The 43253-nt window shown below is 30.8% G+C and carries 33 protein-coding genes, 1 CRISPR repeat array and 1 riboswitch; of the genes, 6 read left to right on the forward strand and 27 right to left on the reverse strand.

What is annotated here, in order from left to right:
• The first annotated feature begins 152 nt into the window (after positions 1 to 152).
• Positions 153 to 1771: a CRISPR direct-repeat array (repeat unit 30 nt; unit sequence ATTTCAATACATCCAATGTTTAGGTTCTCC).
• A gap of 178 nt (positions 1772 to 1949) precedes the next feature.
• The 10 genes from cas2 to N4A57_RS11170 form a co-directional block, all read right to left on the reverse strand.
• Entirely contained in the window at positions 1950 to 2237 is a 288-nt protein-coding gene (cas2, locus tag N4A57_RS11125) for a CRISPR-associated endonuclease Cas2 (RefSeq protein WP_293658071.1), read from the reverse strand.
• Position 2238: 1 nt separating this feature from the next.
• Positions 2239 to 3240, reverse strand: coding sequence for a type I-B CRISPR-associated endonuclease Cas1b (cas1b, locus tag N4A57_RS11130; RefSeq protein ID WP_293658072.1), 1002 nt, complete (start codon positions 3238 to 3240; stop codon positions 2239 to 2241).
• 13 nt (positions 3241 to 3253) lie between these two features.
• The gene (locus tag N4A57_RS11135) at positions 3254 to 3748 is read right to left on the reverse strand and encodes a CRISPR-associated protein Cas4 (protein WP_293658073.1); all 495 of its coding nucleotides are present in this window, start codon (positions 3746 to 3748) and stop codon (positions 3254 to 3256) included.
• Complete coding sequence (gene cas3 / locus N4A57_RS11140; protein ID WP_293658074.1) at positions 3745 to 6285, reverse strand: CRISPR-associated helicase Cas3'; 2541 nt, start codon at positions 6283 to 6285, stop codon at positions 3745 to 3747. Before cas3 ends, N4A57_RS11135 begins: the two co-directional genes overlap by 4 nt.
• A 62-nt stretch (positions 6286 to 6347) precedes the next feature.
• Positions 6348 to 7094, reverse strand: coding sequence for a type I-B CRISPR-associated protein Cas5b (cas5b, locus tag N4A57_RS11145; protein ID WP_293658075.1), 747 nt, complete (start codon positions 7092 to 7094; stop codon positions 6348 to 6350).
• Position 7095: 1 nt separating this feature from the next.
• On the reverse strand, positions 7096 to 8034 hold the full coding sequence (locus N4A57_RS11150) for a type I CRISPR-associated protein Cas7 (protein WP_293658076.1): 939 nt from the start codon (positions 8032 to 8034) through the stop codon (positions 7096 to 7098).
• Complete coding sequence (locus N4A57_RS11155; RefSeq protein ID WP_293658077.1) at positions 8034 to 9830, reverse strand: hypothetical protein; 1797 nt, start codon at positions 9828 to 9830, stop codon at positions 8034 to 8036. The genes N4A57_RS11150 and N4A57_RS11155 overlap by 1 nt, the downstream gene beginning before the upstream one ends.
• A gap of 4 nt (positions 9831 to 9834) precedes the next feature.
• Positions 9835 to 10530 carry a hypothetical protein gene (locus N4A57_RS11160; RefSeq protein WP_293658078.1) on the reverse strand — a complete coding sequence of 232 codons (696 nt, stop codon included), beginning with the start codon at positions 10528 to 10530 and terminating at the stop codon, positions 9835 to 9837.
• A gap of 251 nt (positions 10531 to 10781) precedes the next feature.
• Positions 10782 to 11735, reverse strand: a complete 954-nt coding sequence (locus N4A57_RS11165) for a helix-turn-helix transcriptional regulator (RefSeq protein WP_293658079.1) — start codon at positions 11733 to 11735, stop codon at positions 10782 to 10784.
• A gap of 220 nt (positions 11736 to 11955) precedes the next feature.
• Complete coding sequence (locus N4A57_RS11170) at positions 11956 to 12507, reverse strand: hypothetical protein (protein WP_293658080.1); 552 nt, start codon at positions 12505 to 12507, stop codon at positions 11956 to 11958.
• A 208-nt stretch (positions 12508 to 12715) separates the two neighbouring features.
• On the opposite strand from N4A57_RS11170, the gene N4A57_RS11175 reads away from it, so the two are divergent.
• A complete protein-coding gene (locus N4A57_RS11175) occupies positions 12716 to 13615 on the forward strand; it encodes a DMT family transporter (RefSeq protein WP_293658081.1) in 900 nt (299 codons plus the stop codon).
• A 65-nt stretch (positions 13616 to 13680) separates the two neighbouring features.
• Here N4A57_RS11175 and N4A57_RS11180 read toward each other — a convergent pair whose 3' ends face one another.
• From N4A57_RS11180 to lon, 3 genes are all read right to left on the reverse strand, one after another.
• Positions 13681 to 14904 carry an NAD(P)/FAD-dependent oxidoreductase gene (locus N4A57_RS11180; RefSeq protein ID WP_293658082.1) on the reverse strand — a complete coding sequence of 408 codons (1224 nt, stop codon included), beginning with the start codon at positions 14902 to 14904 and terminating at the stop codon, positions 13681 to 13683.
• Between the two features lie 208 nt (positions 14905 to 15112).
• Positions 15113 to 15727 (reverse strand): ribosome biogenesis GTP-binding protein YihA/YsxC, encoded by a 615-nt coding sequence (gene yihA / locus N4A57_RS11185; RefSeq protein ID WP_293658083.1) that lies wholly within the window; start codon positions 15725 to 15727, stop codon positions 15113 to 15115.
• Complete coding sequence (gene lon / locus N4A57_RS11190; protein ID WP_293658084.1) at positions 15717 to 18059, reverse strand: endopeptidase La; 2343 nt, start codon at positions 18057 to 18059, stop codon at positions 15717 to 15719. The genes yihA and lon overlap by 11 nt, the downstream gene beginning before the upstream one ends.
• Positions 18060 to 18680: 621 nt before the next feature.
• Between lon and N4A57_RS11195 the strand changes: the two genes are divergently transcribed.
• On the forward strand, positions 18681 to 19307 hold the full coding sequence (locus N4A57_RS11195) for a hypothetical protein (RefSeq protein ID WP_293658085.1): 627 nt from the start codon (positions 18681 to 18683) through the stop codon (positions 19305 to 19307).
• Between the two features lie 94 nt (positions 19308 to 19401).
• Positions 19402 to 19932, forward strand: coding sequence for a carboxypeptidase-like regulatory domain-containing protein (locus N4A57_RS11200; protein WP_293658086.1), 531 nt, complete (start codon positions 19402 to 19404; stop codon positions 19930 to 19932).
• Positions 19933 to 20056: 124 nt separating this feature from the next.
• Here N4A57_RS11200 and N4A57_RS11205 read toward each other — a convergent pair whose 3' ends face one another.
• Positions 20057 to 21349: a Na+/H+ antiporter NhaC family protein gene (locus tag N4A57_RS11205; protein ID WP_293658087.1), complete on the reverse strand. Its 1293-nt coding sequence runs from the start codon at positions 21347 to 21349 to the stop codon at positions 20057 to 20059.
• A 144-nt stretch (positions 21350 to 21493) separates the two neighbouring features.
• A riboswitch (SAM riboswitch) is annotated at positions 21494 to 21594 on the reverse strand.
• 175 nt (positions 21595 to 21769) lie between these two features.
• Here N4A57_RS11205 and N4A57_RS11210 point away from each other — a divergent pair.
• Both N4A57_RS11210 and N4A57_RS11215 read left to right on the forward strand, forming a co-directional pair.
• Positions 21770 to 22147 carry a BlaI/MecI/CopY family transcriptional regulator gene (locus tag N4A57_RS11210; RefSeq protein ID WP_293658088.1) on the forward strand — a complete coding sequence of 126 codons (378 nt, stop codon included), beginning with the start codon at positions 21770 to 21772 and terminating at the stop codon, positions 22145 to 22147.
• Positions 22148 to 22188: 41 nt separating this feature from the next.
• Complete coding sequence (locus N4A57_RS11215) at positions 22189 to 24396, forward strand: M56 family metallopeptidase (protein ID WP_293658089.1); 2208 nt, start codon at positions 22189 to 22191, stop codon at positions 24394 to 24396.
• Positions 24397 to 24471: 75 nt separating this feature from the next.
• On the opposite strand, the gene clpX is transcribed toward N4A57_RS11215, so the two are convergent.
• The 5 genes from clpX to N4A57_RS11240 form a co-directional block, all read right to left on the reverse strand.
• Positions 24472 to 25740, reverse strand: coding sequence for an ATP-dependent protease ATP-binding subunit ClpX (clpX, locus tag N4A57_RS11220; protein WP_293658090.1), 1269 nt, complete (start codon positions 25738 to 25740; stop codon positions 24472 to 24474).
• A gap of 13 nt (positions 25741 to 25753) precedes the next feature.
• Positions 25754 to 26335, reverse strand: a complete 582-nt coding sequence (gene clpP / locus N4A57_RS11225; protein ID WP_293658091.1) for an ATP-dependent Clp endopeptidase proteolytic subunit ClpP — start codon at positions 26333 to 26335, stop codon at positions 25754 to 25756.
• A gap of 27 nt (positions 26336 to 26362) precedes the next feature.
• Positions 26363 to 27649 carry a trigger factor gene (tig, locus tag N4A57_RS11230; RefSeq protein ID WP_293658092.1) on the reverse strand — a complete coding sequence of 429 codons (1287 nt, stop codon included), beginning with the start codon at positions 27647 to 27649 and terminating at the stop codon, positions 26363 to 26365.
• Between the two features lie 219 nt (positions 27650 to 27868).
• Entirely contained in the window at positions 27869 to 29647 is a 1779-nt protein-coding gene (locus N4A57_RS11235; RefSeq protein WP_293658093.1) for a sensor histidine kinase, read from the reverse strand.
• Between the two features lie 18 nt (positions 29648 to 29665).
• Positions 29666 to 30772: an aldo/keto reductase gene (locus N4A57_RS11240; RefSeq protein WP_293658094.1), complete on the reverse strand. Its 1107-nt coding sequence runs from the start codon at positions 30770 to 30772 to the stop codon at positions 29666 to 29668.
• 370 nt (positions 30773 to 31142) lie between these two features.
• Between N4A57_RS11240 and eam the strand changes: the two genes are divergently transcribed.
• The gene (eam, locus tag N4A57_RS11245) at positions 31143 to 32396 is read left to right on the forward strand and encodes a glutamate 2,3-aminomutase (RefSeq protein WP_293658095.1); all 1254 of its coding nucleotides are present in this window, start codon (positions 31143 to 31145) and stop codon (positions 32394 to 32396) included.
• 199 nt (positions 32397 to 32595) lie between these two features.
• On the opposite strand, the gene N4A57_RS11250 is transcribed toward eam, so the two are convergent.
• The 8 genes from N4A57_RS11250 to N4A57_RS11285 form a co-directional block, all read right to left on the reverse strand.
• On the reverse strand, positions 32596 to 33330 hold the full coding sequence (locus N4A57_RS11250) for a nucleoside phosphorylase (protein ID WP_293658096.1): 735 nt from the start codon (positions 33328 to 33330) through the stop codon (positions 32596 to 32598).
• A 10-nt stretch (positions 33331 to 33340) separates the two neighbouring features.
• Positions 33341 to 34687 carry a dihydrolipoyl dehydrogenase family protein gene (locus N4A57_RS11255; RefSeq protein WP_293658097.1) on the reverse strand — a complete coding sequence of 449 codons (1347 nt, stop codon included), beginning with the start codon at positions 34685 to 34687 and terminating at the stop codon, positions 33341 to 33343.
• 330 nt (positions 34688 to 35017) lie between these two features.
• Positions 35018 to 35920 carry an ABC transporter permease gene (locus tag N4A57_RS11260; protein ID WP_293658098.1) on the reverse strand — a complete coding sequence of 301 codons (903 nt, stop codon included), beginning with the start codon at positions 35918 to 35920 and terminating at the stop codon, positions 35018 to 35020.
• Between the two features lie 2 nt (positions 35921 to 35922).
• Positions 35923 to 36981: an ABC transporter permease gene (locus N4A57_RS11265; RefSeq protein WP_293658099.1), complete on the reverse strand. Its 1059-nt coding sequence runs from the start codon at positions 36979 to 36981 to the stop codon at positions 35923 to 35925.
• The gene (locus N4A57_RS11270; protein ID WP_293658100.1) at positions 36981 to 38510 is read right to left on the reverse strand and encodes an ABC transporter ATP-binding protein; all 1530 of its coding nucleotides are present in this window, start codon (positions 38508 to 38510) and stop codon (positions 36981 to 36983) included. The genes N4A57_RS11265 and N4A57_RS11270 overlap by 1 nt, the downstream gene beginning before the upstream one ends.
• Positions 38511 to 38636: 126 nt before the next feature.
• Positions 38637 to 39683: a BMP family lipoprotein gene (locus N4A57_RS11275; RefSeq protein ID WP_293658101.1), complete on the reverse strand. Its 1047-nt coding sequence runs from the start codon at positions 39681 to 39683 to the stop codon at positions 38637 to 38639.
• Positions 39684 to 39755: 72 nt separating this feature from the next.
• Positions 39756 to 40469: a Crp/Fnr family transcriptional regulator gene (locus N4A57_RS11280; RefSeq protein WP_293658102.1), complete on the reverse strand. Its 714-nt coding sequence runs from the start codon at positions 40467 to 40469 to the stop codon at positions 39756 to 39758.
• Positions 40470 to 40575: 106 nt separating this feature from the next.
• The gene (locus N4A57_RS11285; protein ID WP_293658103.1) at positions 40576 to 42852 is read right to left on the reverse strand and encodes an ATP-dependent Clp protease ATP-binding subunit; all 2277 of its coding nucleotides are present in this window, start codon (positions 42850 to 42852) and stop codon (positions 40576 to 40578) included.
• Between the last annotated feature and the right edge of the window lie 401 nt (positions 42853 to 43253).

Here is a 43253-nt window from a genome sequence, read left to right on the forward strand (position 1 = left end):
TATTATATAATTTAACTATTTGTAATTTAAATTCATCTGTATATCTTTTAGATTTATTAGACATGATATTCCCTCCAATTATTGTTCATTTAATTCTATCACGTCCGAATAATTATTGTCTAATTAAGTATAACCTATCCAGCATTACTTTTATTTCAATACATCCAATGTTTAGGTTCTCCGATTTGACGGATGTATGGGGTCAAGGATACATATTCATATTTCAATACATCCAATGTTTAGGTTCTCCGGGCTTAGGCTCTCCTTGTTTGTTGGAGGATTGATAATTTCAATACATCCAATGTTTAGGTTCTCCTTCTATTTTCTTTTATTTCTTCTATAGTAATATCATAATTTCAATACATCCAATGTTTAGGTTCTCCTTTAAATGAAAAGTTTGTATGAAATCTATTATTGGCATTTCAATACATCCAATGTTTAGGTTCTCCACTTTTTTAATCTTCCAAAGCTGTTCCTCTAATCTAATTTCAATACATCCAATGTTTAGGTTCTCCTATACAGTATAATTTAAAATAAATCACTAATTTTAGATTTCAATACATCCAATGTTTAGGTTCTCCTTACCATATTAAAGCTAATACCCTTTAATTCACCCCATTTCAATACATCCAATGTTTAGGTTCTCCCTGCTTTAAAATATCCTTTGTTTTCATCTGATAACATTTCAATACATCCAATGTTTAGGTTCTCCCAACTTAATAGCAGTAGTTTAAGGGAGGAAAAAATATTTCAATACATCCAATGTTTAGGTTCTCCATGGAAGGGCACATCTATGTAATGTTGGAAGAAATGCATTTCAATACATCCAATGTTTAGGTTCTCCTCGATATTTGGGATGGTATTGGTTTGTTCATACTGAATTTCAATACATCCAATGTTTAGGTTCTCCAGTGAGTGGAATGGGAAGAAGGCACAGGAAATGGACATTTCAATACATCCAATGTTTAGGTTCTCCCAGAGTTTTGGTCAGATCCTAAAGTTGTTGAAGAAAATTTCAATACATCCAATGTTTAGGTTCTCCCCACCCACATTTTCATATTATGGTTTTTATTAAAAAATTTCAATACATCCAATGTTTAGGTTCTCCGCTTTCGTTGTAGCCACCCATACGTGACCCTTTTTATTTCAATACATCCAATGTTTAGGTTCTCCTACATGGGTACGAGTTTCTAAGCCACAATATTGGAAATTTCAATACATCCAATGTTTAGGTTCTCCTTGATAAAGTTATTACTATTGGAATTAAAGACAATGGCTCATTTCAATACATCCAATGTTTAGGTTCTCCTAATAAGCTAGGTCTCCCCTTATTATCATTACCCAAATTTCAATACATCCAATGTTTAGGTTCTCCTTTGCATTTTCCATATCAAATTCCCTCCTATTCTAATTTCAATACATCCAATGTTTAGGTTCTCCTTGCTGTAATTTGCAGAGTGTTTGGAAGGTGATAACAATTTCAATACATCCAATGTTTAGGTTCTCCTTACATAAATCCTTATAGTACAGATGATATTGTTGAATTTCAATACATCCAATGTTTAGGTTCTCCATTTAGGTGCAACACATATTATACATGCCGTTACAAATTTCAATACATCCAATGTTTAGGTTCTCCTATATGTACCTGATAAATATTGGCTAAGTGTAGACCTATTTCAATACATCCAATGTTTAGGTTCTCCATTCCCCTTCTAGAGTAAATCCATAGCATATGCGTATTTCAATACATCCAATGTTTAGGTTCTCCCATAGTAAAATGCACATTTGTATAAATAACTTTTTTACTATTTCATAGTATTTGCAACACTTTCAAAGATTTTTTTCTAATGATTTTCATGCTTTAGTAAATCTATCTAAAAATTCTTCTTTTTCCTTGTAATTTCAATACTTCTAAGGATTTAACCTTTCTTAATCATTAGAAAATATTAAATAAACATCTCTTCATCTTGCAAAACATATTTGCCTATATGTTCTTCTTCAAAAAAACTCTGGTTCAATAATTTTATCATAGATACATAATCAACTTCCTTATCTATAATTTTATCTAAATCTTCTTTTAATTTCAACATCTTTGATGGAGAAAGTTCACCTCTAAATACAGATTTTTGGTAGTGATTTAAATATTTTTTACACACTTTAAAAACCTTATTGCATCGCTTTTCTTCCACATCATAGAATAAAAATACATAGTTATAATTGTATTTCTTAACCATATTACATCATCTCCTTTATATTAAAAGGTATAAATGGCATATCTTCTAATACAAATTTAACTAGCTTCAAAGCGTCTAACTTTATTGCCGTGTTATAAGATACTTTCCTTTTTAGTTTTGGATGTTTAAAGGTATCTTCTAATCTTTTATTTAATTCTCCTATAAATATTTTTTTACCTTCTTCATTCATAAGGCAATACTCTAAATTTTTATCAAAGTGCTTGTCTACTTTTATCATTTTCCTATTAGCCAATGTTAATATGGTTCTAAATACAATTATAGGCTTAAACACTTCCGATAAATCTAAAGCTAATGAAAATCTACTTTCTGAGGGTTCATGTAAAAAGCTAATTCCTTGATTTAAATGAGTATGGTATATTTGTGTTATTGTTTTTGTATATAGGATACTATTTCCTAACGAAATCATTGCATTAATTGGGTTATCTGGAGGCCTTTTTACTCTTTTGAAAAATTCAAACTCTTCATTCAATACTAATCTAATTGAATCATAAAATGTTGCCCATATAGATCCCTCTACTGCCAAGATTTCTTTAATATTGTTGCATTTTTCTAGATTATTTACTAACTCATATCTAATAAAATCTATATTTCCTTTAATATGCTTATTCCCATTCTTATAATAGGTATATAGAACTTCTGATATATTAATTCCAATTCCTCTAACTATAGATTTAGCTACTACCAATCTTTCATTGGTATATTTTAACCCCTGCCTTACGGTTATTCTCCCACTAATATATTTTTCTCTAGGAAAAAATGTACCTGAATAACTTCCATAATAGTTAAAAAAATGTAATACTATGTTGTTACTTGCTAGAAAATCTAATAATTTTGTATTTAATGATACTTCATTTAAACAATATATTTCCTTTACTCCTTCTATAGGAATATAGTGATTTTTTGAATTTTTTCTAAAACATAAGGAATTATCTTTTCTCTTTAGATCTCCCTGTGACATTATGTATCTTACTGACTCTGCCATAAACTCCTCCTAATCATAGAGCACAATATGTATAATATGCACACTTTTTACATTTGGCCATTATCTTAACTCTAGGTATTTCTTCTGATAAAATAAGTTCTTTTATATGTTTTTCAGTTTTTTCTATTATCCGTATCATTTCATCTGTTAGTCTAAGTTCTAAAGTCTTTTTCACATTCCTATTTTTTTCTAGACAGATTAACTTACCCTTTTTAGTTATACCTTTTTTCTTCAATATGTATAGATAATATAAAACTTGCCATGATGCTGCCTTTATATCTGCATTGGATTTTTTATACTCTACTAAGTATTGGCCTTTTATTTTATCTATTTTTATATTTTCAATACTTATCTCAGCATTTTTATTACTCTCTAATTTATTGTGATGGAGCTGTTTTCCTATCTTAACCAATTCACTATAATCTTCTAAATTGACTTTGTTACCATGTAGCCAACATTGTCTTTTACAATGTATATAATAATTAACTAAAGTTCCTGTAATTTTCATATAAAAATATCTCCCTTTTGTGGAATCATTTCTTCTTCAAATAATATCCTATGGAATTTTCCATCTTTAAAATATTTTTCTCCATCTTCTATATAGTACATATCTTCTATTTGTTCATCATCACTGTAATTCAATTCTTCATAAACTGAATAAATAAAATAGTTCATAACTTCCTTTATCTGAGATAATTTTATTTGTTTTTCAGTGTAGGCCATGTGCATATCTAGTAGTATTTCTTTAAATTTAGTCCATATTTCTTTTCCATCTATAATTTCATCTGTCATAGGATTTTTTAATTTATGAGCTATGAATACACTATAGGTTTTATCCTTTATTAGTTTTAAACTCTCACATAATTTCATATACTCTAAGTATTTTAAATTGTTTTTATAAATCTCATAAGAATTTTCATTATATTCTTTTTTTCTTTTATCTACTATATTTAATACTTCATCATAGTACTTATCAAAATTTTTATTATTAAGTATATATCTATAGGATTCCTCTATCAGTGAAAATTCAGTTCTATAATCGTCTCTATAAACACTTTTTTCATCATCACAATGGAAAAAATATACCTTTGAATCATATTTTGTACTAGACCTATTTATCCTACCTAAGAACTGTTCCTCTGCTTCTAATATGGATATATCTTTAAATCCTATATCCATATCTATATCTACTCCAGCCTCTATTACTTGGGTGCATACTACAATCACATCATCTAGCACATATTTATCATCCTTCTTTTCCTTTAATCTACTTAACAAGTCTTTTCGCACAAGAGCATTATCGTCACCTGTTAATTCAAATAACTTATCTTTAAATAAGGAATTTTCTTTAAGTCTATCGTAAAATTCTCTAGCACTTTTCTTTTTTATAAATTCTATTAATATTCTCTTTTGCCCTAGCTTTTCTCTATATTTTATAAATTCATTAGCAACTTCTTCCACTTTCAATTTTCCCTTATCCAATAAAGAGTAGTCTAGATTTACTCTATCTTTAAATTTAGGGTTACTAAAATATATACTAGAATCTTTTATAAGACTTACTCCCATATTTAGATTTTCACATAGCTTACTTATTTTAGGCAAAGTGGCTGACATGATTATAAACTTTATATTTAGTATTTTAGAATATAGGTCTAGCATATTGGCTAACTCTTTCCATATACTAACCTTATAGCTTTGTATTTCATCTAATATAACTACACTATTACATATATGTATAAGAGGTATTTGAATTTCTCTTCCATTAGAAAATAAATAATTAAAAAAGTTCACATGACTTGTAAGAATACATGGATAATGTATAAAAAGTCTATCTAAATAGGATTTATCATAGTCTAGTATTTCCTCTTTATCTATTTTGATTGGTTTTATAGAGTTTAATATGGCCATATCCTTTTTGTCAAAATATTCTGATACCACATCATAGGTTTGATCACATAGGGTATTGAATGGAAATACATAAAATAATCTATCTAATTTATTGTGTTTTAATAAGTTCAATCCTAAATTTAGAGAGTTGATAGTCTTTCCACTCCCTGTGGGAGCTTCTAGATAAAATATATTTTCTCCCATATTATTTAGTAAACTTTTTTCACTTTCTAAAAATATTTCACTTCGTACACTATTTATAGAATCTTTTTCAAAGGGACATTCTTCATCTTTACCATTTCTAAATTTTTCGTATTTTCTTATTCCCTTTAGAATAGGACTATTATTGAAATTTTCATATACAATATCCATGTTTTTTATTTGACCAAAATCCTTTATCTCTTCATTCATATAATCACTAGTGGCATAATAATCACAGGCTATAATCAAACTGTACAACAATTTATTTATTAAAAAAAATACATCTCCAGATTTTATATATTGGTTAATATTATCCATAAGCTTTTTAAATGTATTTTTTTCAAATGTATCTTCCCTTTTAATTATTCTTTCAGTATATATATAATTCATAACCTTATCATTATCATACTCCATATCCCTAACTAAAGTCTGGAGTTTTTCTCTATACTCATCTAGGTTCATTAAATAACTATGATGTCTAGATATGGAATAAGAAAAGGAAATCAAAAATATTCTAAGCACATTTTTCTCATATTTATCTAAATTCATATTTTTTATTTCATCATAAAAAATATCTATATACATAAGGGAAGATAATAGGCCATGGGTAGTGTCATTTGTGGCTTTTATATTATTAAACTCTTTATTTTTCATCTTTATCTTTTGAAAGGATGGATTAATTTTTCCAAGATCATGATAATATATGGCTTTATGAAAGAGGTTCTTTACCATGTTTTTACCTTCCCTAGATAAGAATGACTCTTTATTTTTTTTGTTTATATAAAATTCATTTAATCCTCTATCCAGTATTTTTTCTATATTCTTTTCTTTATTAAGTTTCTTGTAATAACTAAATGTTAAGTCTAAATGTTCTTCTAGAGTTTCGTCCTGTTTATCTTTATGGGTGTGAGCTAAATATATATTTGAGTTATTCAAAATATCTTTTAATTTTTCCATATTTCCTCCTTCCTTATAATGAGAACTTGATTTTTCAAGTTCCCATTATTTTTTGAATATGCCTAAATCAATACTATATTTTTATTTTTGTCTACTATGATAGTCTGGTTGTCCATATATTCTACAGCCCTATTAGAAAATCCTAATTCTCTGAATTCATACTTGTTATTGATAGGGTTTAACTCCACAGGCATATAGTCTTTAAATAAAAATGGAGTTTCATCCTCATCTACTGCTTCATACTCAAGTTTTGTTTTATCGTAATAAAATAAACTATGAATTTCTTCCACATCTTTTATTTCATTGTAATTCAGTATTTGTCCATCACATATATTAGCCATATGATCATTTTTGCCTAAGTATGGAATATATTCTGCCTTCATGTGAAGTATATAATCTACTAATTTATCTTTCAGTAATTCATCTTTAAAATCATCTAAAGATACATAAATATCCCAAGATACATCCTCTAACCATTGTTCCCTTACTACTAAGTTACAGGGGTTACTCTTAGCATCAATGTTAGCGTATCCTACAGAATTGTTAAACTCTATTATTTTTTTAGAGAAATATCCTCTTTTTTCACCTTTAGGAACTATACCTATCTTTATATTCTTTAATCTTTCATAAAACTCTGGATATTGTTCTTCCTTTTGTTGTGCGTAACCATTTAATCCAAGTATAGCTCCTAATATTCCATATATGGATATTTTATGTATATGACTATATGTATAATAGGCATAAGAGTTTACATCTGGCTTTTTAAAATGTGCTGTCTTTCCTGATACATTGAATTTTAATATATTCACCTTATATCACTTCTCTCGTAAATATATTCAATAAACTAACCTTTTCTTTATCAATTCCTTCTATACTAATTTCATAAGGATTATAATAAAGTTCAATGTTCTCCACTTCTTCTAAAACTTTTCCTGCTAATAGACTGTTTAATTTCGTAAAGTCTATTATAGTCTTTTCATCTTCTTTTTTCATAGAAACAAATTGAGCTAAATTAGGTAAAGCCATTTTGCTATTTTCTTTTAATTTTATAAATAGTCCATATTCATTATCACAACCAAATTTACTATTAGTTCCAAAGGCTGTAGTAGCTCTTAAACATCCATCTTTGTATTTTTCGTAGGCTTCTATTGTGTACCCTTCAAAATCATCTATAGTACTTACATAGTCATCATAGGCATAAGGATTAATAGAAAATGGATATACATAGTGAGCTTCATCTACTACTATCTTAGTTCCTAATGAAGCTGCACCCGCATCTTCTGATTTAGCATTTCTAAATGGGGATAGTATATCTTGTATCTCCACACTAGTTTTTTCATATATATTCATTCCCTGACCTATTTGCACAGCTCCTGTTATGGATATATTTTGATTTTCCTCTGCAAAAGTAGCTCCAAAATTTTTTACATCTATAGCACTAAATAAATTTTTTAATACTTCCGTGCCCTTAGTTTTCTTTTTATCTAAAGTAGTATGAAATATTAGTTCATACCTTTCTTTTAAAGATCTCGGTCTTAAATCTTTTTTGTCTTCTTTAAAGGATTTTATGTATAATACACTCTCTCCTTCCACGTCCCAAAGATATTTTATAGGATATTTAAAGGCCTTATCACTTCCATATATCTGATTATTTGAAGTACTCTTTGGTCTTCCTGTAAAATCTGCATTCCAATTTGACATCTTTGCACTAATACCCACTAATCCAAATACTCTATTATTAAATTTCATTACCTTTCCTCCCTATTGTAAAAAATATTGTCCCCTAGGTAGCCCGCTAAAAAAATATCTTCATCTATTTCCTTTTCCTTATTAAATGCTAAAGTCATAGACAATGCCTTGTTAAATTTTGAATAGTTCATTCTTATGGCATGACCATATCTTTTAAACCAAAATTTTAACTCATCATTTATTTTAGATACATTTTTATAGTTACAAATCCTCTCTACCACATCATGATTTTTATTTTTAGATTTCGATTGATTCATAAGGTAATAGGATATTTGCCCTGCCAAATATGAATATTCATATATATCCTCTAAGTCATGTGTTTCTTTGTCTAATATGGTTTTTTCTATATTGTTTCTCATTTCTTTTATCTTTTTCACCAACTCATCTCCCCTTAAATCAAATAGTATTTTTAAGGCCATATAAGTATTAAAGCTATTGACTCCCTGTTCTTTACCTCTTTTTATTCCATCAATAACTAGGTTAATATATAGTTTATCTATACTATTTTTAATTCCATTTCCATCATCTTTGTATATGTAGTTATATACACTCTCTTTAGTAAGTAAAATAATATTACAAAATTTCTTACTCCCCCACCTAGGAGGTTTTATATCTTTTAAGTCACTATTAAAACTTTGCTTTAGCTTATTATTATATAAATGATCATTTATAGCTTTTAATACATCTTGTCTATTTTTGTTGTTATAATTTCTATAATTAGGTTCTATATATCCTTTAATTTCTTTATTGTAAAAAGACCCTTGAACATAGTTATGTATTTGAAAATTCACGTTATCTTCAAATCCTGGTATTATTTCAAAATCTACAAACTCTATATTACCTTGATTATTTTTCATATTAATTAATATGGAATCAGTATTAGAATTTTTAATCTCCTTTAAAGGTATTCTATAATCATAATCAAAGGGCTTAAAATTTCTACCTAATTTATTTGATAAAAGCCATACACTATATTTGTATAGGGACACAGCATCATTAAATTCTATATAATTCGGGTAGATATCCTTTCGATTCTTATGTTTTAAATAACTTTTTTTATCATCTAATGCTACATTCAAATTAGATATTCCATACAATCTTTTATCCAAAGTTCTAAAAGTCTTGACCTCTGACTTATTAAATATTCTAGGATATAAATACCTTTTAGATTCCAATTCATATATTGACCAATCATTATAATCAAAATATATTTTTATATACAGCTCTTCTTTTTCTTTTTTTGTAGATTTCTTTTTTACAAAATCACTTTCCTTAAATTGTCTAATTTCTCCAAAAATCAAATCTGAATTTTCAAGTATAAACTGTTTAGAATGTTTTAATTTCTCTTTATCCATTTCATCTACTATGATTTTCTTTATATATGATGAATCCAGTTCCTTTTCATTCTTATTTATAAATTTCATCAATAAATTGTTTTTTTTATCTTCTTCTAAAGTTTTATAGTATTTGTTTATACGCTCACTCACATCTTTTGGGAATTTTTCTTTTTTGAAATTTTTTTCTTTTATAAAAAAAGTCAAATAATTATTACTATGAATTTTCTTATCTCCAATGTATTTATTTGTATTTATAAGATTTGAATAAAAATCAGCTTTTCTAAACCATTCATAATTACTGTCCACTGTAGAATCTTTTTTTATAATAGTACTTTTCATAGTTCCATCTTCACATACTTTTATATAAAGACCTTCTTTTAATCTATGATTTTCAATAACTAAATCATCACCCTTTATATGATAGGCTTTTTTAAAAGTATCTAATAAATTATATATCAAATTATCACCCCTTCCTACTAATACAATATCCTGCTCCTATGGATGTGGATTTTTCAAGTATACCTGTACTAAGGGCTATAAATGCAAGTTTTTGAGATAATTCATCAGGCTTAAATCTTAACTCAAATTTATTTCCTAGTATTTTCCCCCCTTTATAATTCATAGTCACAGGTACTTTATTTTTTATATCTATACACTCAATGGCACTACCATTTAACTCTATAGGGTCACCATATAGTTGCTTATATTTTTTCTCTAAATTATTATCTATTCTCTTCCATAGCAAATCAAAATCATTTCCTACTATCCAATTTCTATTATCCACAGTAGTTACTGCGGGAGTTACTGTTAGTAATTTTTCCACATTGAAAAATCTCTTTGTTCTAAGATCGCAACCTAAAGGTTTTATTTTATCTGTATTATAAAAACTCAGTACCTTTCTCATCTCTTTAGCTATATATTCCTTAGGTGTTTTTAGCTTAAATACATATACCTTATTAGCTTTATATGTTTTATCAGCCTCAAAGGGATATGGATAGTCATAACAATATAATTTAGGTAAAGTAGATTTATGTATATCTCTAAGTATTTCATTTTTGGACATACAATAGTTTATATGCCTCCCTAAAACAGAACCCACATCTATCATTTTTACATCTTCTTTTAATAAAGCCGTTATTCTTAATTCATAATATTTCATATAGTCCTCCCTTCCACAAAGAATATTTACAGTTTTCTTCTTTGTCTTTTATTATATTTTCTTACCTGGACAAAAAACGGTAAGGTATATTCAAAAAATAAATTAGTTATTTCACTGGTTATTTGAATTATTTTCTTCGTTATGGAATCGCTTACATATGTTTAATATGCTCGCTCACCATGCCTTGAAAATAATCCAAATTCCTCAGAAAATTGACTAGTTTATTTTTTTTATATGCCTAAAAAACTTTTTTAATATTTTTTCAAACATTCTTGAAATTCTTTTTTCAATTCTTCTTTAATATGTTCTGGCTCTAAAACTAAAGCACTACTGCCCATGGATTTTATCCATGTTTTTATTTCTTCTTTTCCCTTCATGGTAGCTTCAAAGGTTATACTATTATCATGATTTTCTATTATCTTTTGATTATTAACCCACACTTGCTCTTTTATTATTTGTGCCATAGGATAATGAATTTTTAATTTAATAAAAATATCGTCTCCTCTGTAAACTCCTAAACAATTTCTACTATAATCTTGAAAATTAAAATTCTTATCCTTTTCAAATTTTTCTTCTAAAATTTTATACTCCTCTATTCTTACCATCTTAAAGTCTCTTACCTCTTCATTTTTCTCACAATAGGCTATAAAATAGATATGTCCTTTAAATTTATACACGGCATAAGGCCTTACTATTCTCTCACTTACACCAGAGTTTAAAGAATAATACTTCATTTTCATCTTTCTTTGTCCTATGGCTGCTGCCTGTATATCTATCCAAATTTTTCTATGCTTATCCACATCTATACTTGACACACTTTCATTGATTGTATGATTTACCAAACTTAATTCTTCACAGGTTTCTCTACTTTTTTTATATATACAACTAAGTTTTTCAAATATGGATCTATAATCTTCGTAAAATAGACTATTAGTTTCTTTTAATTCTTCTTTAGCATTATTTAAGGCTAAATATTCTTCATCTGTTAAATATACACCCAGCATATAATTCCTATCGTCTATATGATATCCTACATCTTTACCACCATAAGAAAATATACGAATATCTGCATCCCATAGTTCATTTTTAAGCCTTCTCACCGTTTTTTCACTTATGTTTAATTCCTCTGCAATCTCTCTTACTTTCATTCTTCCATGACTTTTTAACAATATAAGCATTTTAATAGCATTTGTTATTTTTCCCATTATTACCTCCAAATCCATTTGTTTATAAATCTTCTAATGATATTTTAGCATTTTATTACAAATAATTTCAATTTTTTACAATAAAAACACTCCTATTCTATAAAAGAATAAGAGTGACATAAAACTACTTCCTAAGTATGTGACAATGACTTCAATAGAAAATTTTTAAATAAATTTTCCTCAAGTAAACCTCATAAAACCCCATTCATACCTAACAAACCTAAATATCCTTCCTATATACAATAAAAACAGACCCTATCATAGCACCTAATGTACCAAATAACAAATCTAAGTTAGTGTCTACCAAACCTCTCTGAGTTTTAGTTTTTAAAATTATATCTAAGGCAAATTCTGCAAGTTCATAAAAAACACCCGTAGCAATACCTACAGACCATGCAAAGATAAAAACTAAAATTCTAGAACTTGAAATCTTTTTCACACCTAAGACATAATTGAAAAAAATCGTAACTGAAAAACCACCTAATCCATGCATCACATTATCAAACCACCCTGTAGTCTCATAGAGTTTAAAATAAAATCCGCCTACTACATCTATGATAATTGTAATAACAATGAGTATCTTTATATAAAGTTTTATTTTAAATATATTTTTCTTTTCAAGATAAAGAAAAATCATATAAATAACATATATAAAAATCACATAAATAACATAATATGTTTCTTTTTTCATAAAGAATTCAAGGAGACTAATAAACATAACTATTGTAAAAATAAATGTTAGTAACTTTGAACTAAAATCTTCCTTTGTCATAGACTTTAACCTCTTTCTTCACACATACATTTGTAATATGCTTTTTCACATATAATTCTAAAAATAGTTTTTGTCATACTACTATAGAATATGTAATGAGTTATAAGAGGATTTCTTTAAATTTCACCATAAATCATACAATTTATAATATTAAGTTCCTAAAGTTTGTGTTAGAATATTTATGGACATCTTGGAAGGAGGATTATCATTGAATAGACAACTTAAGGCAAACATAGGACTTCTTGTGGTTGCAATTTTATGGGGTACTACATTTATATATACTAAGGATGTATTATACGCCATGGAAACATTTAATTTTTTAGCAGTTAGATTTTTCATAGCCTCATTTAGTTGTATGGCTGTTTTTTATAAGACATTCATACAAATTGATAGGGACACTATAAAGAGTGGGCTCATAGTAGGTATTGCCATGTTTTTAGCCTACGCATTTCAAACAGTTGGACTTAATTTCACTACAGCATCAAAATCAGCTTTTATAAGTGGTCTTGCCGTAGTAATAGTTCCTATGATTTCATCTATAATTCTAAAGAAAAGACCTCCTAATGGATCTATCATAGCAGCATTCATATCTATTATAGGTCTTGGCCTTTTAACTTTAGATGGAAATTTAGAATTAGGAAGAGGAGATATTTTAACTTTAATCTGTGCCTTTGGATTTGCTAGTCATATTGTGAGTGTATCCACATATGCACCTAGGGTAAATCCCATAAACTTGACTATTGTACAACTACTAGTGGTAGCTATACTTAGTCTAATTGCATCTTTTATAGTTGGAACTCCTGTAATGCCACAGGGCACTTATGTATGGAGTAGAATATTATTTTTAGCTATAGTTTGCACTTCTGGTGCATTCATAATCCAGAATCTAGCTCAAAAGAATACAAATGCCAGCCATGCTGCATTAATACTAGCTGGTGAACCCTTGTTTGCTGCCATATTTGCATTCATTATTTTAGGAGAAATTTTACCATTTCGTGGTTTTGTAGGTGGCATGTTAATACTATTTTCCATGATAATATCTGAAGTTAAACTTCCTACAAATATATTCACATTTAAAATCAGAAAAGTAAAAGGGTCCATATCCTAGAATAAAAATCGTAAAGTAAGACATATTTGTGTAATAATAAAAGATATCATGGGTATAGCCCATGATTATCTTCTAAACCTAAAGAGTTCCATATGGGGGTTCTCTTTACCCTTATATAATTCTAATAACAATCTAGCCCCAAATTCTCCATATAATATGCCATTTGATCCGTATCCTAGGCAATAATATATATTAGGATCATCATATGTACCTATATAAGGTAACCCATCCTTAGTTTCCCCAAAAAATCCACTAAAACCATATTCCATTTGGAGATCCTTAATCCTTGGAAACATTTTTTTTACTTTCTTTTCCAAACTTTCATATTTCATGAAAGATACCTTATCTTCTTGCTTTAAATTTGTCATTTTACTACGTATTCCACCTAGTGCCAAGTCTTCTCCACCTACTATCATCCTATTATCCTCTGTGGATCTTATATAAATATAAGGATTATTGTCATCCCTTATATTGCATAGATTATACCATCCCTCTGGATTTTTAATAGGTTTTGTGACTATGGTAAAACTCCTAGCTAACCTTACTATCCTTTCTCTTATATGATCTCTTCCCTCATATCCAGTGGCTACTATGACCTTTTTAGCCTCTATTTTAAATCCATTTTTAGTATGTATAATAACCTTATTTTTTAAGGGTTTAACATGTATTCCTTGGGTATTTTCAAATACTCTTCCTCCACTTTTTACTCCATAAGCTAATAATTCATGGGATAATTCATAGGGGTCTAGTACTGCCGTGTCATCTTTACAGTATATGGCACTTTTAATATTAAAATCAAACTTATTCCCATTATCCTCTAAAAACTCCACATTAAAACCATGTTTTTTTCGCAAGTCACATTCCTTGTTAAACATATTATAATAGGATTTGTTGTCAGTATAATACAATAAATCCTTTTTCATAAATCCACAATGAGAATTTAAATCATCCCTTATTATTTTTTCAATATGATCTATAGATTCCCTAGTTAATCTAAAGGCCTTAGCTGCATTTTTTTCTCCTATCAATCCCCTAACTCCTATCATATTTATGTCCATAGAATAATCTAATATGGAGGTGGATGCACTAGTGGCCATATATCCAATGATATTCTTATCTATTAGGGTAGTATCTATCTTATTTTTATTAAAATAATAAAAACATAAACTTCCCGTTATCCCTCCACCTAGTATTAAAACATCCGTTTTTATATCCTTATGTAAATAGGAATATCTTTTAGGAATCTCCCTCCTATTTATCCAATATCTATCACCAGTAACTATATTCATATCCAATCTCCTTTTATCCATTATAGATTTATCAACTCAAAGCTTTCTCCATATAGTAACTTGCCTACGAAGAAAAATTTTCACTATATTTTCCTGAAGTAGGCTCATCCAAAGTCCATTTCCACATGACAAACCTCCAAACAATCTATTTCTAGTTTTAATAAAAGAAGTATTTATTATGCACTAAATCACCTTAAGGCATTTTTTATTAATCTTCTCTAACTTCATAATCGTTAACTCTAAATAATTCTTCTATCAAACTCCAAACATGTTCTTTCCCATCTCTATTTTGAGCTGAAACTGGAATTAGGATATCATCTGATTCCATTTTCAGTTCCTTTTTTATGATGGATAAATGTTTTTGTCTTTGACCTCTACTTATTTTATCTGATTTTGTGGCAATTACAATACCTTGAAAACCAAAGTGTTTAATCCATTCAAACATTTGCTTATCTTGAGCAGTAGGCTTATGACGAATATCTACTAATAAAAATACTGCTACTAGATTTTCTCTACTACTTAGATAGGTTTCCATCATATTTCCCCAAGTGGCCTTTGCGGCTTTTGAAACCTTGGCATAACCATATCCTGGTAAATCCACTAATCTAAATTCTTCATTTATGCCATAGAAGTTTATAGTTTGAGTTTTACCTGGGCTCGCACTAGTCCTTGCAAGCTTTCTTCTATTTAACAGCATGTTTATTGTAGATGATTTTCCCACATTTGATCTACCTGCCATGGCAATCTCAGGTTGACTTATGTCCTCTGGATATTGGGCTGGTTTTACTGCACTTATTAATATTTCTGCACTTCTAATTTTCATCTAATTTCTCCTCTTTAACTAAGGCATGTTCTATTACTTGGTCCATATTTTCCATTGGGAAGAATTCCAAGTCCTTTCTCACATTAGCTGGTATTTTTTCTATATCCTTCTCATTATCTATAGGAAGTAATATTTTTCTAATACCTGCCCTATGAGCTGCTAATACCTTTTCTTTTATTCCACCTACAGGAAGTACCCTTCCTCGCAGGGTTACTTCTCCAGTCATGGCTACATTTTTATCTATTGGAATTCCTGACAATTCAGATATGATGGCCGTTGCCATAGTTATTCCTGCCGATGGACCATCCTTTGGTATGGCACCTTCTGGAATATGTACATGAATATCCTTTGTCTTGTAAAATTCCTCATCTATGTTTAATTTATCACACTTAGATCTTATATATGTAAGTCCTGCCCTTGCAGATTCTTTCATCACATCACCAAGTTGTCCTGTTAAAACTAGTTTTCCAGTTCCCTTCATACTACTTACTTCTATGAATAATGTGTCTCCACCAACCCTTGTCCAAGCAAGACCTGTAGCCACACCTACCTCGTGATCTTCCTTCATTAAATCATACCTATACTTCCTATTTCCTAGGTAATTCTTTAGATTTGATGTGGTAATCCTAACTTTTTTAGCATCCTTTTCAACTATTTTCCTAGCTGTTTTTCTACAAAGGGTTCCCAACTGTCTCTCTAAATTTCTTACGCCAGACTCACGAGTATAATAATTTATAACATCCCTTAATACAGCCTCTGATACATCTAAATTTGTCTTTTTAAATCCATGCTCCTTTATCTGTTTTGGAAGTAAATATCTTTGCCCTATCTTAACCTTTTCTTCCTCCGTATATCCAGATACTTCAATTACTTCCATCCTATCTAAAAGAGGCCTTGGAATAGTACTTAGACTATTTGCCGTTGTTATGAATAAGACCTTAGATAAATCAAAGGGCACTTCTAAATAGTGATCTACAAACTCTTTATTTTGCTCAGGATCTAACACCTCAAGTAATGCTGAAGCTGGATCACCTCTAAAATCACTGGCTAATTTATCTATTTCATCAAATAGAAATACGGGATTTTTAGATTTTGACTCTTTAATAGAAGTCATTATTCTTCCTGGGATGGCTCCAATATAAGTTCTTCTATGTCCCCTTATTTCTGCTTCATCCCTAACTCCACCTAGTGACATTCTCACAAAGTTCCTATTAAGGGCACTACTTATGGATTTGGCTATGGATGTTTTTCCTACTCCTGGAGGTCCTACTAAACATAAAATAGGTCCCTTCATATTTTTAGCTAATTTTCTAATGGCTAAATATTCAAGGATTCTCTCCTTTACATCCTTTAAACCATAATGGTCTTCATCTAAAATTTCCTTTGCCTTTTTAATGTCTATTCTATCTTTTGTTTGCTTGTTCCAAGGCAGATCTAATATCCACTCTATGTATGTACGAATAACTCCACTTTCTGAGGAAGAAGGTGATAGTTTTGATAATCTTTTTAATTCCTTTTGTACCTTTTCGGCCACTTCCTTTGGTAGCTTTATTTTTCCCAGCCTATCCTTATATTCTTCCACTTCATCTTCTGGATCTGCATCTTCTCCTAATTCTTCATGGATGGCCTTTAATTGTTCCTTTAAATAGTACTCCTTTTGTACTTGGTTTATTTTCCCTTTAACCTTTGCTTGAATTTCTCTTTCTATTTCTAATACTTCTATTTCTTCTACTAATAGACCATATACTACTTCTAATCTATCCTTAACTACAATGGCATCTAATATGTCTTGTTTTTGATCTATCCTCAGAACCATGTTAGATGCTATAACATCGCAGAGCCTTCCTGGTTCATTTATGGATGTTACTGTTAAAAATATTTCTGGAGAAATTCTATTACTTGCTTCTATGTAGTTTTCAAACTCTGTAACGATATTTCTCATTAATGCTTCTGTTTCTTTATCCATTTTCACTTCTTCATCTAGATACTCCACTACTTTACACTTAAAGTATGGATCATCATCAGTTACTTCTTCAATAGATGCTCTACTTATTCCCTCTACTAGTACTCTTATGGCATCTCCTGGTAATTTAAGCATTTGCTTTATTTTACAAATAGTTCCTATTTCATAAAAGTCTTCCACAGTAGGAATATCTACTGTCGCATCCTTTTGGGAACTTAAAAATATCATTTGATCATCAAGCATGGCTTCTTCTAGTGCCTTTATTGACCTTTCTCTGCCCACATCAAAATGTAGTACCATATGGGGGAATACTGAAAGTCCCCTTAGGGGAATGAGAGGTAGTTCTTTTATTTTATCCTTCTTTTCCACTAATATCTACTCCTTAAGGTTATAATCTTCTTTGTATTTTTTGTATCCATATACTATGTTATTCTTTATTGTGATTTTTTAATAATTTATAGGAATCACGATGGAAATTTTTCCATATTTACTAGGATTTTTCACAATAACACTATTATATATAAACAGGATAGTTTTTTCAATGGTTATAAGGCTTCATGATCATAATCTCTTTTCATATGGCCTCCTTATAAACTTATTTTACCCTTAAACAATAATAAAAAACAAATGCAACCAGAAAAAGCATGTAACTTTTTTCGTCATGTTCCTTTAACCCATTATTTTTTAATCTTCCTTTCATATGTCTAACTGTGAATCTATTAATTTTCTGTCATATTCATCACAAAAAACAAAAAAAAGCATATATAATTAGTGAAAGGAAAATCATGTACGTTTCCTTTCACTAAAGAAATTTTTCTTATGATTAAATCATATTATTTATGTTTTTATAACAAAACATAAAATTTAATATTAACTAGCACTTTTATATTTGATAGTTAATAGAATAAATTAGAAAGACAACCATTTTCTATAATTTAAGTAAGTTTATATAAACAAAAACCAATTAATCTAATAGTGGAGGAATAAAATATGATGAATGAATTATCTTATGAACAATTAAAGAAAAGACTAAAAAAAGAAATTAAACTTGAATTAGAAGCAGAAGCTAAAGCCAAAGCCAAGGCAGATGCAGATGCTAAAGTTAAAAATAAAGTAGACGCAGATGCAGATGTTAAAAATAGAAACAAAGTAGATGCTGATTCTAAATCAAAATCAAAAAATACTAACATGGATATAGATAAGGAATATGAATTAGACAAGGAAATTGAAAAGGAAATTGAAATCGAAAAGGATATGCATAAGCAAACTCAATACAATAAACAAGTTAACTATAATACTGTTTATCAAAGACAATATCAAGGTCAAAAGGCCGAAAATGATGCAGATAATGACGCAGACGCTAAAAACTTAGCCTTAGCCGATGCTGATGCAGATGCTAAAGCTAAGAACAAAGCTAAAGCTGATGCAGATGCTAAAGCTAAAAACAAAGCTAAAGCCGATGCAGATGCTAAAGCTAAAAACAAGGCTAAGGCCGATGCAGATGCTAAAAATAAAGCCTATGCAGACGCAGATGCTAAAAATAAAAATAAGGTAGATGCAGATGCATATGCGGACGCAGATGCAAAACTTAGAGATAAGCCAAAGCGTTGGTGCTAGATATTAATTAAAATAGTGGGGGGATTTCCCCCACCATTTTAAAAATATCCTATAATAATCAACACTGCTTTTAGAAATTATAGGAGGTTCTTTTATGAGTTCACAGGAAAATCTTCCAGAAAAAGTGGCTACTAATAATTCTATTGAAAAAAGCGATCTAGTTCAAAGGGAATATGTAACAGAAAAAAACAACTCCCAAAAGGCACAAGATCAATCAAGTATTCAAAAAAGTATGCAAGACTTGGACCAGGATCAACACGTAGAAACTAATCCTTCCCAGTTTAACTTCCAGAATGTTCAACTAACCCTAGATAATGATATGAGCAAATTTGCTGGTAAAATCACTGGAGTAGTATATTCCAAAAACAACAGAGAAATCATTCCAAATGCAATTATCTTGCTATACTTTGGATCCTATGATGATTCCAGGTCCTATGCAGTATGTCAAACCAAGTCTGATGATAACGGAAATTTTGTACTAGATGGTTTACCACCAGGATATTACACCTTATATGCATATCTTGGAAGATATCTAAGGGAGAAAATACACAATATAAAGATGTTACCTGGACAAAATCATCACCAATCCATACTTCTGAAAAAAGTAGAAGACAATTTTCATTAACATAATACTTAAAATTTGTAAAGAAACAGGATGGGCATGCCCATCCTGTTTTTTATCTATTAAGTCATATTCAAATCCTTCCCTGAAATAGACTCACATAAAGGATTTTTTCAGTTTCCGAATCTTAAGCTTCTTTAAGCTTTGGTACTCCTACTAATATGGCTATTACTGCACATATTCCCATTAGGTATGGGTAGTATAAATGTCTCATTATATGAAATGATGACACCTTATTTGATGCAACTCCCACTGCCACAAGAATTTGCGCTCCATAGGGAATAATTCCTTGGCAGAAACATGAAAATGTATCTAATATACTGGCTGATCTTCTTGGTTCTATATTGTACTCATCTGCTATATCTTTAGCAATTGGTCCTGTCATTACTATGGCAATAGTATTATTAGCCGTACATAGATCAACTACACCTACTAATAGGGCAATCCCAAATTCAGCTCCCCTTTTACTTGATATTCTATTTTTAATAAAATCTAATAGGAAATTGATTCCACCATTAAATTTAATCACTTCCACCATACCACCAATTAATAGGGATATTATTATGATTTCTGCCATACCATTAATTCCCTTAGATACGGCTGATACAAATCCCCATATGTCAAAGGAATTTGTCATAATACCTACACTTCCTGCAAATAACGTTCCTCCTGTTAAAACTACAAATACATTTACTCCTGATAGGGCTCCTATTAATACTACTAAGTAAGTAAAGACTTTAATTATACTATATGGATGATCCCCTCCTAGGGCCGTATTATTTCCGCTTCCTATTAAAATAAATATTATTCCCGTTACAATGGCTGCCGGTACTACTATTAAAAAGTTCATCTTAAATTTATCTCTCATCTCACAACCTTGCGTACGTGCTGCTGCAATGGTGGTGTCTGATATCATAGATAAGTTATCTCCAAACATGGCCCCACTAATTACAGCTCCTAAGGCAAGACCTAATGATATATCTATCTTTTCAGCTAACCCTATGGCCACTGGGGATAGGGCAACTATAGTTCCCACAGAGGTTCCTATGGATAGGGATATGAAACAACCAATTACGAATATTCCTGCTATTAATATATTTCCTGGTAAAATACTAAGACCTAAGTTTACTGTAGAATCCACAGCTCCCATTTCTCTCGCCACACTAGCAAAGGCTCCTGCTAGTATGAATATGAAGCACATGATTATAATATTAGTGTTCCCTGCTCCTTTACAAAAGATCTCTATTTTGTCTGAAATCTTTTCCTTAGGATTCATACAGATGGCTATTATACTTGCTACTAAAAAAGATACACTCACAGGCATCTTGTAAAAATCTCCTATTACAATTGATGTTACTAAATACATAACTAAAAAAACTAATAATGGTAACAATGCTAAACCACTTTTTTTATTATTCATAATCCTTCCTCCTACATCTAGTTTAAATAACATACATTTTTTTAGGGACAATTATTTCCAATTTAAAAAGCTGTGCACATTAATTACTTTTTAATAAAATAAAAAACTTCTTGCAGATAATGCAAGAAGTTAAATTTCCTCTGTCCCTTATCTGTCAGGTATCACCTGCTGGATTTAGCACCACAGAATTTAATCCAGGTTGCCGGGCTTCATAGGGCCAGTCCCTCCACCACTCTTGATAAGATTATATTTACTTGTTCTTTGTAACATATATGATTATAGCTAAAAGAATTTATATTGTCAAATATTTTTTACTTAGGCATATTCAAAAATAATCATTGACAATTAAAGTTTACAATTGTAAACTTTAATTGAAATTACATTTGTAAATAAATCATTCTATCTATGGAGGTGTACGAAATGAAAAACATTCCTAAAATATCCCAATCTGAATTTGAAATTATGAAGCTTTTATGGAAAGATCATCCCTTGTCTTCTAGTGAAATCATTGCTTCATTATCAGAGAAAACAAATTGGTCCCATCAAACTATTAAAACTTTTATTAATAGACTTCTCAATAAACAGGTCATTGGATTTGAAAAATCTGGTAGAAACTATCTTTACTATCCATTGTTCTCTTATGATGATTATGTGAAGGTGGAAAATACTTCTTTTCTTCAAAGGGTCTATGATGGGGCTTTAGAAATGCTCTTTTCAAAATTTCTAGAGGAAGAGAATCTATCCCATGAGGAAATAGAAAAGCTTCAAAAAATCCTCAAAGAAAAACAAGAACTTTAAAATAAAAAGTAGCCTCTTAAAGGCTTAGAAGGAGATTTTATATGGACCTACTAGAGATTGTATTTTTATGGATTTTATATGCTTCATTGACTGCTACACTAATTACCCTTATGATTCTTTTTATAAAAAAACTCATGAAAAATCATCTTGATCTAAAATTTCGTCATGGTTTATGGCTTTTAGTAATCTTACGATTGTTGATTCCTTTTAATCCTGAAAGTCCATTGAGTTTTCTGAATCTTTTACCTGAAACCCCTAAGCATATAATGGCTTATCATAATTCTATTGATAGCTTTTATACATTAGAATCAGATGTGTTAGATAGTAGTCAAATAAATATAATTAAAAAGGAAAAAATCTCTCCTTTAAACCCTATAAAAAATCAAGACCTATATAAGAAAGAAAAGGTAATAAAAGATAAAAGGATAATCCCTTTAGAAAATCCTTCCTTAAGAAGAATATTTAAAATATCTTCATATATTTGGTTCTTTGGATTTTCATTTATATTTTTATTTCTTATTAGAACAAGCCTAGTCTTCCATAATAAGGTAAGAAGTTTTGATGAAATCAATGATCCTAATATAATACAAACTTTATATATTTTAAAAGAAAAATTAAGAATCAATAAAAATATTTCACTATATTACGCAGATACCATAAAAAGTCCTTTTATATCTGGATTTATTAATCCTAAAATCTATATTCCCAAGGATATTTTAAGTATGGTACAACCTAGGGATCTATATTATATTCTTTTACATGAATTGATCCATTATAAGAGGAAAGATTTATTTTATAATTTAGTTGAGACTATAGCCTTCACCCTTCATTGGTTTAATCCTATAGTATGGTTTGCAGTGAAAGAAATGAGATTAGATAGAGAATTATCTTGTGATTATGGAGTACTTGAAATTCTTGAAGAACATGAAGGAACTGAGTATGGCCTAACTATTCTAAAACTATCAAGTATCATTTCAAGTCATATTTCAAAGAAAATGTTTCCCTCATATTTTTATGAAAGTAAAACTCAAATTGAAAGGAGAATTATGATGATAAAAACCTTCAAAAGAAGTTCCTATAAAATGTCTATACTAGTTCTAATCTTTTTTTTATTCCTTAGCCCCCTTACACTTACTAATGCTCAGGTGAGTATTAGTGATAATGGAACAAACTCTCAAATAAAGGAATTGAGTCTAGGAACACCTGCTCATTTTAATACCCTGGACCGTGCCACTGATTTTGTTGATTTTGATTTTAAAGTTCCAGATAGGGAACTAAAAAATTATATTTTTGATTCAATTAACTTGTATGATGGTGTATTAAGCATAAAATTTCATGTAAAAAATATTGTTGATACCTCTGGTTTTACTTTGATGATTTCTAATAAAGACCTTCTCAGGGATATAAGGAAAAATCCCTATAAAACATATACGGGTATGACTGGTGAAAAAATCACAAAAAACTCTACCCTAGAGCCTCTCACCATGGGAAATATTCATGGTATTAATATGACTACTACATTTCACTATGATTGGACAGAACAAGGTATAAGAGAATTGAAAAAAAACAATACAAAAGATAGAAAGCGTATCCCTATACTAGAACATATTAGAAAAGATTTTGTCTGGGAAGAGGATGGCATCTGGTATAGTTTAGATTATTATGATAAAAACACTTCTTATTACGGAGATACTCATGAGAGTAAAGTTTCTAAAGAAGATATGGAAATGATTTTATCATCTCTTGAGTATACAAAAGATTTAAAGAATATGGACTATATATCTAAATCATGGGAAAATCATTTGTACATATATGGTCACAAGGATTTAAAGAAAGCAGAAAAAATTATTGGCTTTGTACCTAAGTTTCCATTACAATTACCTGGAGGATTTACCCCCATTTCTTCAAGTACAGGATGTCCTACTTATATGGATACAGAGCCATGGACTCAATTAATAACCAATTTCGAAAATAAAAAGAACCCTGACTCAAAAATAACATTTGTTCAAACACAATCTACCCACCGATATGACTTTTTAGAAAAAAACGCATATGACCGAGAAACAGAAACACAAGCACATATAATAACCCTAGATAATACTAATATTTTTACCTTTGAAGGTAAAGATAGGCACTTCTACATATGGAAAAAAGACCATATTGTATATACAGCAGAATTTATTGGAAAATCTCAAATTGAAAAAAATATTTTAAGGGCCCTTGTTGATAAAGACCCCTATTCCCATTAAAGCATATGAAAAAATAAACTAGTCAATTTACTTTAGTAACTCAAAAAAGGAGATGAATTAATCATCTCCTTTTATTTATGAAGCACTTTCTTTTTTAACTTTTTTCTTTTTCTTCTTGTCTGAAATAACTAAAGTAGGTTCTGATTTGTTAACAACTGTTTCTTTAGTTATTACACACTTTTCTATATCATCCCTAGATGGAATTTCAAACATAACATCTAGCATTAGGTTCTCCACTATACTACGTAGTCCCCTTGCTCCAGTTTTTCTTTCTATGGCCTTTTTAGCAATTTCTACTAAAGCATCCTCTTCTATGTCTAATTCCACATTATCTATTTCAAATAATTTTTTATATTGTTTTACTATGGCATTCTTAGGCTCCTTTAATATGGCAACTAGCGATTCTTCATCTAATTGCTCTAATGTTACCATAACAGGAATTCTTCCTACGAATTCTGGAATTAAACCGTATTTTAGTAGATCTTCTGGCTCTATTTTACCAAGTAATTGACCAATGTCCTTTACTTCCTTGCTTTGAATATCAGCTCCAAAACCCATAGTCTTTTTACCAATTCTCTTTTGAATAACCTTATCTAATCCATCAAAGGCACCACCACAAATAAATAATACATTAGTAGTATCTATTTGAATGAATTCTTGGTGTGGATGCTTTCGTCCACCCTGTGGTGGAACACTAGCAACAGTTCCCTCTAATATTTTAAGTAGAGCCTGTTGTACACCTTCACCAGATACATCCCTTGTGATAGATGGATTATCAGATTTTCTTGCTATCTTGTCTATTTCATCTATATAGATGATTCCCTTCTCAGCCTTTTCTATATCATAGTCAGCTGCTTGAATAAGTTTTAATAGGATGTTTTCCACATCTTCTCCCACATATCCTGCCTCTGTCAATGAAGTAGCATCAGCTATAGCAAAAGGTACATTTAATATTTTAGCCAATGTTTGAGCAAGTAAAGTCTTTCCTGATCCCGTTGGACCTACCATAACTATATTACTCTTTTGGATTTCTATATCATCCTTTTTACCCGCATGGTTAATACGTTTATAATGGTTATATACAGCTACAGCTAAGGCCTTCTTAGCTCTTTCTTGACCTACTACATATTCAGCTAATATGTTTTTGATTTCCTTTGGTTTAGGTAAATCACCCATATGAACTTCTATACTTTCATCAAACTCTTCTTGAATGATTTCTTGACAAAGTTCAATACACTCATCACATATATAGACACTAGGACCAGCTATAAGCCTTCTTACTTGATCTTGAGATTTCCCACAAAAGGAACATTTTAATTGTTTTTTTTCATCAAATCTTGACATATCTTCACCTCTACTATCTAGAAGTTATTACCTTATCTATTATTCCGTAAGCTTTAGCTTCTTCGGAACTCATAAAGTAATCTCTATCAGTGTCTTTTGAAACTTTTTCTAAAGGCTGGCCAGTTCTTTCACTTAAAATTTCATTTAATTTCTTTCTCATCTTGATAATTCTTTCAGCGTGAATTCTAATATCCTCTGCTTGCCCACGAGTTCCACCTAGTGGTTGATGTATCATTATCTCAGAATTAGGAAGGGCATATCTCTTTCCCTGAGCTCCTGCTGTAAGTAAAAATGCTCCCATACTTGCTGCCATACCTATACATATGGTAGAAACATCTGGCTTTATATATTGCATTGTATCATAAATAGCCATACCTGCAGTGATACTTCCCCCTGGGGAATTTATGTATAGCATAATATCTTTGTCTGGATCTTCTGCTTCTAGGAATAGAAGTTGTGCCACTACTAAACTTGCCGTATGGTCATTTACTTCATCACCTAAGAAAATTATTCTGTCCTTTAATAATCTTGAATAGATATCATAGGACCTTTCACCACGATTAGTTTGTTCAACTACCATTGGTACTAAAGCCATTGTATCAATCCTCCTAGCTTAAGAAAATTACTCAGCTTTCTTTGCATTATCTGCTAAGAAATCAACTGCTTTTGACATTTTTAATGTGTCTTTAATATTATCTACATCAGCACCTCTTAAAGTTTCTTTAAACTTATCTAACTCCATCTTGTATTGAGTTGCATATCTTTCTAGTTCTTTTTCAAGGTCTTCTTCACTTACTTCAATCTTTTCAACCTCAGCAACTTTTTCTAATACTAATCTAGTATTAACTCTCTTTTCAGCTTCTGGTTTCATTTGATTTCTTAAGTCTTCCATAGTTGTGTTAGTATACTTTAAGTATGTCTCCATGTTTAGACCTTGGGATTGTAATTGATATGCATATTGATTTACTACATCATCTACTTCATATTCAATCATAGATGCTGGAATGTCCATTTTAGCACTTTCTACTGCCTTTTCTACTAGTGCATCTTTATATTCAGTTTCTGCTCTATTCTTTCCTGCTTCTTCTCTTTTAGCTCTAATGTCTGCTTTTAATTCTTCTAGTGTATCGAATTCACTTACATCCTTTGCAAATTCGTCATCTAATTCTGGTAATTCCTTTTCTTTTACTTCATGTATTTTAACTTCAAACTTAGCTTCTTTTCCAGCTAAATCTTCTGAATGGTATTCTGTTGGGAATATTACATTTACATCTAATTCATCTCCAACATTTTTACCTACTAATTGCTCTTCAAATCCTGGTATAAATCGTCCAGAACCGATTACTAGAGTTTGCTTTTCTGCTGTTCCACCTTCAAATTGCTCTTCTCCTGCAAATCCTTTGTAATCTATAATAACTGTATCCCCATCAGCTACTGGTCTTTCTACAGCTAATAATCTAGAATTTCTTTCTCTTAACATTTCAACTTCTTTTTCAATATCTTCGTCACTAACATTATACTCGTTTTTCTCTGCTTCTATACCTTTGTACTCACCTAATTCTACTTCTGGCTTAACTGTAACAGTTACAATTAACTCCACATCTTCACCTTTTTTAATATCCTCCACATCTAATGATGGTCTATCAACAGGCTCTAAGTTATGGTCTTTTATTGCTCCTGCATAAGCTATTGGGAAAATTTCATTTATTGCTTCTTCATAAAAGATTCCTGCTCCATAGTTATTTTCAATTACAAACTTAGGTGCTTTTCCCTTTCTAAATCCAGGAATGTTGAATTTCCCTCTCATCTTCTTGTAAGCTTTATCTACAGCTTTATTAAAATCATCTGCTGGGATGTTTAATTTTAAAGTTACTTCATTGTTTTCCTTCTTTACAAATGTTGAATTCATTTCATTTCCTCCTCTATTGTTAAATCCTTAATATTCTTTTTAATAAAACTTTTACATAGCCTTTATATTATAACATAAATTTTCTTTGTCAACTATTTTTTTCATTTATTATTATATTTTTCATATCCATTTAACCATTCTTACCATTATAATATAAGTCTATTCAAAAGGATTACTTATTATCGTATATATTAGGGGCCATATATTAACCATCCTACATTAATATATATCTGAAAATTCTATGTCCCTTCTTCCGTCCCCTTCGTGCTCTGGTATTTTTTTAGAATGTAATAAACACTCTTTACCAATAGTATATATGGGTAATTCAACAATAAAGGTAGCTCCCTTATTAACTTCGCTTTCTAAGGATATATTTCCTTTGTGTAAATCTACTAAAGATTTTACTATGTAGAGGCCTATTCCACTGCCTTCCTTTTGTCTATTGTATAAAGAATGAACTTGAGTGAATCTTTCAAATATCTTTTCCTTATGATCATCAGGTATTCCAATTCCCGTATCCCTTACTATGATTCTTATGAATTTCTCCCCATCCTCTATTTTAACTAAAATGGCATCCCTTGGCTTAGTAAACTTAACTCCATTAGATATTAGGTTTAATAAAATCCTTTCTATTTTTTCCGAGTCAATGGCCATTATTTTTTCTTCCACATCCGTATCAAATACTATTTCTTTATTCTCACTACCCACATATTCTACAGTGGATAAGGTTATATCTTCTACCACTTCTACTATATTCACATTCTTCAAATTCAGTTTCATGAATCCCGACTCTATCTTAGTAGAATCTAATAAATTATTTATGAGCCTAAGTAATCTATTTGAATTTTGCCTAAGTATTTTCGTATGTTTATATAATACCTGTTCTTCTAATGGGCCATTTCCCTTTTTTACATGTAACTCTAATAATTGAGTAGTAGAAAAAATTAAGTTCAAAGGAGTTTTCAGTTCGTGGGATATATTGGAAAAAAATTCAGTTTTTAATTTATCATATTCCCTTGTCTCTTTCAATTCCCTTGTTTTATTAGTCACATCTTCACTTAAACTTAATATGGGTTTGGCTATTATCTTTCCTATTATTATGGATATTATGCCTATAATAAGGATTCCCATTGTGGCTAAGGACAATAACCTATCCGTTTCCTTTTTAATAGGTGCATATAAGGACTCTGTAACTATCTTTGTTATGAGTTTCCAATTATTAGTTCCAGGAATTTCTATGAAATATGCCCTTGAGTGAACTTTATCAAAATTATATTCAAGTATACCCATATGAGATTCTAATACATTTTCAAATTTCATTACTATCTCTTTACTTATTCTATCAGACTCTATTTTTACATTTTCTTTTATCATGGTCATATCAGGATGAAGTAATATATGTCCTTCCTTATCTATCAAATAACTATAGGAGTCCTCATATATTATTTTAAATTCTTCCATTATCTCATTTATGTACTCTAAATCTAAACTACCTCCTATGGCCCCAATTACTTTTCCATTGCATTTTATAGGTATATACATATTAAGGGCTAAGGATTTATTTAATTTTTCAACCTTACACATATGCTTTTGCCCATTTAATAGTTTGCGATAAAAGTGTTTAGATTTTATATTTTCTTCTTTATTATGTATGTCATACTTAATTCCATCTTCATTTATCAAAAATAAATTTACAAATCTATTGGATGTATAATCTAATTTTGTCTTTAGTATATCCATGTCGTTTTTGTCTATTTTGCCATCTTCTTTTATAGGAATTGCCCATTCATTTAATAATGTTTCTTTACTATCTATCCACTTTCCAATAGCCTTAGAACAGGCCTGTACCTGTCTAAAACTGTTTTCATTTACTAAATCTAACATTATATTTCTAGTAAGGGAAGTTGATAAGTAAATTAATGTTCCCGTCAATACCATACATACGGCTATGGTAAATATCAAAGTTAGGCTTATAGACCGCTTATATTCCCTATTCATAGGTCAACCTCAATCCCCTTATTTTTCCCAACCTTCAATTTCTTTTAATCTTTTAATTATTGGTAAATGTTGAGTGCAGATTTCCTCACACTTTCCACACCTAATACAATCCTTAGCGCTTGCTTTTTTCCCCACTAATAGACCCCATTCATTAGATCCTTTTAATATTTTTTCCATCTTCTCATCATTTGCCTTAAACATTTGTTTTTCATTATATACTTGCATATAAGATGGTACTGGTATTTCCATAGGACAATCCCAGCAATATCCACAGGCAGTACAAATGGAATTTAGATTTTCTCCTAATTTATTTTTTAAACTCTCCACATGAGCTTCTTTTATTTCAGCAGAATCTCCAATTTTACAAGCCATATGAATTTGCTCTTTTGTAGTAAAACCATTTAATGTTATGGTCATTTCCTTAGACCCAATTAAAAATTCTAAAGCACTTTCTGTTGGGCTTTTGTCTCCATCACTTAAAAAAGAAAGTTTTTCTTCATTTTTAGGAATGGCACCACCGGCTAAAGGATTCATAGCCACTGTACCATATCCTCTCTCATAGGCCTCTACCACACCATCCCATCTATAGGGAAAGTTTAATATATTTACACCTAATAAAACTCCATCAAATTTGTCCTCTTTAAGTATTTCTTTTATTTCATGTCCCGGTTGATGGGATGAAAAAACTATATGATCAATCAATCCTTCTTCCTTACACTTTAATAGACCTTCATATTGTCCACCTGGTTTCATTGCCAAATGATAATGGTCCATCTTTCTTAAACACCATACATGATAAAAATCTATTTTATCCACCTTTAATCTTTCTAGAGATGTTTTTACAGCTTCTATGGCCTTCTGTGCCGTATCATATTTTGTAGGCATACCCTTTGTGGAAACATAAAATTTATCCCTATCCATCTTTTTAAAAGCTTCTCCAAATATGATCTCACTTTGGCCTTTGCAATAATCTGGAGCCGTATCGAAATAATTTATTCCCTTTTCATAGGCATACCTTACTAGATCTACATTCTCCTCTAGTGAGCGATCCATGTCAAAACGCATACCACCAAAGCCCACTACAGATACTTTCTTTCCTGTTTTCCCATATTCTACATATTGCATAATAACATTCCCACCTTTTATTTTCTCTTTTATATTTTTTTACATTCTTATTAAATTATAAGGCATATGAAAGAAATAAACTAGTCAGTTCTCTGAGGAATTTGGATTGTTTTCAAGTCATGGTAAGGGAGCATATTAAACATATGTAACGGATTCCATAAGGAGGAAAATAATCAAATATATTTTCCTTTATAGGCCCACACAAAGCCAATTTCATATGATAAATCTATAACAATTTTCCATTTACAACCTTTCCATATCATGTTATAATTTAATACATGATTTTAGTACTAGGTACTAACACCACATGTAAATTTTTACCTTTTCCATAGATTTAGAGGTTTTTGAATTTGAAAGGATTGAATATAAAATGACTAATAATAAACGACTAGTATCTCTTAAAAGGGCTGCTGAACTAAAGGGAAGAATCACAGATTATTTAGAAGCTAAAAAATACATAACTCGAGGTTTAGATATTGAAGATAAGATTGAAAAAAGAAGAAACAACATATTAAATCACTTTAAGGGCACTATGGAAGATTGGAAAAATCACAAGTGGCAATTAAAAAATAGGATTTCAGATATAGATACTTTATCTAAATTCATAAACTTAACAGAAAGAGAAATCAATGACATAAAGAGAGTTGGAGAAGAATTTAGATGGGGCCTTACTCCATACTATTTAAGTTTAATTGATCCAGACGATAAATATGACCCTGTACGATTATTATCTATCCCTACAGGAACAGAGCTTGTAGAGTCAGCGGCTAATGCAGATCCTATGGGAGAAGAAACTACTAACCCTGCTGGTTCTATTACTAGAAGATATCCAGATAGATTAATAATAAACGTAACTAACCAATGTGCCATGTATTGTAGACATTGCCAAAGAAGAAGAAATATTGGTGGAGTAGATGAGCATAGATCTAGGGAAGTAATTCAAGAATCTATAGATTACATTAAAGAAAATCCTGAAATTAGAGATGTACTAATAACTGGTGGAGATTCACTATGTCTTACAGATGAAACCATAGAATGGATTTTAAAATCCTTAAGGGAAATAGACCATGTGGAAGTTATCCGTTTAGGTTCTAGAACACCTGTAACTATGCCACAAAGAATTACAGATAATCTAGTTAACATGATTAAAAAATATCATCCAGTATTCTTAAACACACACTTTAATCATCCACAAGAAATCACTGCTGAATCTAAAGAGGCATGTGCAAAATTAGCAAATGCTGGTATTCCCCTAGGAAACCAAGCAGTACTTTTAAATGGAATCAACAACGATAAATTTGTAATGAGAACTATGAATCAAGAACTTATAAAAATAAGAGTACGCCCATATTACATATTCCATGCAAAACACGTTATAGGAACTACTCACTTTAATACATCTATTGATGATGGTTTAGAAATTATGGAATACTTAAGAGGATATACATCAGGTATTGCCATTCCAAACTATATTGTAAATGCACCAAATGGAAATGGTAAAACTCCACTTCTTCCTCAATACCTAATTTCAAGAGGAAAAGACTATGCCACAATTAGAACTTGGGAAGGAAAAGTATTTGAATACCCAAATCATCCAACTCAAGATATTAGAGAATTAATATAGGATAAGGCATATTTAAAAAATAAATTAGTCATTTCACTGGTTATTTGAATTATTTTCTTCGTTATGGAGTCCTTTACATATGTTTAATATGCTCACTCTCCATGCCTTGAAAATAATCCAAATCCCTCAGAGAACTGACTAGTTTATTTTTTTCATATGCCTAAAAAGCCTTTGGATTAGTCCAAAGGCTTTTTTTGTATTATTTTTTATTCAACTCATATAGGGATTCTAATGCTAAAATTATTTCTCTTCTTTCTCCTTCTTCAGCCATCTTGCCATTGTCCACATAATCATTAATGCCATCTCTTACATCACTTTCATAAACTACCACATTATTTAGTATGGACCCTACTTTAACATTTCTAAGTCTACCTAGTGTCATTACAGTGGCCGTCTCCATATCTGCTCCTAAAATTCCCCTTTTATTCCAATATCTAACCACATCATCTTCATTATCTATATAAAAGGAGTCATGACTTCTAACTAATCCTGTATAATAGGTATATTCTAACTCTTCTGCTTTTTTCTTCAATACTTCTAATACTTCTGAGTTTGCCACAGCAGGGTAATTTTCACTTATATACATTCTAGACGCTCCATCTTCCCTAACGGCTCCCTCTGCTACGATTAAATCACCTATTTTTATGTGTTCCTGATAGGCTCCTAGGCTTCCTATTCTTATAAAACACTGAGCTCCACATGCTACTAGTTCTTCTAAGGCTATACAGGCTGAGGCTCCTCCTATACCCGTAGAGGTCACTGTCACATCCATGCCCTTATATTTTCCCTTTATAGTCTTAAACTCCCTATTATAAGCAATTTCTGTATACTCATCTAAATACTTTGCCACCCTGTCAACCCTAGCCGGGTCTCCTGGTAATATTACCATTTTTGAAATATCCTCTTTAGTACATTGAATATGTGGTTGTTTCATAGCTGCCTCCTTAAAATTTTATTGCCGTATCTAAAATTGCCTCTCCTAGGGTTGGATGTATAAAAAGTTTTTTCTTTATATAATCTATACTAACACCTTCATCTATCCATAATCCAATCTGACCTATTAAATCTGAGGCATTCTCGCTACTAATCCATATGCCTATTACCTTTTCATTTTCATCAATTATGATCTTTAAAAAACCATCTTTTATATCCTTTGAAAATCCCCTAAAGGTATCTTTAAAATAAGTCTTTTCTACTCTATAATTTATATTTTTATCCATTAATTCATTTTCTTCATATCCTGCTCCAGCTATTTCATATATAGTGTAAATAGATCTAGGTAAGGAAGTATATTCTTTAACTGGGTTCACATTATTCTCTAAATAATCAGCTAATTCTATACCTTGGTTTATGGCCACATGGGCCATACCTAATGTGCCATTTACATCCCCAATGGCATATATATTTTCCACATTTGTCTTAAAGTTCTCATCTACAGGTATGTGATTTTCATCATATTTAAGACCTATATTATTTAGACCCTTTGGAATATTCGCACTTCTTAGCCCCGTAATTAATACTTTATCTGCTATTATTTCTTCATCTGCTATTATTTCTTCTTTTCCTAATACTATTTTAACCTCATCTTCATATTTTTCTATTTTTTCTGCTCTCTCGCCAAGTATGAAAGTAACCTTATTTTCTTTTAGATAATTAATGGAAAGCTCTTTTAAATCTTCATCATTTCCCTTTAATATGTGCCTATCCATATCCACTACAGTGACTTTAACTCCCAGTGACGAGAACATAGAAGCAAATTCTATCCCCTCCACATTGGCACCTATTATGCAAATAGACTGGGGTAATTTATCAAACTCTATGGCTCCCATATGGCTTATAATAAATTCTTCATCTAGCTCATGTTCACCTAATCCTTTAGGACTTGTTCCTGTGGCCAATATGGCCCTTTTAAAGTTTATTCTTTCATTATCTATCTCTATAGTCTCTTCATCTATAAACTCACACTCACCATAGTATATGTCCACATTAAGTCTTTTAAGCTCCTCTTCCATTATAGATTCCACATTACCTAACTTGCCCTTAACACTTTCATATAATCTTTCAGAACTAAAATTCCCCTCTAAAATATGAGAATCCATAAGTCCCTTAGCCCTATTAACGCTTCTTATTGTATCCAAATATTTTTTTACAGGAAGACATCCAGTCCTAAGACCAACTCCTCCTAGCTTATATTTTTCTATCAATGCAATAGATTTACCACTCTTAGCAAATTCCTTCAAAAAATAATACCCTGCTGGCCCTGCTCCTAATACTACCACATCATATTTCATCTTCTGTCCCTTCTCCCTCTTGTTAAGTATTTTAGCGGCAGGTAGCAGATGACTTCCCCGTTACCAACCGCTTATAGATTTTGTAACACTAGGCTTTTTTTATACAGTAACTTGCCTACAAGGGAAAATAGGTTGAGAATTTTTGAAACCCGGGAACGTCACAACAGCATATGCTACTCTAACATGAGTCATGAACCTATCTACGAAGATTCACACTTTCGCTTGTGACAGAGACTTCAATGGAAAAAATTTTCAATCTATTTTCCTGAAGTAGGCTCACATAAAGCATGTTTATAAATACGAAATCTATACACACTCTTTATCTATCCCCTATACTGCCTTCTTACCTAACTTTCTCTTTGCAACTATAAATAGTGCAAATACAGTAGCTAAATAAGGTATCATCTGAGTAAACTGTGAAGGTATACCTACACCTTGTAGTCTTATACCTAGAGCATCAAAGAATCCAAATAATAAAGCTGCTCCAAAGGTCTTTATAGGATTAGATCCTCCAAATATGATTGCCGCTAGGGATATGAAACCCTTACCTGCACTCATATTTTCAGTAAATAGTGTTAAATATCCTAAGGATAAATGGGCTCCTGCTAAACCACAAAACACTCCACAAAGTAGTGAACTTATATACTTCATCTTCTTAGGACTAATTCCTACCGTCTCTAGGGACTCTGGATGTTCTCCCGCTGCCCTTATCCAATATCCGTATGGTGTCTTGTAAAGGAATATATATACTAAAATAACTAATATCCAACTTATATAAACGAACAATGAGTGATTATTAAATATAGTATCTAAAAATCCAATTTTATCTATTAAAGGAAAACTAACATCGGGTAAGGGTACTATATCTGGCGATGAAAAAGCTCCCTTAACCCCAAATATACTCCTTAATAAAAATACAGTAAGTCCCCCTGCAAATATGTTAATTGCTATACCTATAATAAATTCATCCGACTCTAATTCTATAGTAAATACTCCAAATAAAAGTCCTATTAACAATCCTGAAACTACAGCTAATAATACTCCCATTAAAGCACTATGGAAAAAGTAACTTCCTAGTACTCCAAAGAATGCTCCTATTAGAATCATTCCCTCCATACCAATGTTTAATATGCCTGCATGCATAGTTAAAAGTCCTCCAAGGGCTGCCAGTATAAGAGGAGTAGCAGTTCTAATAGTATTTTGAAGTAGGGTTAGATTAAATACGTCCTGCATAATTATTTCACCAACTTTCCTTTGTTTAATTTCCTTTTCTTAATGATCTTTTTAAATCCATTTTCTCCTGCTATGAATAATATTATTATGGATTGAATAACTAATATAAGTTCTGATGGTATTCCCGTTGCTATTTCCATTGAATTTGATCCAGTCTTTAACATGGCAAAGAATATGGACATAAGTACAATACCTACTGGATTATTTCTAACGATTAAAGCTATTAACATTCCATCAAAGGCGTATCCCTTAGATATGTTTTGTAAAAATCTATAGTGAACTCCATATACTTCAAAGGCTCCTGCTATACCACAAAGGGCACCTGATATGATCATAGCCCTTATCATATATTTTTTATTATTAACTCCTGCATATTTGGCAAATATACCATTTTCTCCAACCATTTTAAAGTTGTATCCAAAGGAAGTCTTCTTAATTAAATAATACATAAATATGGCTATTAATGCCGTATAAAAAATACTTGTGTTTAATTTAGATAATCTAACTAATTTAGTAAATTTAAAGGCCTCACTAATCATGTCCGTTCCACCCATTTTACCTTGAGATGCTGCAAAGGGATAGTTAACTAAATAGTTCGTAAAAAGTATTGCCACACTATTTAACATAATAGTTGTAATAACTTCATCTATATTATATTTTACTTTTAAAACCCCTGGAAAATATGCATATAATCCACCTACTAATGCAGATGCCATTATGGCTAATATTATGACCACAAACACAGGTAGACCAGTAAAAGTAAACCCTACATAAGCTGCTGCAAAAGCTCCTAAATATAATTGTCCTTCTCCACCTATATTAAATATTCCACTCATAAAGGATATGGCTGTGGCTAATCCTGTTAATATAAGGGGTACTGTCTTTGCAAAGGTAGTTGCTATTTTATATTTAGAACCAAAGGCTCCTACTACCAAGGCACCATATCCTACTATTGGATTTTGTCCATTAAATACCATTATAATAGCACCTATGAATAGGGCTGCAAATATAGACAGAAATAGAGAAGTTAAGTATTCCATATTCTCTTTTATCTTAAACATTACTCTCGCTCCTTTCTATTTCCAGTCATATAATATCCTATCTCATTCTTACTGATTTCACCATTTTTAAATTCACCAGTAATCTCACCTTCATAAAGGGTAATAATCCTATCTGATAACCTAAATATTTCATCGAGTTCTGCTGAAACTAATAAGATGGCACAACCTTCATTACGCTTCTTTATAATCTGGTCATGGATAAATTCAATTGCTCCTATATCTACACCCCTTGTAGGTTGTGATATCAATAGGACCTTTGTATCAAAGGAAAACTCCCTTGCAATTACTACCTTTTGCATATTTCCTCCAGATAGGGAACCTACCTTTACCTCTTCTGATGCAGTTCTCACATCAAATTTTCTTATTAGATTCTTAGCATATTCTGTTATTTTCTCTCTCTTTAAATGAATACCATTTTTACTAAATTCTTCACTATGTTGTTTTCCCATAAGTATATTCTCTGTTATGGATGCTTCCTTACTCAAACCTGTAACAAGTCTATCCTCTGGTATATGAGCCACTCCTAAATCCCTGATTTCCTTTGGGTTTAAAGTGGTAGATTCAGTATTATTGATAATAACTTTTCCTGATTCTATCTTTCTCATACCTCCTATGGCCTCTATTAACTCACTTTGACCATTTCCCTCAATACCTGCTATTCCAAGGATTTCTCCAGCTTTTACATTAAGACTTATTTTGTTTAATGCATCAAATCCCCTGTTATCCTTTGATACTAAGTCTTTGACCTCTATTAGGGTTTCTCCATCGGTTTTAGGTCTTTCTATATCACCAAGTAAAACTTCTCTTCCTACCATCATTTCAGCTAATATTCTCTCATTTACATCTGCTGTATTTACTACACCTTCTAGCTTTCCCTGTCTCATAACTCCAACCCTATCTGATATGGCCAATACTTCATTTAATTTATGGGTTATTATTATAACAGTTTTATCCAGTTCATTTACTAATTTTTTAATTACTTTAAATAACTCTTCCGTTTCTTGAGGTGTTAAAACGGCCGTTGGTTCATCTAATATTAGAATATCTGCACCCTTATATAAGGTCTTTAATATTTCAACCCTTTGCTGAATACCTACAGATACATCTTCTATTTTCATATTAGGATCCACTTCAAGGCCATAGGTCTTGCTCAAATCTTTCACTATTTCTACACTCTTTTTCTTATCTACAAATAGGTTGTTATTTTTAGGTTCACATCCTAAAACAATATTCTCAGCAATGGTAAATGAAGGCACTAACATGAAATGCTGGTGAACCATGCCAACACCCCTCTTAATGGCCTCACCTGGAGAAAAATGCTCCACCTTCTCTCCCTTTATATGAACTTCACCACTAGTTGGGCCATGCAATCCATACATGGTCTTCATTAAAGTAGATTTCCCGGCTCCATTTTCCCCTACTATGGCATATATCTCACCCTTATTTATATGAAGGCTTATATTATCATTTGCTAAAACTCCCGGAAACTGTTTAGATACATTCTTAAGTTCTATTATCCTTTCAGCCATTTTCTTCCTTCTTCCTTTCTGTAGTTTAGAGTTTAGGGTTTAAATAAAATATCTCTTAACTCTTAATCCGTTCTTAAATCTATATTACTTAAAAAATGAAGAAGCTTTATGCTTCTTCATTTTAATTTATTTAGCTTCTGGAACAGTGATTTCTCCACTCTTGATCTTTTCTTTTAATTCTTCAACTTTTTTCATAGCATCTTCACTAACGATCTTCTTCATATCTTCTGTTCCAAAGGATACGTCAACGCCCTTTTCCTTGATTCCATACTTATATACAGTTCCAGCTTTGAATTCACCCTTTTGGATTCTTTCAATAGATTCATATATGGATATTCCAACACCCTTAGTCATACTAGCCATGATGTTATCAGGGTTAATATATCTTTGATCTGAATCTACACCTATAGCATATTGATTAGAATCTTTAGCTGCTTCAAAAACACCTTCTCCAGTTTTTCCAGCAACTTGGAATACAACATCCACATCCTTAGCATATAAAGCTAATGCACTTTCTTTTCCCTTTGCAGGATCTTCAAAGTCTCCAGCAAAAATAGTTTCTACTACCACATCTGGATTTACATATTTAGCCCCTGCTTCATATCCAACTTGAAAGTTTCTTATAACTGGAATATCCATTCCACCTACCATACCAATCTTAGTTGCTTCGTTTATTCCAGCAACAGAAGTATCAGTAGTCATCATAGCAGCCATTGCTCCTGCTAAGAAAGAACCTTCATTTTCCATGTAGTCAATACAAGTAATATTATCTATACCTTCAATTACATTATCTATATAGATATAGTTTTTCTCTGGGAATTCCTTAGCTACCTCTTGAATAACATCATAAAACTCAAAACCAACAACTACTACCACATCACTAATTTGAGATGCTTGAACTAATTGGTCACTGTATAATGCTGGGTCACTTTTACACTCAAGTACAGTTCCATTTACACCTAACTTGTCCTTAGCCATAGTTAAACCTTCATTACTTGAATCATAGAAAGATCTATCTCCTAATCCTCCAGCAACTACTAAAGATACATTTAAAGCATCAGCTTTAGTTTCTTCCTTTGCAGGTGCTTCCTCTGCTGGTTTAGAACCACAACCTACAAATGCCATTGATACGATTAGTATCAAACTTAAAATTGTAATTAGCTTCTTTTTCACCTTTTATGCCTCCTGTGCTTTATTTTTAAGCTTAGACTTAAAGTTTTTAATTCCTTAACTCTAAACCTATTTTTACATGAATCTTTCCTTTTCTCTTTCTTCTTCTAATCCCTTTAAATCTATTATTTTTATATAGTTAGATTCAAAATCAATTAGGCTTTTATCATATAATTCTTTTAGTATTCTATTTATACTCCTAGTGGTCACTACAAACCTTTCACTTAAATACTTTTTACTCAAAAATATTTTATAGTGCTTATAATAGTCAGGATTTTTTTTACAATCTATTAAATAGTCACATATTCTAAACTTCAGTGAATATAAAGTGTCATAACTTGCCTTTTCTGATAAAGTATAACTAGAATCACATAGGGTCTTCATAAGATAATAAAGTATATTCATATCACTCCTTGTCCACTTTAAAAATATATCTTTACTAATTCTTATAATTTCCGTACCTGTCATAGTTTCTACTCCACATATGAAAGGTTTATTTGTAAATAATTCCAATTCACCTATATAATAACCCTTTCCATATACGGACTGAGAATAGGTTTTCCCCTTTTCCGACGTATGATATATATTTACAAACCCACTTAATATTACATAAAAATATTTACATTCATATCCGTATTCACAAAGGATTTCTCCTGGTCTATACTTTATGTATTCCCAACTTTTCTTAAAGATCTCTTCTGAATTTAAAATAATCCTAAAAATTTCCAAATCCTCATTTAATAATTTTTCTATACTCATATCCCTTATCCTAATTATATTTATTTTCATTATAACACTTAAGGACATATGTCCCTAATTTTGAAAGATATTGTCGAACTATGCAAGAATAGGGACGGTTAATCTACAATCCATAACCGTCCCCTTTCATAACTTCCTATTCTAAGGCTATTTTATTGTCCTCATTTAATTTTACTTTTATAGTAGCTCCTTCTTTTAATCTATTTTGTAAATAAAAGTCTGCTATTTCATTTTCTATATAACTTTGAATAGTACGTCTTAAAGGTCTTGCTCCATATTTTTTATCATAACCCTTTTCTAATATGAATTCTTTCACCTTATCTTCCACTTCTATGATAACTCCAGCCTCACGAGCCTCTTCTTTTACTTCTTCTAACATTAAATCTACTATTTTTCTTAACTCATCCTTCTCTAGATGGGTAAATACTATGGTTTCATCTACCCTATTTAAAAACTCTGGTCTAAATATCCTCTTTAAAGCATCCCTAACCTTATTTTCAAGGCCAGCATAATCTTCTTTACCAAACCCAATAGTATTAGATTTTATACTAGTTCCCGCATTAGAAGTCATTATAATAACAGTATTTTCAAAGAATACAGTCCTACCTTGAGAATCAGTAAGTCTTCCATCTTCTAATATCTGAAGCAACATATTAAATACATCTGGATGGGCCTTTTCTATTTCATCCATTAATATTACAGAATAAGGTTTCCTTCTAACCTTTTCTGTCAATTGTCCTCCCTGATCATATCCCACATATCCTGGAGGTGCTCCTATTAATTTAGATACGGTATGCTTTTCCATGTATTCAGACATATCCACTCTTATTAAAGCTTCCTCTGTTCCAAATAACTCACAAGCTAGTGCCTTTACTAGTTCTGTCTTACCCACTCCCGTTGGTCCTACAAATATGAAGGATGCGGGTTTTTTCTTCTTTCTAAATCCAGAACGATTACGCCTTATGGTCTTTGATATACTTTCTATGGCTTCATTTTGACCTATTACCCTTTTATGGAGGCTCTTTTCTAGGCTAAGTAACTTATGAGCTTCTTCTTCTGTAATCTTCTGAACTGGAATTTTGGTCCAAGATTCTATTACAAATGCCACATCTTCAGGAGTTATATCCACATCTAAGGAAGATCCCTTTATTTCTTTTATTTTCTCTTCTATTCTACACTCTTCAACCTTAAGTTTAGCTGCCTCTTCATACCTATTGGCATTAGATAAAGATTCCATTTCTTCCATTAATTTGTCATATTCTTCTTCTAAAGCCTTTAATTCTACTAGTCCTTGGTTTTTAAGATTAGCACGAGAACCAGCTTCATCAATTATATCTATTGCCTTATCAGGTAAATATCTATCTGTAATATATCTTTCTGATAATTTTACAGCAGCCTCTATTACTTCATGGGATATTTTCACCCTATGATACTCTTCATAGTACTCCTTAATTCCCTCAAGTATTTCTATAGACTCCTCTATACTAGGTTCATCTACCAGAACTGGTTGGAATCTTCTTTCTAAGGCAGCATCCTTTTCTATATGCTTCCTATACTCTTCTAAAGTTGTAGCACCAATTATCTGAATTTCTCCACGAGCTAAAGCTGGTTTTAATATGTTAGCCGCATTCATAACTCCACCATGAACTTCTCCAGCTCCCATAATGTTATGAACTTCATCTATAACAAGTATTATATTTCCATTATCCCTAGCTTCATTTATAATATTTTTCATTCTACCTTCAAATTGGCCTCTAAATTGAGTCCCAGCCACTACAGCTGTTAAATCTAGTAGATACACTTCTGCATCATATAATTTAGCAGGTACTTGTCTCTCATGAATCCTAAGGGCTAATCCTTCTGCTATGGCCGTTTTACCTACTCCTGGCTCTCCTATTAGGCATGGGTTATTTTTACTTCTTCTATTTAGAATTTGTACTACCCTGTCAATTTCCCTATTTCTGCCTATAATTCTGTCTATTTTATTATCCTTAGCTTTTTCTGTTAAATTGGTTCCATATTTTTCTAAATGTTTTCTCTTTTTTTTCTTCCAATCTTTATATTTTCTACTGTTACCTTCTTTATTAGGACTTTTTTTAGTTTCATCTATTTCTATTTCTTCACCACTATCTACAGGATCATCGTCTTTAGACCCACCAAACAATTCTGACATGATAGACTTTTCATCAAAATCTTCCATATCCATGCCCTTAAACATTCCAAGCATTTGCTCGTTTAAGTTTTCCACGTCTTCTGGCGACATACCCGTTTGTTCCATTAATTGTTCGATTACAGGTATACCCATTTTTTTAGCACATTCTATACAAAGTCCTTGAAGTTCAGTTTTACCGCCTTCCATTTTTGATGTAAATACTACGGCAATGTTTTTATTACAAGCAGAACATAACTTCATTTCCATCATCTCCATGTATAATTAAAATTAGTTTATTATTTTTCATTATTATTACAGTATATCATATTTAATACATATGAATAAGTTTATAATATTAATTTTTTATTAATTTTATAGTTTAAAAAATATTCCTATAATTATTTTATCACACTCTATTTTCTAAATATATTATATGTTTCCATGAACATACAATGATAATAGTTTATCTTTTTTTAAGGTTTTCTATTATAGATTTCGTAACACTAAGATTTCTTTATACGGTAACTTGCCTATAAGGGAAAATATATTGAAAATCTTTGGAACCCTGGAACGTCACAACATCCTATGCTACTCCAACATGACTCATGAACCTATCTACGAAGATTCACACTTTCGCTTGTGACAAGGACTTGGGTGGAAAA

This window comes from Anaeromicrobium sp. (assembly GCF_025210435.1).
Taxonomy (GTDB): Bacteria; Bacillota; Clostridia; order Peptostreptococcales; family Thermotaleaceae; genus Anaeromicrobium.

Coding starts and splice junctions, on each gene's coding strand:
- cas2 (WP_293658071.1), bottom strand. CDS start 2,237: ATGGTTAAGAAATACAATTATAACTATGTATTTTTATTCTATGATGTG.
- cas1b (WP_293658072.1), bottom strand. CDS start 3,240: ATGGCAGAGTCAGTAAGATACATAATGTCACAGGGAGATCTAAAGAGA.
- N4A57_RS11135 (WP_293658073.1), bottom strand. CDS start 3,748: ATGAAAATTACAGGAACTTTAGTTAATTATTATATACATTGTAAAAGA.
- cas3 (WP_293658074.1), bottom strand. CDS start 6,285: ATGGAAAAATTAAAAGATATTTTGAATAACTCAAATATATATTTAGCT.
- N4A57_RS11150 (WP_293658076.1), bottom strand. CDS start 8,034: ATGAAATTTAATAATAGAGTATTTGGATTAGTGGGTATTAGTGCAAAG.
- N4A57_RS11160 (WP_293658078.1), bottom strand. CDS start 10,530: ATGAAATATTATGAATTAAGAATAACGGCTTTATTAAAAGAAGATGTA.
- N4A57_RS11165 (WP_293658079.1), bottom strand. CDS start 11,735: ATGGGAAAAATAACAAATGCTATTAAAATGCTTATATTGTTAAAAAGT.
- N4A57_RS11170 (WP_293658080.1), bottom strand. CDS start 12,507: ATGACAAAGGAAGATTTTAGTTCAAAGTTACTAACATTTATTTTTACA.
- N4A57_RS11180 (WP_293658082.1), bottom strand. CDS start 14,904: ATGAATATAGTTACTGGTGATAGATATTGGATAAATAGGAGGGAGATT.
- yihA (WP_293658083.1), bottom strand. CDS start 15,727: ATGAAAATTAGAAGTGCAGAAATATTAATAAGTGCAGTAAAACCAGCC.
- N4A57_RS11195 (WP_293658085.1), top strand. CDS start 18,681: ATGATGAATGAATTATCTTATGAACAATTAAAGAAAAGACTAAAAAAA.
- N4A57_RS11200 (WP_293658086.1), top strand. CDS start 19,402: ATGAGTTCACAGGAAAATCTTCCAGAAAAAGTGGCTACTAATAATTCT.
- N4A57_RS11205 (WP_293658087.1), bottom strand. CDS start 21,349: ATGAATAATAAAAAAAGTGGTTTAGCATTGTTACCATTATTAGTTTTT.
- N4A57_RS11210 (WP_293658088.1), top strand. CDS start 21,770: ATGAAAAACATTCCTAAAATATCCCAATCTGAATTTGAAATTATGAAG.
- N4A57_RS11215 (WP_293658089.1), top strand. CDS start 22,189: ATGGACCTACTAGAGATTGTATTTTTATGGATTTTATATGCTTCATTG.
- clpX (WP_293658090.1), bottom strand. CDS start 25,740: ATGTCAAGATTTGATGAAAAAAAACAATTAAAATGTTCCTTTTGTGGG.
- clpP (WP_293658091.1), bottom strand. CDS start 26,335: ATGGCTTTAGTACCAATGGTAGTTGAACAAACTAATCGTGGTGAAAGG.
- tig (WP_293658092.1), bottom strand. CDS start 27,649: ATGAATTCAACATTTGTAAAGAAGGAAAACAATGAAGTAACTTTAAAA.
- N4A57_RS11235 (WP_293658093.1), bottom strand. CDS start 29,647: ATGAATAGGGAATATAAGCGGTCTATAAGCCTAACTTTGATATTTACC.
- N4A57_RS11240 (WP_293658094.1), bottom strand. CDS start 30,772: ATGCAATATGTAGAATATGGGAAAACAGGAAAGAAAGTATCTGTAGTG.
- eam (WP_293658095.1), top strand. CDS start 31,143: ATGACTAATAATAAACGACTAGTATCTCTTAAAAGGGCTGCTGAACTA.
- N4A57_RS11250 (WP_293658096.1), bottom strand. CDS start 33,330: ATGAAACAACCACATATTCAATGTACTAAAGAGGATATTTCAAAAATG.
- N4A57_RS11255 (WP_293658097.1), bottom strand. CDS start 34,687: ATGAAATATGATGTGGTAGTATTAGGAGCAGGGCCAGCAGGGTATTAT.
- N4A57_RS11260 (WP_293658098.1), bottom strand. CDS start 35,920: ATGCAGGACGTATTTAATCTAACCCTACTTCAAAATACTATTAGAACT.
- N4A57_RS11265 (WP_293658099.1), bottom strand. CDS start 36,981: ATGTTTAAGATAAAAGAGAATATGGAATACTTAACTTCTCTATTTCTG.
- N4A57_RS11270 (WP_293658100.1), bottom strand. CDS start 38,510: ATGGCTGAAAGGATAATAGAACTTAAGAATGTATCTAAACAGTTTCCG.
- N4A57_RS11280 (WP_293658102.1), bottom strand. CDS start 40,469: ATGAAAATAAATATAATTAGGATAAGGGATATGAGTATAGAAAAATTA.
- N4A57_RS11285 (WP_293658103.1), bottom strand. CDS start 42,852: ATGAAGTTATGTTCTGCTTGTAATAAAAACATTGCCGTAGTATTTACA.